We start from the raw sequence: 57,671 nt of genomic DNA, 5'->3' as shown, positions 1-57,671 counted from the left end.
GACCTTGAAAATGTCGCAGAGCGCTGCCAGGACCTGGAACGAGATCCGATCCGGGTTCTGGCCGACGAGCCGGTAAATCTGCGACTCGGAGAGCGTGATGCCGCGCTCCCGAAGCGGAGCAACAAGATCACGGCTGTTACGCATACCCGCGCGTGCCATCAGTTCCTTGACGCGAAACTGGTAGTCGATCTGACGGTTCATCGTGGTGTCTTTCCGGAAGGCGTTGTGGGTTTGGTCAACACCCTGCTGTTGCAGGCCAGCAGGGTGTTGTTGAGAACGCGTTCGAGTTCGCGTGCGGCATAGTCGGGGGAGGGCAGGGTGTAGATCGTGGTCGTCGATGTGTGCTCGTGGCCAACCTGCATTGAGATGAACTTGGTGTCATAGCCGTGCTCGGTCTGCATGTGCGTGACATAGGACCGGCGCAGGGAGTGGAGATCAAGCCCCGGCGGAAAACCGAGTTCATCAAGGAATCCGCGCATCCGAGCTCGGAGGTTCTTTTCCGGAACCAGGCCGCCACGGTCAGTCGGGAAGAGGTCGCCGACAGGCTGCCCATACCGGGGAAGACCGCGCCTGACCCAGTCATCAACCGCCTCGGCGGCCCAGTCCAGAAGGGTCAGGACGGACCGTTGTTTCTTGGGGGAGCCCTTCTGCGGCTTCCCGAACCGGACGCGCAAAATGCCGTAGTCCCCAAAGTACGGAGCCTTAACATTGCGGGAGAAATCGACCAGGCTGAGGTGACGAACCTCGTCGCGCCGGAGTCCCCAGCCGTAGGCGGTCTTGAAGGCCACGGCGTCACGCCAGGCGGCAAGAGCGCCCTTCCGTCCGGAGTTAATGATCCGTTCGACCTCCAGGTCGGCCAGGTCGAAGAATGCCTGCAGCTCCTCGAGGGTGAAGGCACGCTTCTCCGGACCCATATCGGCATCCTGGACGTGCCGGGCCTTGTTGAACTCGGTGATCACCTGGGAAAAGGTGGTCCCGAAGAGCCGCCCGCAGTTCTCGTTCCACGGGTATTCAGGGTTGGTCGCATACTCGCAAAACAGCTTGATGTCCGTCTGGTACGCCCGGACGGTGGAAAGGGCAAGGTTCTCAACACCGCGCAGATGAGCGAATAGCTCATCCGCGTCGACCGGGCCCCATTCCCACGGATACTTGCCCGAGAAGTCCGACAGGCGCATCACCGAGGCGACCCGGCGCTTGGTCGTCTGCAGGGTGAAATTCTGCGCCAAGTGGGATCGCTTCCACCCGGTGAGCACCTCGCTCAGGAACGCGTCACGATCCGGCTCCCGATTCGGCAGCGGCAGGAACGCGAGACCGCCGAACTTATCACCCAAGAAGCCTCCAATGCCGACTGCAAGTTTTGCAGTCGAAATGCAAAAAATGCAAACCCAAGGCTCAAAAAGCCTGATCCGACGCCGATTTATGCGCCGGAAACTGCAGCACGCCCCGGCTTACAACGAACAGATCCCTGTCACGGCGAAGCGGGCAAACAGGCTGGTCAGGGCGGATTCCCACGGCTGCGCGGCCGTTATCAAGACTGGACGTATTCGCAGAAATTGCGAACAACCTTTTTACTACTTGACATAATATCCATTATCGGCGAACGAGATAGCCGGGGGGAGAGGCCTGGACGGGCGCCCTCCCACACGTCCCGATATGCCCAGCGATGGCCCGCCCACGATGACCTGGCCCTGCCGCTGCGTCGGACATAGGCTAATGCTCGTCTGACTATGGTCGACTTGCCTCAGCGCCAACGACTTGGCACCGCTCGAAAAAGGCATGCTCGGGAACGAAGGCGCCTCCTGCCCGAGGGTGATACCGGCAGGAGGCACCTGTGCCCCGGTCAGCTACAAGATCCCGCCGCCCAGTCTGGAGGCGCCGATGTTACGGCTGTTCGGCTTGCCAGCGTGAAAAGTACGCTTGGACGAACAGGAGGGCACGGTCGACCAGCACGGCAAAAACGATAGCGGCGAAGGTTGCTGCCCAGACAACATTGACATCGAAACTGTTTTGACCTTTTACCATCAGGAAGCCCAAGCCCGAGTCGGCGCCGGTGAATTCGGCAACTATGGCAGCTTGTACTGCGAAGCCGAAGGTGATTCGCGCGGAGGTACCGACCCAGAGGACGGCGGCAGGTAAGCGGGTGTCTCTGATGACCTGCCAGCGGTTCGCTCCGAGAATGCGGGCGTTGTGCCGTATATCCGGGTCCACGTCCGCTACGCCGGCGGCAGTGCTGACGATGATCACGAAGATGATGACGAATGCGACGTGGATCATTCGCGATGCAACGGTGTATCCCAAGGCCACGGCGAAGAAGGGATAGAAGACGAGCCGGGGGAACCCCTGCCAAAATGTTACGAACGGAGAGATGATCCTTCCTATGGAAGGAAAGGTTCCAGCGATTGTGCCGACGGTGACACCAATTAGCAGTGCTGCGGTGTAGCCGGCAAGCGTCACTGCCATTGTTGTGATTGTGTGCCCGACGAGGCTGCCGTCCTGAAGCCAGGTCCAGATGTTGTCCGCGATCTTTAGTGGAGTTCCTACTACAAACGCGTTGATGATGCCGCGACTGGCAAGGGCCTGCCAGCCAATGAGAAGACCAGCCACAAAGACGAGCTGGGCCAGTAGCATCAGCGCGCCGGAGGACCTGCGTGAACCTAGAACAGCCGCCATTGCGAGAATCTCCTTTCAACGACAGCCAGCAGTCGGTCGGCCGCGAGGGACAGCAGCGCGATGGTGACTGCGGCGCCAAGCAGCATGTCCGGCTGGCCCAAGATGTTGCCACGGGCTAGGTATGAGCCGAGTCCACGGGATCCGGCGAGGTATTCAGCGAGGGCGGCGCCAAGTATCGCCCATATGAGGGCCAGTCGGAGACTGCTCATCAGCCATCCCATAACTGCGGGGATATATACCGAGCCTGCACGCCACAGCCTTCCAGCGCCGAGCACACGCGCGTTCTGATCATAAATTGTGTCGATGGACGACAGTCCGTTGTAGACGTTGAGGTAGACGATCAGGAAGATGATGGACGTGACGAACATGGCTGCTGACGTTGTACCGATGCCGAACCACAGGATAAACAGGGGTGCCAGTGCCACTCGCGGCACAGCGTTGGCAATGATGAGGAAAGGCGCCAGGAAACGGCGAATCAGTGGGATTGGCCATGTGAGTGCCACAGAGACGCATGCGGCGGCGGTGCCAAAGAGAAAGCCTGTGAGCGCGCTGTTAACTGTTGTTCCGACGTTTGCCCAAAAGGCCGGTTCCCGAACCCACTGGCTAAGCCGCTCAAGCACCATCGCCGGGGACCCGATCAGGGAGGCCATCCCAGAAATGGAGACTGAAATGAGGTGCCAAACGAGAATTAGCGCACCCCATATGAGTACCTGGGCCAGAACAACCTGAAGGGTCGGGTGGAGACGCTTACTTGAGCTTTTTGGAGTCGAGAGCTTATTTGTGAGTGCAACGTCTGTCATGACCCGGCCGCCCGCCCCAGGGTTTGCCCCGGCGCCATCACCTGGTCGCGCAGATCGCTCCACAGTTCTTCGTGCATGTGGGTAAACTCATCGTCGAAGCGCAGCTCCAGCAGATTTCGTGGCCGGGATATCTGCACTTTGCGGTCGGTAAGGATTGATCCGGGACCGCGGGTCATGGTTACCACCCGATCTGAAAGCCCCACGGCCTCTTCAAGGTCATGTGTCACGAAGACAACGGTCTGCCGGCTTTCCTCCCACAGCGTCAGCAGGTCGTTCTCCATAAGGTTCCGTGTTTGTGCATCGAGCGCGCTGAACGGTTCATCCATCAGAAGCACCCGTGGCTTCAGCGCCAGGCTAGCGGCGATGGACACCCTTTTGCGCATGCCGCCGGAGAGCTGATGCGGATATGAGTCGTCAAAGCCATGAAGACCTACACGGGCCAGCCATTCCTGGGCCTGTTGATTCGCCTCGCGTTTCTGCATGCCCCGGTATCGCAGCCCGAGCGCTACGTTCTGCAGCGCGCTCTTCCAGGGCAGAAGGGCATCACGCTGAAAGACGAAGCCCACATCTGGGTGAGGGCCCTTGCGGACGTCCACGTCGGTTCCAAGCACGGAGATGTGACCCTCGGAGGGCGCCCGGAGCCCCGCGACCAAGTACAGAATGGTCGACTTTCCGCACCCCGACGGCCCAACGATCGAGACAAACTCTCCGTCTGCTATTGAAAGGTTCACATCCCTGATCGCCGTGTGGGTGCCGGCCTTTGAGACATAAGTCTGAGTAAGACCCTTAATTTCTATCGCTGCTGCGACTTCCGTCGCAGCGGCCGTAGGAACGTTCACTGTCTGATTCCATGCCATTGCATTGCTTTCATTCGGCTCGGTTAGGAGAGGTCGGACGGCAGTTTGAGGGACAACTTCTCGTAGGCCTTCACGACGTAGGAGTTATTGAAGAGATCGGCTGGAAGGCTGAAGTCTTCCTTGACCACGGCTACGAGCTTGGCGCCGGTAACCGTGTGTTCGACTTCCTTATCCGTGAAGCCTCCGGTTGCCCTGGTGAACCCGGTCTTCGAGTACTCCCACTGAAGGTCCCAGGATTTTTCCACTGCACTCTTGAACTCGTCCGTCATGGGAGCCAGGGATTCGGAAGATGACTTTGCTGTTGCCAGGCCGGATAGTTCCTCAACCAATGCGGTGACGATATCCTGCGTCAGTTCCGGGTGTTCATTGACAAACTTGGGAGAAGAGGCGAAGACAGCATTCAGCTGTTTTGCGATGCTCAGGGACTCCTCAGCCTGCGGATTGGCAACGAGGTAGGCGGCGCCGGATGCAACTGCAGTAGCGGAGTTGTTGGGCGATGTTGAAAGGACGTCTGCCCGGCCGGATTCGAGGACTGCCTGGGTTTCTGAGCCGCTGCCGAGAGGAAGCCGCTCCTGGTCCTCCCAGTTCAATCCGGCGCTTTCGGCTGTGAGCTTGGCGCTAATTTCGGAGATTGAACCGACCCTGGTGAAGGCCCAGCGCTTCTTGTCAAAGACCTTAATATCGCCCGGACCGCCGAGCTTGGAAGCAGTGTTACCAATGACCTGCTGGGAAGGGCCGTCGAACATGTTCATCAACGGAACGATCTGACCGCCCTGGGAGGCGACACCAAGAACAGAGGTTCCCGGCACGATGGCAGCATCAACAGATCCGCTGGCCAGGGCGGCAACCAAGTTCGAGCCTGAGGGTATGGTCTCGATCTTCAATTCGATGTCCCGGTCCTTAAGAACCTTTGTCAGCGCACCGTCGGTGCCGATAGAGGCGTAGAAGGCGCTGAAAGTGACGTCAGGGGAAAAGAGCCCCACGCGCAGCTGCTCCGGATCGGTACTCCCTTCACCGGCCGGATCGCCTGCACATCCAGTCAGAACGAGTGCAGATGCGGCGATTGCTCCGAGGAAAGCGGGCAACGTTGACCGTTTTTTCATTAGTGCTCCTGGATAAGTGTGATGCGCATTACGGAAGGGGCGCAGTCCTATAATCGCAATCTTTGTAACGCTCGTCAAGCCTTTAGCGGAGTATTGCGGGGTCCAGGCGAGTTCCTCTGCGCGTCGTGTAGCGCCAACCCTCGGCGCGGTGGTTAGCCGTTAGGGTGTCAACTTCATTGACGCTCGTAATCAACTATGCGATGGTTGCTGGGTTGGCACCGGAAGATTGACCGGCTGGACTTTTGCTTCTCGCGGGACATGAACGCGGGAACCGTGCAGTAGAGGAGAGATGCAGTGGCTGCAGCAGTTGGCTCCCAGGATCTGCTCATCACCCTCATCGGGACCTACTTCTTGGGGCAGGACCGCCCCATCCCTTCTGCGTTCCTCGTCCGTTTGCTGCAGGAATTTGACGTGACGCCGGTGGGAGCCCGAAATGGCCTCAGTCGGCTGGCTGCACGGGGGCTGCTGGAATTTTATAAACCTGGCCGGAACACGTACTACCGTCTGAGCCCAGAAGCACATGATCACCATGCTGTTCGCCTCAACGAAATAGTTAATTTCGGGAAATACCGGTTGGAGTGGGACGGCAGGTGGACGGTGGCTCTCTTTTCGGTGCCGGAAAAGGAAAGGGCGCAGCGTCATCTGGTGCGCTCCCGTCTGGCTGCCCTGCGGTTTGCGATGCTCTATGACGGCGTCTGGGTGCGTCCCGGAGCATTCAAGGACGAGGTCAGTGCCACTCTCAGCAGCCTTAATCTTCAGAAGGTCACGGTTCTTGCGGGAGCGGAGGCGGATGGGGACTTCAGCGGAGGCAAACCTATCAGCGCCTTCACTCTGGAACCTCTGAGGGAGAACTATGAACACTTTACAGCTTCGCTCTGGTCGTTGAGGTCCGATATTGACGCCGGACGGGTGGGCGCTGCTGATGCACTGCTACAACGTGCCCGGGTCATGCAGGACTGGCGCTACTTTCCAGATCACGACCCGCTGCTCCCCGACGAACTCCTTCCCCATGACTGGCCTTTGCACGAGGCCCGCAAAGCTTTCACAGAGGTATACGACGGCCTGGCCGAGCTTGCGGACCACCGGTTTCGCAGCCTGCTGGCCGATTACTCGACGGATCTGGCCGGTGAAGTCCGTTCGCTGACGAGCGCTGAGCTGCTCGCATTGCATTTGCCGCCCAAGGGCCTTGGCCCTCTCACCGGAATGCCTGACCCCCTTCTCACAAAGGAATGATCCCAATGGAAACCTCGCCTTCCACCACGCAACAGCCTGTAACCGTTCTCGCCGTCGGGGACATAGGACCGGACAGGGAAAATGCCGGTGAGCTCTTTGCCCTAAACCAAGACCTGTTGCGGTCAGCGGACGTAACGTTCGGGCAGCTGGAGTTCATCCTGTCAGATCGCGGCTCCCGGCTTCCTCAGGTGCGGCATACAGTGCGGGCAAAGCCGCAGGACGCCCAGGCACTCGTTGATGCAGGGCTGGACATCGTTTCTTTCGCCGGCAACCACTGCATGGACTTCGGAGCGGAGGCCATGCTCGACACAATGGCTAACCTGTCCTCAGCCGGGGCGAAAGTTGTTGGTGTTGGCGCCAACATCACTGAAGCCCGCAGGCCGGCAGTAATTGAGCGCGGAGGGACGGAAATCTCGTTCCTCTCCTACAGTTCGGTCTTGCCGCACAGCTTTTGGGCGACAGAAAACCGGCCGGGCTGCGCCCCGATGCGCGCCTTCACTGTCTACGAGCAGGTCGAGCACGACCAGCCGGGAACACCGGCCCGGGTGCACACCTTTGCCCACCGTGAGGACCTTTCAGCCCTGGTCGAAGACGTCCGGCGAGAGAAAGCGCTTGGACGCTTCGTCGTCGTGTCAGTCCACTGGGGGATCCATTTCATTCCAGCCGTCATCGCCGACTACCAGCGTGATGTTGCCCATGCGGCCATCGACGCCGGGGCTGACGCCATCCTTGGCCACCATGCCCACATACTCAAGGGAATCGAGATGTACAAGGGAGTCCCAATCTTTTACAGCCTCGCAAACTTCGCGATGGACACACGCGTCACGCCCGAGCAGGTAGCAACAGTTGCCTTTCAGGAGATCCTCGCGCTTAATCCGGGATGGGTCCCCAACTTCAACTCCACGTTCAACTTTCCCCCGGACTCACGAAAGACCATCGTGGCAAAACTGACCATTGAAGACGGAAAGTTGTCAGGCGTCGGGTTCCTGCCTGGCTGGATCAACGACAACTCCCAAACAGAGCTCCTTAATGGCGAGGACCCGCGCTTCGATCAGGTGGTTGACTACATGAGGACGATTACCCGGGAAGCGGGCCTGGACACGGATTACAAAGTTGAGGGCGCTGAAGTGCGACCGGTTTCGTTGAACCGGGACGAGCTCTGATGGGAAGCCGGCCCGCAGGGGCTACCGCGCAACTTGCCCGGTTCGCCTCAACACTGAGATGGGACCAGGTGCCGCCCTCAGTCCGCGAGCATGCTGCGCGTCAGGTATTGGATGGTTTCGGGGCAATGCATGCCGGCAGCCGACGTCCCTGGACGAATGCTGCCCGTCAGTACGCCCTGCAGGAGGGAAAGGCCGGGTGCAGTTCCGTCGTCGGCACGGAGCCGAAATTACGCCCTGCTCAGGCAGCCTTCGTAAACGCCACCGCGATGCACGGTTTTGAACTCGACGACTACCACGTGCCCGCGGCCGTCCATGCCGGCTGTGTCATTATTCCGACCGTGCTGGGGCTGGCGGATGAGATAAATGCGGGCAGCCATGCGACACTCACCGCCATTGCAGCCGGTACAGAAGCCATTATCCGGCTCGGGCTATCGATGTCGCCCGAAATGACGCAGGACCGCGGGTTCCACGTGACCAGTGCATTCGGTGCCATTGGAGCTGCGGCGGCCGCTGCCAACCTGCTTCGCCTGGACCAGAACAGCACCCACCATGCCTTGGGCATTGCGGCGGCGCAAGCAGGCGGGACAACGGAATTCACCCGCTCCGGGGGTGAAATAAAACGCGTCCACGCCGGTTTTGCCGCATCCAACGGCGTACGGGCCGCTGATCTGGCCAGACTGGGACTTACCGCTCCTTCCGGGGCAATCGAGGGACCGAAGGGATTCGCCCAGGCCTTTGGAGGGCGGCGCGTGCAGCTTGAGCACATCACGCGGGAACTTGGGCAACGGTGGAACCTGGACGGGCTGGGAATTAAGTCCTGGAGCACGTGTACCGGAAATCACGCCCCCATTGCTGCCCTGGAGATCCTGCGCCGACAGGGGCTTCAGGCAGCTGACATCGCCTCCATTACGGTTTATACCGACCGTACAACAGCAGAACACTGCGGCCATGTCGGTGCCCACGTCAAGGACGTTACCGGCGCCCAGTTCAGCCTGCACCTCAGCCTCGCGATGCGTCTTGTGCTGGGGGGCAACGACCCAAAACACTACGCCGACCTTGAAGCCGCACACTTCAACATTCCCGACGTAACAAGCCTTGCCGAAAAGGTGAACATCCTCGTCGGCGAGGAAGAAGAAGCGTCCTTTTCAAAAGCACCGTCGGCACGACTGGTTATCAGATGCTCCGACGGGACAGAGATGACGTCGACAGCAATCGCCCCCGGTGGGCCCTCCTCCCCCTTTTCCTGGGATGAGCTTGGGCAGAAAGTGCACGCCTGCGCCGATCACATCATCGGTCGCGACGCTGTTGAAGGCACTGTTCAGAGAATCCGATCGTGGACGTTCAATGACCAGCCCGTGCGGGGTCTTTTGAGTACTCCGGCACCAGTGCCGTCGACATAAGCAGATGCCCTTTGGGGCTCGGTGCTCAGGACAAGGCCACCACTGTCTGGAAGGGGGAAGGGAAAATTGTTTTGTCATGGGAACCAAGGATCGTCGCCTCCATCCCGGAAAGACGCCGAAGACTGGACATGGCATCGGAAACGGAGGACACCACCCCCGGCAGGAGGGGTGGGTCGCACTCCATATTCGATGCCACGGGAACGAGGTCGCCGGCCAGGATGTAACTGTGGCCAGGGGTAGCGACGACCAGGCCTTGGCTTCCCGGCGTATGGCCGGGAAGGTGGATGACCCTAAGGCCCGGAAGCAGCTCAAGATCTCCTCTGACCAGTTGGACCTGATCAATTACTTCCCCCCAAGGCGGCATGAGGCCAATTGCCGGGGAGTCATAAGCCCGCTCCTGACCCTCTGGAGGCCGGAACGCAGCAACAAGTTCCCTTTCCTGCACGATGACTCGGGCATTGGGGAAGAGGGAAAGGTTCGAACAGTGGTCCCAGTGAAGGTGGGAGATAACAACAAACCGGACATCCGAGGGGTCTACTCCGAGTCCGCTCAAAACGGACCGTGGTGACTCTCCAACAGCCTCCTCCTGCAGCCGGTGGCGAAGGGCCAGGGGGCTTCCGGGAGGCGGCGTGCCAGTATCGAAGATGACCACGCCATGCTCTGACTGCAATACCCACATGACAATCGGAGCCTCGGTCAAATCATTCCCGCCGCCACTGGACAGCAGGCTTAAAGGAACACGAAGAGTTCCCACTTTCCCGGCCCAGATCTTCCACTGCTGATCCACTTCCACACCTCCACCTAATCGCCATCTTGTAACGCAGATCACTGTAATGTTAGTATTCTAGCCTGTCGCAAATTCGACCCGCACAAGGACGTGTACTGTGAAATTTCGAACGAATCTCTCTGCCGCCGCAGTAGCCGCCTCTGCGCTGCTGCTCACTTCCTGCGCGTCAGGCGCCGCTCCGAGCAGCACCCAGGCTCCGTCGGCCGGCTCCGATACGCTCTACAACGAGTTGCCCCAAAAGATCAGGGACGCCGGGGAACTTATTGTTGCTGCAGACGCTCACCCGCCCTACAGGAACGTCGCCGCCGACGGCAAAGTGACGGGAATTGACCCGGATCTGTGGGATGCCTTGGGTAAGGAACTCGGAGTCAAGATCAGTTTTCAGCCGGCCGCAGCACTTCCCGCTATTCTCACTGGCCTGGATACAGCGCGCTACGACGCCTACAACGGACCCATCGCCGCGACTCCCGACCGCGAAGCCAAATACGACATGGTGGCCTGGCTAAAGAATGACGTCAGTTATCTTTTCCCCACTGCCGATGGCAAGAAAATCGGTGGCATTCAGGACGTATGCGGGAAGAATGTCGCTCATGGTGTAGGGAACATCATCGAAGGTGAAGTCGCAAAGCTCAACCAATGGTGTGAAAGTACAGGACGGCCGAAGGCCGAAACCATGCCCTTGAAGGATACCTCTGCCACCATCCTGGCCCTGGCTTCCGGTCAAGCGGACGTGGCTGCCATGCCCGAAACGTCCGCCGTCGACGCCATGACCGCAACGCCGGACAAGTATGACTATGTGATCCAGGGAGCCGAGCAGGGCTCCTCAACCAAGTATCAGTCACTGATCACTCCGATCAACTCTGGCCTGGGTGGTGTAATGCTCAAGGCCTTCGAGCGGATCTTCGCCAACGGATCCTACGATTCGGTCGTCGACAAATGGAAGCTTGACCGGGTTAAAGTCGATGCCCCCTCCATAAACCCCGAAACAAAGCGAGAACCGCAAGCGGTTGAAAAGGGCTAAACGGTGATGACTACTAAAACCGAACACGTCCCGCCACCGTCCTCTCTGGATGATGTGGCCGCTGCAAAAAAGCGTTTCCGTCCAGCCCGGCTCGCGACCACTGTCATCGTGCTGCTGATCGCAGTGCAGTTACTCGTTTTTATGGTGACGAACGAAAAATTCGAGTGGAACGTGGTAGCCGAGTACCTGTTCTACCCGACCGTTCTGATGGGTGTAGGCGTCACGCTCCTGCTCACGTTCGTGGGGATGGTCCTGGGCTCTGTGTTGGGAACGTTCATAGCGGCAGGCCAACTGAGCGGGTCCCGGACCGCCCGTTGGTTCTGCAAAGTCTTTGTCGGCGTATTCCGCGGCGTGCCACCGCTGGTGCAGCTCATATTCTGGTTCAACCTGGCTTACCTCGTCCCCCGGATCGAGCTTGGCGTGCCTTTCGCCGCGCCATTCTTTTCACTTCCCACGAACACGGTCATGACGCCCTTGATGGCCGCCGTGATCGGGCTGACCCTGCATGAGGCGGCATACATGTCCGAAATTATCCGGGCCGGAATCATTTCCGTTGACCGCGGTCAACTCGACGCCGCGAAGGCCATGGGCTTCACGTCCGCGCAGGCGTTCCGCAAGGTCACCCTTCCGCAGGCCATGCGTGTCATCATTCCCCCGACAGGGAGCCAGGTTATCGGGCTCCTGAAGGGAACCTCCCTTGTAAGCGTCATTGGAATGACCGACCTGCTCCTTTCCACCCAGCTGATCTACAACCTGAACTACAAAATAGTTCCGCTGATTATTGTTTCCGTCGTCTGGTACTTGGCCGTGGTCTCGATCCTGACTGTGGTTCAAAGGAGGGTCGAGGAGAAATTCGGTCAAGGCTACGCCCTGACCTCCCCCACCCGCACCGCCCAGAAGCTCCAACTAGCGAAAGCCCTTGAACAGTGACCACATCGACAGGCAAAACGGTGTTGCAGGTACGGAACCTCAAGAAGTCATTCGGTGGTACTCCAGTCCTGGAAGGAGTAAGCCTGGACCTGCACGAAGGAGAAGTGCTGGCGATCCTCGGCCCGTCGGGATCGGGAAAATCGACGCTCGCTCGATGCATCCACATGCTTGAAACCATCGACGGTGGAGCCGTTTACCTCGACGACGAGATGCTCGGCTACGAGGAACACCACGGCCAACTGCGAGAGCGTTCTGAGCGGAACATCTCCGCCCAGCGGGCAAAGCTCGGAATGGTCTTCCAGCAGTTCAACCTGTTTCCGCACTGGACAGTACTGCGGAACATCACCGAAGCCGCCGTCACCGTTCACCACCAGCCAAAGGATGCAGCAAGGGAACGTGCTCTTTACCTGCTGCACGAGATGGGGCTGGGCGACAAGGCCAACTCCTATCCCAAGCAGCTCTCGGGCGGCCAGCAGCAACGAGTAGCCATCGCGCGAGCGATTGCAACGCGTCCCCGCGTCCTCCTCTTCGACGAGCCGACCAGTTCCCTGGACCCTGAACTGGTTGGGGACGTCCTTGGCGTCATGCGCAGGCTGGCTGAGAGGGGAACGACAATGATCGTTGTGACCCATGAAATGGACTTTGCCCGCGATGTCGCTGACCGCTGCATCTTCATGGCCGGCGGCAAGATAGTTGAAGAAGGAAAGCCCGATGCCTTCTTCCAAAACCCCCAGTCCGACCGGCTCAAGGCCTTCCTGGCCCGTCACATTGGCACAGCCAGCAGCAATCAGCCGACATAGAGAACACGATTCGTCAGAGCGCGAGCCGAGCGGGCGTGGCGCCGAAGCGCGGGGCAGCCATGACAACACCAGATACAAGCAGAAAGCAACGGCTAAGCCTCGCAGGCTTTGTAGTCGCAGTCGCGTTTACCGTTTTGTCCCTCGCCGACATGAGCAAGTTCAACGTAGCGATACCCGACATCAGAGAATCAACAGGAGCCACCCCAACACAACTGCAGCTGATCGTGTCCGGCTACATCCTCGCATTCGGATTGACGCTCATCCCGGCAGGACGACTGGGGGACGTCCGCTCACGCCGCGGCCTGCTCCTTCTCGGAATGGCGCTCTACACGCTGTCGAGTTTGGCATGCGCCGTGTCACCCACGCTTGAAGTCCTGGTCCTGTCCCGGCTTGCCCAAGGGGTGGGAGCGGGCCTCCAGTCACCCCAGATCATAGGACTGATCCAGGGCCACTTCACGGGCCCCGAACGTGGCCGCGCCTACGGGGCCTTCGGGGCCCTGGTGGGCGTGGCCACAGGTGTTGGCCCCGCCCTGGGTGGGGCAATTCTCTCTGTTGGAGGCGGAAACACCGACAACTGGCGCCTGTTGTTCTGGGCAAATGTTCCGATCGGAGCGCTAGGCCTGATAGTCACACTGCTGCTCGTACCCAGGGGTACACCGAGGCCCAGGAAAGCGACCATGGACCCGCTGGGTCTTCTCTTACTCGGGGCCACCATCGTCGCTTTCATGTTGCCCGTCATACTGACGACCGGAGCCCCAGAGGATAGCCCCTTACGATGGATCTGCGTGGCAGTCGGCTTCCTCGCCGCATACAGCTTCATCAGATGGGAAAAGTCATACTCGGCCTCCGGCAGGCAGCCCCTGGTGCCCATGAAGATGCTTCAACTGCCCACTTTCCGTCGCGGAATTCTCGTCGCATCGCTATTCAATGTGGCCATGGCGGCAGGATTTATCGTTGTCATGATGTTCCTGCAGGAGACCGGGGTCGATCCCGTGTCCGCCGGTATTGCCACAGTTCCCTTCGCTCTCACGTCGGCTGTGACATCCGCCGCCATCGGCCGGCGCATCGATAAATCCGGACCAGCGCTCATCGTCGCCGGCGTCGCCGTCATGATGCTCGGCTACGCGCTGGTGGCAATATCAGCAGTGTTGGCGCCTCATGATCTTCGCTGGATCTTCATCACCGGTTCGCTTGCGCTGGCAGGAGCAGGAGGAGGTGCAGTCGCTGCCCCGAGCCTGGCCGTCGCCATGCGTGACACCGACGCCGCCTTCGCTGGTGTGGCTGGATCTGTTGTCCAGACCGGACAACGACTGGGCACAGCGGTGGGTGCCAGTCTGGGTATTGCCGCCTACTTTTTCCTACTCCAACTCAGTGAACCGGGCACTCCCGTCCTTGACACTCACCGGCTGGCAATCTCAGGTACCTTCATTGTCCTGGTCGCAATTCTTCTCCTGAGCCTGCTCATCGCCTGGGTCGGACTCCTGTCCCCAGCGGGACAGAGAGTCGGAGGCAGAATGCGTTCCGAAATTGTCCAGGAGCGACACCAACGTCAGTAAGGTCACGGACTCCATCAGGACGGGTTGAGGTACGTCGTCTGCACGGAAGCCAGAAGCCGGCCCTCATCCAAGGACGTCACCGTCGTATCAGTCAGAATAAGGGTCTTCCCCGCCTTGACCAGCCGCGCTTTGGCTTCCGCGGTGCCGCTCCGGACGTTACCCAGCAGATGAACGTTGGACTGGACGGCAAGAGGAAATTGCTCCGGCAGCATCTGCTCCATGGCCAGGAAGGTCCCTGCGATGTCGGCAAGACCGAACAAGGAAGCGGCGGAAAACATCCCGGCAGGCTGGGAAATGGCCGGCCGCAGGGCCAGGCGCAGGACAACAGATTCGCTGTCACCTGAAACGGGCGTAATACCTAGGGTGACGGCGATGTCATCCCTGCCGAGACAAAAACGTTCCCATTTGCGTACAAAGCTCTGATCAGTTCGGGCGCTGGCGGACATGTTCATCTTTGAAGTCCTTATCGTTCGCTGGAAAAGTGTTGCTCTCATCACACTGTAATGTTAGCATTGCAGTAGCTTTTGAGAAACAGGTTCGGCTCGACGGAGAGACGCAATGACCAGAACATCCATCGACGTAATGCTTGTCGGGGACCTCGTCCTTGACGGGCCCGACATCCAGCGGCATTTCGACAACACCCGCGAGACCCTTTCCATGGCCGATGTGGCCGTGGGGCATGTGGAAGTCCCGCATACCCTGACCGGGGCGCAGGCCGTCTTCGCCTCACCTGCGCCCCTCATCGACCCTGCAAATCTTGATGCCGTAGGAGCAGCTGGTTTCGATATCTGCACGCTGGCGGGAAATCATATTTATGACCGAGGGCAAACGGGAATTGAAGACACCGTGGAGGCGCTGGAATCTCAGGGAATTCTGACGACCGGGGCCGGGCTCAACATCGACCACGCCCGCCGTCCGGCCATCATTGCGAGGGGGGGACGGAAGGTCGGAGTGCTGAGCTACAACTGCGTGGGGACCAGGGAAACCTGGGCTTCGGCAGGTAAGGCAGGGTGCGCGTTCGTCCGCATCCTGTCGCATTACGAGCTGGACTACGCCAGTCCCGGAAGCCCTCCGGAGGCTTTTACGTTTGCAGAACCTGCCTCCCTGGAAGCCATGGAGCAGGATATCCGCCAGCTCCGTGAGCTGGTTGACGTTGTCGTAGTCGCGCTCCACAAAGGTCTTGTCCACACACCTGCAACAATCGCTGACTACGAAAAGCAAGTTGCACACGCCGCCGTCGACGCCGGGGCGGACATCGTTATCGGACACCACGCCCACGTCCTTCAAGGCATCGAGTTATACAAAGGGAAACCGATATTTCACGGCCTGGGGAACTTCGTGACTACAACGCCGGCCCTGAACGTCTCCAACAACAACGACCCCGACGCACTCGCCTGGGCCAAACGCCGCAGAAAACTGTTCAATTTCGAACCAAGTCCGGGCTACGAAAAATACCCCTTCCACCCGGAAGCGAAACATGCCTTTATCGCCGCAGTAACCATAGGAAACAACGGCAATATCACACCCGGGTTTCTCCCCTGCGTCATCGGACCGGACGCCAGCCCGCGTCTGGTTGGCCGCACCCCTGAGGGGCAAGCGGTCGCCGAATACGTCAAGACCATCACCCGCGAGTCGGGCTTCCCCACTACCTTCACCTGGGACGGGGACCGGGTCCTGGTGGCCTGAGAGGCCGCAGCAGAAATCACAGAATTTACTCAAAGGAGCACCATGTCGCATACCGACACCACGTCGCGGGCACTTGAAGACGTTGCCGATCACTATGAAAACCCGGAGCGCGCTGCCCGGGAACACAAATCCAACAACGGAAAAGTTGTCGGCTACCTATCCAACAACGTCCCCGTCGAACTCATCGTCGCGGCCGGTCTCTTCCCCGTCGAAATCAAAGGCGACCCAAACAAGGGCACCGAGGCCGGGGACATCTACATGGAGCCGTTCCACGACGGACACATACGATCAATATTCTCCCGCGCCCTTGCTGGAGACTTTGACTTCCTTGACCTGCTCATCATCCCCAGAAGCTCCGAGGGCTACCTGCAGCTCTACTACTATCTTCTGGAAGCAAAAAAATGGCAGCCGGAACTCCGCCTTCCGGAAATCCATCTCTTCGATCTGCTGCAAACGCCGTTCTGGATCTCCGGACGATACGACCGCAAGCAAATCGACTCCCTCAAGAACAAGCTGACCGAAATCGCTGCTGCTCCCCTCGGGCCAGACGACGTACGACGCGGGATAGAAGCAGTCAACGCCTCAAGGGTACGTCTTGAGCGGATCAACTCCCTACGCCGCGAGTTCCCCCCCAGAATTTCCGGAACCGACATGCTTCGTCTCATCCGGACATCAGGCTTCCTTGACCGGTTCAAGTACAACGCCCTGCTGGACACAGTCCTTGAAAATTCGCAGGCAGCGCCCGGCATCCCAGGGCCACGACTAATGGTCAAGGGAACCCAGCACGACTCCACCGAATTCTACGAACTCCTTGAGGGCCTCGGAGCCGTCGTCGTGGCCGATGACCACTTCTCAGGTGAAAGATCATTTGAGTATCCCGTCGAAACGCACCAGGACAGCGACCTGGAAGCACTCACCCGAAAGTACCAGCAGTTCAGCGCCAGCCCACGCTCCTATCCGCAATCAGACCAGGATGCCAGGTTCATACAAATCGCCAAAGAAGCCGCGGTGGATGCAGTGATCTTCTACCTCGAGGAGAACGACGACACCTTCGGATGGGATTACCCCGGCCAAAAGCGGCTGCTCGATGAGGCTGGAATACCTTCCCTCTACCTGAAATACCAGCCGTACTTCTCACCCGATCATCAGGCACAGCGCAACGAAGTCACCAAATTCCTGCGGCAGATCGAATCTGCAACCGCGCCGGCCTTCACCCAGGAGATGCAGTGAACAACCCTTCAACCACCAAGGCCCCGCAGGCCCGAGCCACAGAGCGCCTCCAATCCAGCAAGTTGGCAGCAAATAAGCAGAAAGCATGGTTCGGTGACTTCCGCACCCGTGCAATGCAGAACGGCGAGCCATACATCATCGCCGACGGCGCAGCTCCCCACGAAATCGCGCACGTCATGGACATCCCGGTCGTCTCGACTGTCTGGTACTCCGCAATTATCGCCGCCAAGAAACTCTCACCCCGCTACTTCGGGCTTGCAGACCGCCTGGGCTACCACGAACGACTGGCACGCTACGTAAGCCTGCCTCTCTTCAGCACCCTGGACAATGACGCGGACGTCGCGCCCTACGGGGGACTTCCCAAGCCCCTGCTTCTACTGAGCCGCTTCCGGGGCGACTTCAGCCAGAGAATCTTCGAGCAGTGGGCGCAGGCATACGACGTGCCCCACTACCCCATCGACTGCAGCTCAGTGGTGAAACTCGGAGACAACTGGTGGGATGAGAACCAATACAACTGGGAAGAATTCTTCGGCACTGAACGGCTGGACCACCAGGTTGAGCAGCTCGAAGGACTGATCCGGGTCCTGGAAACCCTTACCGGCAAAGTCTTCGACTACGACGAGCTCACCCGGCAGATGCACCTGTCGAACGAGCTTGGTGAGGTGATCCGGGAAACCGCAGATCTGATTGCCGGCGCAAATAAGCTTCCCGTCTCGCTGAAGGACCAACTCCCGAACGTCATGACACCCACATGGCACCGCGGGTCACAGTGGTCCGTGGACCACCTGCGCACCTACCGCGACGAGGTGAAGCAGCGGATCGAGGAAGGTGTCGCCATCTGCCCGGACGAAAACGTCCGACTTATGTGGCTGAACAATGGCCTGTGGTTCGACACGGACTTCTACCGTGCCTTTGAGGAGAAGTACGGCGCTGTCTTCGTATGGTCCATGTACACCGACTTCGTCGCCGACGGATACCGCCGCTACTTCAAAGACGATCCGCTGAGGGCTTTGGCTGCCCGGCACCTCACGGTGAACGAACAGCTCCATCTTCCCGGCTGGATGAATGACTACGTCGTCAAAAAGGCAAAGGATTTCAGGATTGACGGGGCAGTACTCCTTATTTCGGACGGCGACCGCGCACAGGCTACAGCGGCCAATTTCTCCCGCCTGGCGCTCGAAGCAGCAGGTATCCCCGTCCATGTTCTTCACGCCAACACAGTCGATGAGCGGCTATGGGACGCCGAAGGACAAAACGCAGCAATGGGCGAATTCATTGAACAGCGGATCCTGCCCCGGAAGTAACTGACCGTCCCGACCCCGGGCCCGCCCGCCCTACTTATCCGGCTGGGAGCATACCCCGGACCGCTCATGATCTAAGAGGAACAACATGGAACAAACGAAGGTCGCTCCGGCCCCCGGGACCCCCAAGTCCAGCGCACCGCCCAAGCCTCTGGAGGACGTCGTAGTACTCGATGTAACCCTCGCCTTGTCCGGTCCGTACGCGACCCTGCTTCTCGCAGGCCTCGGCGCCCGCGTGATCAAGGTGGAAAATCCCCAGGGTGGTGACGCGGCGCGCGAGAATTCCCCCTACTACGGACGCGATGGGGTGAACTTGGGACGACAGCACCCAGATGACGTGTCCCTGGCCGCGCTGAGTCGGCTCCGCAACAAGGAAGCCGTCACGCTCAACCTCAAATCCCCGGAAGGGCAGGCCATTTTCCGGCAGCTGGCCGCTAAAGCAGACGTTCTGGTGCAAAACTTCAGTTTCGGAACCATGGAAAAACTGGGGCTTGGCTACGACGTCATCCGGAAGATCAATCCCCGAATCGTCTATTGCTCGATCAGCGGCTTTGGCTCGGAAACCACCCCCGGCGGCGGCAAAGCAATGGACTCCATCATCCAGGGGCTGAGCGGAGCCATGCTCTCAACCGGAGAACCCGACGATCCGCCCGTTCGAATCGGATTCCCGATCGCGGATCTCGCAGCACCACTGTTCGGAGTTATCGGCATACTGTCGGCCCTGCACCAGGCCAAGCGCACGGGCATCGGTCAGCATGTTGATGTGTCAATGCTCGGAGCCCTCACCTCCCTGGTTGCCGTGGAACCTTGGGCGACCATGGAGGCGCTGAACATCCCGACCCGCACAGGCAGCAGCATGCCCCGGTTGGCACCCTTCGGGAACTACCGGACCATGGACGGCTTTGTGGTCATCTGCGCTCCCCTTGATGCTTTCTCCCGTGGCCTTTTCTCCGCAATGGGACAAATCGAGCTCATCAATGATCCCCGCTTCGCCAGCCGCGACGACCGGGTCCGGAACTCCCGCGAACTTGACGCTTTGATCGAAGAATGGACCTCGTCCATGTCCACTGCCGATGCCATCGCTGCGCTTCAGGCAGCAGGCGTCCCGGCGGGTGAGGTACGGACGCCAAAGACCGCAGTATCAGACCCCGTAACGGTGCGGCGCGGCGAAACTGCGCCCCTAACGCATCCCCTCTACCCGAACGCGGATCCGGTCTACGGCCCCGGCGTGCCAATCGTGTTCTCGGGAGCCACCGTAGGCTTTGACCAGGCACCGCCCAAACTTGGCGCCCACACCGATGTCGTTCTTACTGAGCTGCTGGGATTTAGCGCGGAGGAAATCAGTACCTTGCGGGGCCGAGGTGCCATATAGACTGACGGTCGTTCATTTCAACGAGAAACCAGCGGCGGTAACACGATGACAGACGCAAGCGAGTTCGCCTCGACCGCAGGCACCTTGTCCGGCAGGATCTACGCCGTCATTAAGGACAGGCTGCTTCACGGCGTCTATCAACCGGGACAACGGCTACCGATCGAGACTTTGGCCCAGGAATTTGGTGTCAGCAAGCAACCCGTCCGGGAGGCGTTCAGGGCGTTGTCAGCGGATGGGCTGCTGGATATCAAACCCCAAATCGGTTCCATTGTGGCCGCCTACTCCCCCAAGGAGTTTGCGCTGTTCTACCGGGTCCTGGCCGGCTATGAACGCGCCGCTGCCGAAGCGGCGGCCGTGAACGCAACTGATGAACAAATCAGCCAGCTCCGGGCCTTTCTGCACGCCTCAGAAAGCCGTCAACTTCACGCTAATCCAACCGATCAGCTCCCCGAGTTCCGGCGCAGCAACCGGGAGTTTCACGCCATGGTACACGCCATGGCCAACTCCAGGCTTCTGACGATCCAAGGGCAGCGGTTGTGGGACCTGAGCGATTTTCTGCTGAGTTCCCTGCAGGGTCAGGACGGGGTCCGTGCACTGGCACCGAAGCAACATACTGAACACTGGGACATAGTTGACGCATTCGAGAGCCGGGATTCTGAACGGGCCGGTCTCATAATGCTGGACCACGTAAACAGAATCGCCGAAATGACCGCTCACCGGGTCTAAACCGGAGCCGACAGCCATTGATCCAAAACCCGGCCAACGAGCGGTGAGGAGCCTGGCTGGCCCTGAAAGAACGAGACCTCTTCAAGGACGTCCAAAACAAGGAACCACAGCACCCCATCGAAGGACCGCAATGTTAGCTGCCGTAGCAACTGCCCAGAACGCGGCCGATCCGCTCTCCTGCCTGAAGTTGATGGAAGTTCCGATCCCCTCCGCCGGCCCCGGCTGGACCCGAATCCGGGTCAGGGCTTCGTCCCTGAACATGCACGACATCTGGACACTCCGGGGCGTAGGACACAACCCGGATAACCTGCCAATCATTCTGGGCGGAGACGCCGCAGGGGTCACTGATGACGGACGCGAAGTATTGGTGTATCCGATCATTGGCGACGCCGTAGCCGGAGGCGGGGACGAAACGCTCGATCCGAACCGGGCTCTGCTCTCGGAAACGATTGACGGAGCATTCGCAGAATATCTGGTAGTCCCCGACCGTTGCCTCATCGACAAGCCGTCCTCTTTGAGCTTCGAAGAGGCAGCTTGCCTCCCGGTCGCCTGGTCCACGGCATACCGCATGCTGTTTACCCAAGCACGTATTTCAGCCGGCGACCGTGTGCTTGTACAAGGAGCGGGCGGCGGCGTGGCCTCCGCGGCCATTGGACTCGCAGCCGCTGCGGGGGCGATTGTTTACGCAACCAGCCGAACCGAGTCCAAGCGCCGGTTCGCGTTGGAGCTAGGCGCCCATGAGGTTTTTGAACCAGGTGCCCGCCTGCCTGAACGCGTGGATGCCGTAATCGAGACTGTCGGTGAGGCGACTTGGGCGCATTCGCTGCGGTGCCTGCGTCCTGGCGGCGCGGTTGTCGTCGCAGGAGCGACCAGTGGAGTGAATCCTGAGGCCGAGCTTGGCCGGATTTTCTACCAGCAACTAAGGATCCTCGGTTCCACTGGTGCAACAAAGCAGGAGACCGAGGCCATGCTGGGACTACTGGAGACATCCGGGACCCGGCCCCGTATTGACCGGGTGCTCCCGCTCTCCCGCATCCACGAGGGGTTCCGGGCAATGATCAATGGTGAAACTACCGGGAAGATTGTCGTCGCAGTTCCAGGGTGAACCCCTCTGGACTCCGGCTGCCACCCTACCTTGAGTCAAAGCCGCTAAGTACGCCGGGCGCTGGAGGGCCCGGACTTCGTACAACAAGGCCTTCAATCTACGGCCGCACTTTATTCGTCCAAGACCGCCGTGAACTGGGCGGCACCTTCCCCGTGCTGCCCAGCCGGCTTTGTGAAACCTGGTTATGCCTGTACGGCTCTCAGTGGCGTTGAGGACGGGCCGAACTCGAGCCAGTCGGTCATTTTGACGTCCCCAGCCAACTCAAATGATTTCGTCTTACGCAGCAGCGCCTCCACGCCGATACACAGCTCCAGTCTCGCAAGGGAGGCCGCCGGGCAACGGTGCGGACCCCTGCCGAATGCGATGTGCTTATTGGGCTTACGGTCCATGTTGAACTCGTGCGGGTCCTCAAAGACGTCCTCGTCCCGGTTCGCGGAGGGGAAAATCATCGCGATCGGCTCCCCGGCTGGGATCTTACGGTCCCGGATTTCTACATCGTGTGTGGCTGTGCGGGCAAAGACCCGGTAAGGCGAGTAAAGGCGCAGAAACTCCTCCACAGCATCGGGGATACGATCCGGGTTTTCACGGAGACGCTGCTGAAGCTCAGGATCACGTGCCAGATGGGTTGCGATACTTCCCAGAACTGCGCCTGGGGCAGCCTGAGACGCTGAGAGGAACTGGCGGATGCTGGCGACAACCATGTCATCAGGAATTGCCTCGCCTCTTTCACCGGCAAGGAGGAGCGCGGAAATCAGATCCTCATCCGGATTGAGCAGGTTCTGCTTGCGCGCAAAGACGATCTCTTTGGCCACTTCATAGAGTCGGTCGCTCCATTCGACGACCTTTGGTTTATCCATGGCCATTTGGGCCCGGTAGTACTGCACTTGGACCTCACGTGAGCGCAGCATCATGTCCAGGGGCAACTTCAGGATCAACCCAAAAGCCCGAGCAGCAAAGTATTCAGCGAAGTCGAGTGTGTAATCGAAGTGGCCGGCGGCAATCAGGGGATCGATCAGCTCGTCGGCAAAGCGACGAAGCTCAGGCTCAAGAACGGCCATGCGGCTCTTGGCGAAAACCGGAGTGACGGGCCGCCGGTAGGTCTCATGTTCCGGCGGATCAAAGTGAAGCGGAGGTCGTTTGCCCTGGTTTCGGGTGGCCGGCGGGACGACATTTTTTTCCGCGGTGCTGAAGCTTTCATGCTCCGTTTGAACGCGGATGATGTCTTCGTATTTGAAGAGCGCCCAAAAGCCGCCGAACGACTCACTGTGTGCCACGGGGCACTTAGCGCGCATCTCCTCGTAGTACACGTGCGAATTGTCGAATGTCTCCTCGTAATGAGGGTTGAACTCGTTCACGGCTTCCTGTTGAGCCACCGATGCCTCCTAGTTGCCGGGCCTTTCTAGGCCCCTTCAGCGGAGCTGCTCCGCTTTCCGCACAACTAAGCTTCGCATGATGCGTAACCGTCGTCAAGAAAATTGACGAGTAACTAGGTGGGCAATGGTCCCGTCTATGCGAAAGACTTAGCCATGAGCAATCTCAAACCCGTCCACGGCTCCCAGCAGTTCCTGCTGACGCTCCTTGGTACCTATTTCCTTGGAGTGGAGGACGATATCCCCTCGACGTTCTTCGTTGATGTGCTGGGCGACTTTGGCCTCAGCGAAACGGCGGCCCGGAACGCCCTGAGCCGCGTAGCGCGTCAGGGCTTCCTGGAACCTTCCCGGCGAGGACGGGCCACCTACTACACGCTGACTGAGCCAGCCCGCCGCCGTCAGCAACGCCGCCTTAAACAGATCGTAGATTTTGGCCGGGAGTACCGGGACTGGGACGGGCATTGGACCGTCATCACATTTTCGGTGAGTGAGGAGCAGCGCCACCTTCGCCACCAAGTCAGGCAATTGCTTCGGCAGTTCGGATTCGGTTTGCTCTACGACGGGGTATGGGTCCGACCGTGGGCGCTGGACGAGGAGTCCCGGCACGCATTGATGAACGCGGGTATCAACCGTATGACGGTTTTCAGCGGCGCCCCCCACGTCGATTTCGGCGCCGAGGGCAACCCCGCAGGCGCCTTCGGACTGGAGGAACTCAGGCCGCGCCTGGAATCATTTATCAAGCGTGCGGCAGACATAGTTGACGCCATTGAAGACGATGCCGTTTCGCCAACCATGGCATTGAGACTACGGATAGAGACTCTGCGGGACTGGCGGGAAATTGGAGAAGCCCATCCGGACCTCCCGTTCGCGCTGTTGCCTTCCGACTGGCCCTTACCGGAAGCGCGCGCCCTGTTTGAAAGGACGTATGACGGGCTTGCAGAACCCGCGGAGGCCCGAATGCGCCATCACATGATGCAGAGCACCGCCGATCTGGTTCCCTCTATCGGATCCCTGAGTACAAGCGAAGTAGCGCAACTGGAACCCGCCAGCTGACTAAGGACCCCGGCATTAAGCGACGGCGGCGTCCACTCGAACGACACACCCTGGACGGACCGACGACCGGACCGCTGTGCAGCGAGCTGCCGCCATCGTCCCCTGGCCCAAGGTCTGTCGAAATTGTCATATAGATTAACCGGCGCGGGTCACCCGGGGGTAAGGCCGGGCAGGGCGACCCGCGCCCATTACGTCGACAACCTCGTGCTGAGGTGCCGTTCAGGCCACGTCGCCGGGCAGAGCGGCAGTGAACTCTTCAAGGGTTATGACCTGAGCGAACAAACCCATCGACGCGAGGGACGCCTGATGGGAGGCATTGTCCGCAGCCGAGGTGGCATCGGAGAGGACGTAGGTGCTGTAACCCAAATCCGCAGACTGACGGACAGCCCCTTCCACGGAAGCATTAGTTGCCACGCCACACACGACAACATTCTCTATGCCTCGGGACGACAAAAGTTCATGCAGCCTTGAACGGCTGAATGGACCCGGCAACTGGTGGATGACCACTTCATCGGAATCCCGAACGTCCACCTCAGGGACGAGCGCACTGCCTTCGCTTCGCTCCTTGAGGCAACCCGCCTTAGCGACCATCTGTAGCAGCGGAAGCGCGCGGTTCAAGTCCGAGTAGTTGTCCATGAACGCTATCCGAAGCGGCACAACCAGGCCGCCGGCATCACGCAAAGATCGCATGGCCTTCCGGCAATGGGCGATTACGTCACGGGCCTGGACTTCAGGGTTGAACATCTGCCCAAAGGCAGTTCCTGGCGACACGATGTCGTGTTGCAGGTGGACCGCCAAAAGGGCAGTGGTTGCAGGGTTTAGGGTGACCACGAAAACATCCCCTGCTCAGTTGTTGGGTTTGACGATGATGGAGGTGAAACCGCCGGCGCGATCGGTGGCAGCGTCGATGGCTTGGTTCGCTTCCTCGAGGCTATAGTGCCACGCCTCGAAATGGCTCAGGTCAAGGGTTCCGGCGGCGGCCATCCGCGCCATTTCCTCTCCTTCTGCCACGCTGAACCACAGCGAAGTCAGCAGGCTGATCTGCAGCGTCATCAGCCTGTACATCGGAATAGGCAGGTCCTCCGGCATCGCTCCTATGCTCACCATCCTTCCGCCCCGGCGCAGTGCCCATATCCCCGCCATGCTCACATCAGCCGTAGCTTTGTCGCCGAGGGCGTCAAGGTAGACGTCTGCGCCCAGTCCATCGGTGTTCTGCCGGACCCAGTCGCCAACGTCGCCGTCGCCGTACGCCATCACCCTGATGCGGTCCGGAGCGATCTGGCGGATTCGTTCCAGCAGGGCCCTGTTCCGAGCGACACCGAAAATCTGCGTCGCCCCCATCGCCAGGGCCAGCAGCACAGCGCTCAGGCCGAGCGTGCCGGTAACACCCTGGATGAGGAGATTAGTGCCGGCCCGGACGTCGCCCTTGCGCAAACCCGAGTATGCGGTGCCAAGGTATCCGAACCGGGACGCATGGTCCAGCGGGACGTTATCCGGTATCCGGATAATTCCCGACGCGGGCCCTTTGACGTATTGGCACATCCCGCCGTGGGGGTAATCCTTGTGGATCTCCTTCGACTCGGGGCCGAAGCCGAAATATCCCTGGAAAGTGTATGCAGTGTCGCTCAGGGGGTCACCTGTCCGGGAGGCCCACGAGTCCACCGAATGCCGGCCGGGGTTGAGGTAGACACGGTCGCCCACCTTCAGGTTGCGTACACGTGCCCCAACCTGGCTGATAGTGCCTGCTGTGTCCATGCCGAAGATAGCGGGCAGCTCGGGCAACGGAAGGAACGATTTGAGAGACGGGTAGGTAGTAATGACATTGCGCAGATTCTGTACCAGATTCGCCGACTCAACCTTAATGATGACGTCGTAGTCATCTGGAACCGGAATAGGTACTTCATCCACTTCAAACTTGCCGCCTACCTGGTGCAGCCGTGCTGCTCGCATTGTGGTCATGGTGCTTCTCTTCATTTCTAGAGGTGAGGGTCACGGCAGTGTGACGCTCGTCCCATAGTGAGCGAAAGAGTCAGGCGCCGCTAGCAGGCGTTCCAATCACCGGTACGTTTTAGTAGATATTCTCTCTGCCGACGTCGCTCTCCTCGGAACGCGGCAAGCTATCGCTACCTGAGTCCTAAAGAAATCGAGAGCTGCCATCTCTAGATTTCAGTCTTCGGTCAGCGCACTGTTGCGGGGAAGCTGGCGGCCAAGGGCCAATGCTGCTGTGCGGACAGCAGGCCCCACCCGGTCGACGTCCAGAAGGCCTACAAATCCGGATACCGAAAGGGATGCGACCAGCGCTCCGCCGGAGTCCAGGACTGGACTGGCGACGCACGAGCTGCCAGGCGCTGATTCGTTATTCTCGTGGGCTAGCCCGATGGCTGCTACTTCAGCGAGTTCCTTCTGCAGCGCTTCTTCATCGGTGATGGTTCCCGGGGCGACTTTTTGCAGACCCGTAGCAAGAATCTCGTCCAAAACAGCCGGGGGTGAAAAGGCAAGCATTGCTTTGCCGACGGCCGTCGCGTGAGCGGGCATGCGGCCGCCGACGCGGGAGGGAAGCGGAGGTGCCCCCCTTCCCCGCAGGATTTCTATGTACACCACCTCTGTCCCGTCGAGGACGGCAAGGTGAACGGTCTGTCCTGTCGCATTGCGCAGGTCGACCATAATCCCCATAGCGCGCCGGCGGAGCTCCTTGGGTGTCACTACCATCTGACCCAATTCGAACAAGGTGATGCCGAGCCGATATGAGGAGCCCTGCCGCTCCAGAAACTGCAGTCGCAGCAGCTCGGATGTCAGACGGGCAACCGTGGACTTCGCCAGCCCCGTTCTACGGGCTATTTCGGAAACCCCTAAGGAGCGGTCCTCGGTTCTAAAGGCACCAAGAACTTGGGCGGCACGCTCTAGCACAGACGATGTAGTGTTCCATTCAGCGGTACGCATGGCTCCAGTATGGAAGAAAGGGACATCACAAACAAGATCTTTACAAGCGATCTGCGCAGTAGCTTCAAGGGAAGTGGCCCACTGCGCAGACTTCTTTTATCCGACGTAGGGGTCGGCGATGCCGATGTCCTCGGTGTAGAGGTATCCCTCGATGCCTTCGAGGGCGCCTTCGCGCCCGAGGCCGTACTGCTTTGATGCCGCCGAAGGGTGCTGCGACGTTGGAGATGACGCCGCCTCGGGCTCCCATTCGGATCACCATGCCCGCAAGTCTGGCCCATTGGACGACCGCTCCCGTGTTGACGCGGAACCGTCTCGCCGTTTCCTGCACAGAAGCACCCTGCAGGAGCATCGAATACGCGATGCTCCGATCTTTCCACGACACCGTCACGACGCCCTCCGATGAAAGGTGTTGCGCTGCCTGCTTGAAACCGCCACATCTATTCCGGAAGGATCGTCGGGTACTCGATGGACTCCCGGATGAAGTCCTCACTGGCCGTCACCGCACTGGAGAATGCGGTGACGGCACGCCGCCTGGCAGCAACCGTGGTCCACTCGGATCGCGGGTCCCAGTTCCGTCACGCCGATTCGTCGAATTACTCCGTCACCACGGGCTCATCGGCTCGATGGGCAGGGCCGGTGCGTGCGCGGGCAACGCCGCGATGGAATCGTTCTTCTCGCTGCTGCAGAAGAACGTCCTGGACCGTCAGCGGTGGATCACCAGACAGGACCTCCGACTGGCCATCACAACTGGATCGAAAGAACCTACCACGGCCGGCGAAGGCAAAGACGGCTGGGAAAACTCACGCCAATCGAATATGAAACAATCAACCGGACCGCGCTCAAAGCGGCCTAAGACCCTTAGTCAACAAAAGCCGGGGCAGTCCCCTCCAGCAGCTCGTGCCTGTAGTGGAGTAAGAATTCGTGCCTGTAGTGAAGACCAATCCAAGGGGATGCAGTCAGTTCGTCGATGTTCAGGGCCTGACGGGGTACCGGTGGTTCTTCCGCGCAGGGAGTCCGATCCGGCACATAGCGTCGGAAAGTCTTCAGCAGAGGGTACTTGGGAGGAACCCGGCGATTGGGCATGGTCTCGTCTCTTTTCACTTCTGTCGTCTGCCTCGGTACACGGATTTGGTTGTGTAACCCCGACTAGCGCCGCCCGGGTGTTGTTATATCGACCAGCAGAAAGGCTACGCTGGCGCCATCGGTTAGAACGCGCGGAGGATGTCTTCGACGCGTTGTTTGGCGTCACCGAAGAGCATCTGGGAGTTCTCGCGGAAGAACAGCGGGTTCTGGACGCCGGCGTAGCCGGCGGCCATGGAGCGTTTGAACACAATGACGTTCTCGGCTTCCCAGACTTTGAGGACGGGCATCCCGGCGATGGGGCTGCCGGGATCTTCGGCGGCGGCGGGGTTGACGGTGTCGTTGGCTCCAATGACCAGGACCACGGAGGTGTCGCCGAGGTCGTCGTTGATCTCGTCCATTTCCATGACGATGTCGTACGGGACTTTGGCTTCGGCAAGGAGCACGTTCATGTGCCCGGGCAGGCGCCCGGCGACGGGGTGGATGCCGAACCTGACGTTCACGCCCTTCTCGCGGAGCTGGTGGGCCAGTTCGGCCACGGGGTACTGGGCCTGGGCTACGGCCATGCCGTAGCCGGGAGTGATGACGACGGACGAGGCGTTCGTCAGCATCTCAGCCGTTGCCTCGGCGGTGATCTCGCGGTGCTCGCCCTGGTCCGCGTCGCCCTTGCTGGCGGGGGCGGCGATGCCGAACCCGCCGGCGATCACGGAGATAAAGGACCGGTTCATGGCCTTGCACATGATGTAGGACAGGTACGCACCCGAGGAGCCGACCAGGGCACCGGTGATGATGAGCAGGTCATTGTTCAGCAGGAAGCCTGCAGCGGCGGCGGCCCAGCCGGAGTAGCTGTTGAGCATGGACACGACCACGGGCATGTCGCCGCCGCCGATAGAGGCCACCAGGTGCCAGCCCAGCCCGAGGGCGAGGACGGTGACGACGATCAGGAGCCAGAGCTGGGAGTCGTTGACGTACCAGACGGTCAGGGCGATGAAGGCGGCGAGGGCACCGAGGTTGATGACGTTCTTGCCCGGCAGCATCAGGGGTGAGGACTTCATCCGGGCGGAGAGTTTCAGGAACGCCACGATCGAGCCGGTGAAGGTCACTGCGCCGATGAAGACGCCGATGAATACCTCGGCGTGGTGGATCGCTCTCAGGTCCGGGGACAGGTCCGGGGCTTCGAGGTGCCCGTTCCAGCCGACCAGGACGGCGGCGAGGCCCACGAAGCTGTGCAGCAGTGCGATCAGTTCGGGCATGCCGGTCATTTCGACCACGCGGGCGCGCCAGAGCCCGATGGCGCCGCCGACGATCACCGCGGCGACGAGCAGGCCCAGCCCGGTGAGGGCGTGACCGGTGCCCCAGGCGTCCTGCAGGGTCAGCCAGATCGTCGCGGCCAGCGCGATGATCATCCCGGTGATGCCGTAGATGACCCCGGCGCGGGCTTTCTCGTGTTTGCTCAGCCCGGCGAGGGACAGGATAAACAGCAGGGCAGCGACGACGTAGGCCGCCCCCGCGATGGAGTCGGCGGTCAACGGACCGGAGACGGTGTCAGACACGGTAAGGCTCCTCGATAGAATTCCTGCTGCTTCAGTGGCCGCGCTCATGAACGTGCCTTCCCGGCCGAGAACATGGCGAGCATGCGCCGGGTGACGGCGAAGCCGCCGAAAATGTTAATGCTGGCCAGCAGGACCGCGACGGCGGCGAGGACCTGCATCACGATGTTCTCGGAGGTGACCTGCAGCAGAGCCCCGACGACGATGATCCCCGAGATCGCGTTCGTGACGGACATCAGCGGGGTGTGCAGGGCGTGATGGACCTTCCCGATGACGTAGAAGCCGACCACGATGGAGAGCATCAGCACCGTGAAGTGCTGCGGCAGCGGCGCCGGGGCGACCGCGTTAATCCCGAACAGCACCGCGATCCCCGCGGCGAAGAGCCCGGCCTTGCCGGCCGGGCTGAGGCCTTCCTTCTTCTTCGGGGCGGTGCTTTCGGCGGCCGGGCCCTGGGTCGTGGCTGCGGGTGCGGCTGAGACCTGGACCGGTGGCGGGGGCCAGGTCTTCTCCCCTTCCCGGACCACCGTCACGGAGCGCTGCACCACGTCATCGAAATCGATCCGCAGCTGACCGTCTTTGTCCGGGGTCAGAAGCTTGAGCAGGTTCACCAAGTTTGTCCCGTACAGCTGGGAGGCCTGGGCCGGGAGCCGGGCCGGAAGATCCGTGTACCCCAGGATCACCACACCGTTATCCGTAACTATCCGTTCTCCGGCGACGGAGCCTTCGACGTTCCCGCCCTGTCCGGCGGCCATGTCCACGATCACGCTGCCGGACTTCATGCCGGCCACGTCTTCGGCGGTGAGCAGTTTCGGCGCGGGACGTCCAGGGATCAGGGCCGTGGTGATGATGATGTCCACATCGGCTGCCTGCTCCGAATAAATCTCAGCAGCCCGGGCGTTATACGCCTCAGAGGTGGCCTTCGCGTACCCGTCGGAGGACTTCATCTCCTCCTCCACCTCAACCTTGAGGTAGGTACCGCCAATGGACTTCACCTGGTCGGCTACCTCAGGGCGCGGGTCTGTCGCCCGGACAATTGCGCCCAGGCTGGACGCGGCCCCGATCGCCGCCAGACCGGCGACGCCGGCGCCGGCGACCAGGACCTTGGCAGGCGGGACCTTGCCCGCAGCGGTCACCTGGCCGGTGAAGAAGCGGCCGAACTCGTGGGCCGCCTCGATCACGGCACGGTATCCTGCGATGTTCGCCATCGAACTGAGCACATCCATCGACTGCGCCCGCGAGATCCGCGGCACCGCATCCAAAGCCAAAGCTGTAATGGGGCGTGCCGCCAACGCCTCCACCAGCTCCGGCCGCAGACCAGGGGCCAGCATCCCGATCAGCGTCGCACCCTCGGCCAGCCGGCCGATCTCCTCCCCAGTAGGCGGGTTGATCCGAAGCACCACCTCACTGCCCCACGCCTCATCGGCGCCGACGATCAGTGCACCGGCTTCGGCGTACATGTCGTCTCTGAAGGAGGCGGACTCGCCCGCACCCTTTTCGACCACAACTTCGTAGCCCAACCCCAACAACTGCTTGACGGTGGTGGGCGTCGCCGCCACCCGCCTCTCGTGACCCAACTCGGCCACAACGCCAATACGTGCCACGTATAACTCTCTTTCATCCAGCCGAGGCAAGCAGAAATTACTGCCCAGGCGCGGTATCGATTTATTTCTCTTTCAGGGATCGTCAGAAAGGCTTGACGCGTCACTGACCCTCCCCCGGGTGATGTGGGAATGCCATTGGGCCGAAGCCGGACCGTGGAGCTTCTCGGATACAAGAGCCGTCATACGTCCAGCATCCTGACACCTGGATTGCAAAGGCAGACTGGAACGACGGTTTTAACCGCTGCCGCAGCTGCGCGTCGTGGGTGACTTGTGCAAGTCCGGAACGATTGAGTGACCACGGGGGGTCATGGCGTAGAGGCCGATGATGACCGCAAGCCCGTCATGTGACGCTCGTTTCGGCATCCGTTAGGCAGCTCCCCCGGGCTCCGCCTGCCACCAGCCTTCCCAGGCGGCGGTGGTGATTTGTCCGGATGGAAAACCTCTTTCCGGTACTGCGTCGGCTGATTGGCCATAGTCGACCGCACTCTCGACCGGAGCACGTGCTGGATCATGACTATGGCTGTCTGCAGCACTACCTCTTAGGGCGGCCTGGCGGAAGCCGCAGGTGCCACTTTGCTCCGAAGCCGTTGTGCAGAATGGGAGGACAGCGAGGGTTTTTGCCACCGCTGTCCGCGGAGGATTATTGCAGTGCTTGGACGATCGCAAGTTTGTAGCCCTCTCGTTTGTCAATCATGGTTCTGCTGTCGAACCCATCTGCCGCTATCCAGATGATGTCTCCGGATGCGGTGACGTCGTCGACGAGCCCTGTTCGGATGACCCGTCCCTCCCGTCGGACCTCCACCACCGCGCCGACCAGCAGATGCCAGTCCTGGACAAAACTTGTCCGCTTCGCAGGTGTTGTCTCCTGCCACGCAAGAGTCGGAATTTCATCTGGTCCAAAAACGCGGTCGGGGAAATCTGCGCGTGTCATTCGCGTGACCTTTCAGGCGTGACCGGGGACAGGGTGACCTGTGATCGAAACCGGAATAGGGGAACTTCGTCACCCTGGAGGAGGACGCTTGGGCCTTGTGGCAGCAGGGGCGGCCGGAATGTGCCGGCAGCCCCTGCTGTTCAAAAGGTCTGTTTAGGCTTCGGCAGGGGTGTTTGCTGCGCTTCGTTGAGTTTCAGCCAGTTCTTCCCCGTTTTGGCGGGCTGCTTCCTTGCGCCCCCAGCCACCGGGCAGGAGTGCAACAGAGATGATGGAAATGGCAGAGACGACGAGCAGGTAGATGACGATGGAGTCGCTGGATTTGGTCGCAGCGAACAGTGCCGTGGCAATCGTCGGGGCGAACGCGGAGCCGGCGATCTGCGAAATTGTGTAGCCAACTGAGGCGCCCGTGTAGCGGACTTCCCGGGAGAAGACCATGGAGAAGAGGGAGCCGGTCACGCCGGCGGCCGGTGCCATGGCGATGCCGAAGACCATTACCACCGCCAGGACGAAGTTGGCTGCCACACCAGTGTTGATGAGCATGAAGGCGGGGCCGATGGTGACACCCATGGCTACGGCACCAGCGAGGTACATGGTCTTGCGGCCGTACCTGTCCGAGAGTGATCCGAAGATCGGGTAGAGGACGACGGCGACGATGCCTGCGACGAAGACGCCCATCAGGACGGTGGTGCGGTCAATTCCGGCGACGGCGGTGCCGTAGCTGACCAGGTAGGCCATGGTGATGTATGCAAAAACGCCTTGGCTGAGGTAGGTGCCGGCGACGAGGAAAATTTCCTTGGGGTGGCGGCGGAAGGCTTCCTTGATGGGGAGCTTCACGAGTTCTTTCTTCTCGCGGGCCGCGGCGAAGGCGGGGCTTTCAGCGATGGTGAGGCGGATAACCAGGCCGACAACGACCAGGACTGCGCTGACCAGGAACGGCAGCCGCCAGCCCCAGGCGAGGAACTGGTCGCCGGGCAGCTGGGTGGCGCCGAGGAAGGAGACAGTGGCGAGGGCTACGCCTGCCGGGGCGCCCATCTGGGGGAATGCTCCATAGAAGCCCTTCTTGCCCTTGGGAGCGTGTTCGACGGCCATGAGTGTCGCGCCTCCCCATTCGCCGCCAACACAGAACCCCTGGAAGAGGCGCAGGACGGTCAGCAGAATGGGTGCCACGATGCCGATCTGTGCGTAACCGGGCAACAGGCCCATCAGGAACGTTGCGGCGCCCATGCCCACCAGGGAAATGATGAGCATCTTCTTCCGCCCGACCCGGTCACCGAAGTGGCCGAAGACGATACCGCCAAGGGGGCGGGCGAGGAATCCCACGCCGAAGGTGGCAAAGGACAGAAGCGTACCCATCAGCGGGCCGGCTTCGGGGAAGAACAGCTTGGGGAAGACCAGCGCTGCTGCTGTCCCATAGATGAAGAAGTCGTAGTACTCGACGGTGGTGCCGATGAAGCTTGCCATGGCAACCTTCATGGGGCCGGTGCGTCCCTCGGCGTTGGGGGCTGTCTTCGTTGACATGTCTGATTCCTTGGAGGAGGTGGAGCTAGCGGACGGGAAGGGGTTGTTGGTGCTTTGCAGCGGCGTGCTGCAAATCGAGGGCGACGTCGGTGATCATGTCTTCCTGACCGCCCACGAGCTGGCGCTTGCCGACTTCGACGAGGATGTCGCGGGTGTCCAGTCCGTAGCGGGCGGAGGCGCGTTCTGCGTGGCGGAGGAAGCTGGAGTAGACACCGGCGTAGCCCAGGGTGAGGGTTTCGCGGTCGACCTGGACGGGGCGGTCGTGCAGTGGCCGGACGAGGTCTTCCGCGGCGTCCTGAAGTGCGAAGAGGTCAGCGCCGTGTTCCCAGCCGTGCAGTGTGGCCACGGCGACGAAGGGCTCCACGGGGGTGTTGCCGGCGCCTGCGCCGTGGCCGGCGAGAGAGGCGTCCACACGGTAGGCGCCTTCTTCGACGGCGACGACGGAGTTGGCGACCGCGAGGGACAGGTTTTGGTGGGCGTGGATGCCGATTTCGGTTTCCGGGTTCAGGATGTCGCGGTAGGCGCGGACGCGCTGCCGGACACCTTCCATGGTCAGGCCTCCGCCGGAGTCGGTGACGTAGACGCAGTGAGCACCGTAGGATTCCATGAGCTTGGCCTGTTGGGCCAGCTTTTCGGGCTCGGACATGTGCGACATCATGAGGAAGCCGGAGACATCCATGCCCAGTTCGCGGGCGTAGGCGATGTGCTGGGCTGAGACGTCCGCTTCGGTGCAGTGGGTGGCGACGCGTACGGACCGGACGCCCAGGTCATAGGCCTGGCGCAGCTCGTGCAGGGTGCCGATCCCGGGCAGCAGCAGGGTTGTGAGCCGTGCCTTCTTTACCACTGAAGCAGCGGCTTCGATCCATTCCCAGTCGGTGTTGCTTCCAGCACCATAGGTGAGGCTGCTGCCTGCAAGGCCGTCGCCGTGGGCGACCTCGATGGCGTCGACGCCCGCGGCGTCCAAGGCCCCGGCGATCTTGGCGACGTTCTCGGTGCTGAGGCGGTGGCGCACGGCGTGCATGCCGTCGCGCAGGGTGACGTCCTGGATGAAGACGCGGGTGGGTGTCTGGCTCATGATGCTACTTCCTGTTTTGTTGAGACCAGCTGCTCGGCGACGCGGAGCGCGGCAGAGGTCATGATGTCCAGGTTCCCGGCGTACTCCGGGAGGTAGTGCGCGGCGCCCTCGACTTCGAGGAAGACGCTGACGCGCGTGTATTCTCCGGTTCCGCGGCCTTCGGGGATGAGGCCTTTGACTTCGGCGCCTTCGTCCTGGAACTGCACGGCCTGCTTCAGCCGGTAGCCGGGGACATAGCCGGCGACCTCATTGACCCGTTCCTGCACGGCAGCGGCCACCTTGTCCTGCTCGGCCTGGGTGAGCCGGTCGACCAGGCACAGGACCGTATCGCGCATGATCATCGGCGGTTCGGCCGGGTTCAGGACGATGATGGCCTTGCCACTGGCGGCCCCGCCGACCTGCACGATTGCGTCGGAGGTCGTTTCAGTGAATTCATCGATGTTGGCCCGGGTTCCCGGTCCTGCGGATTTTGATGAGATGGACGCGACGATTTCGCCATAGTGCACAGGTGCGGCACTGGCAATGGCCGCGATGACGGGGATGGTTGCCTGCCCGCCGCAGGTGACCATGTTGACGTTGCCCGCGTCCAGGTGCTGCTCAAGATTCACCGAGGGCACGACGTAGGGGCCGATGGCAGCAGGGGTGAGGTCGACGAGTTTTTTTCCGTAGGGGGCCAGGGCCGCCGCGTTGTGGCGGTGGGCTCCGGCGGACGTTGCGTCGAAGACGACTTCGATGTCCTGGAATTCCGGCATGGCGATCAGGCCTTCGACGCCTTCGGCGGTGGTGGCAATGCCCAGCCGGGCTGCTCTGGCAAGGCCGTCGGATGCGGGATCGATGCCGACCATGACGCCCATGTCGAGCTTGTCGCTGAGCCTCATGATCTTGAACATGAGGTCGGTGCCGATGTTTCCTGAGCCGATGATGGCTGCTTTTGCGCTCATGAGAGCTCCTTAGATGCTGTAGCGGTGACGGTGCCCAGGCCGCTGATGCGGGCTTCGACGACGTCGCCGGCTTTGAGGGGGGCCATGGGGCCGAGTGCGCCGGAAAGTACCACTTCGCCGGCGCGGAGGGGACGGCCCAGTGCCGCGGCTGTTTCCGCGACCCACAGCAGGGCGTTGATGGGATCGCCGAGGCAGTCTGCCCCGGTTCCCTGGGATACCTGTTGGCCGTTGATGGTCATGACCATTTCCGCCCCTGCAGGTGCGTAGTCATTGAGCGTTGCCTTGCCGTTGCCGAGGACGAAGTAGGCGCTTGATGCGTTATCGGCGACGGTGTCCACGATTCCGATGTCCCAGTTCGCGATGCGGCTGTCAACGATTTCCAGTGACGGAACGACGAAATCCACGGCGGAAAGAACTGCATCCCGGTTGGTGTCTTCGACGTCACGCCCCATCACGAAGGCAATCTCCGCCTCAATACGGGGGGCGATCAGCTGCGTGTACGGGATTTCCTCGTCTTCGCCGCGCTGCATCTCTGACAAGAGCACCCCAAAGTCGGGCTGGTCCACGCCGAGCTGGCGTTGCACCGCAGGCGCAGTGAGTCCGACCTTCCGGCCGACTCGCCGGTTACGAGTACTGATACGGCTCTGAATCAGGAGCTCCTGAACTTCATACGCGGCGTCCAGGTCACCACCCAACACATCCCGGACAGGTTCACAGGCACGCGCAGTCTTCAAAGCACCAAGAAGGGTGTTCGCTACGGTCCTCAGGTCCTGTGAACTGACCGATACCGCTGCTCCTTCATTGGCGCCGCTGGTTTTGTTTGTCATTACGTCACTCTCAATCGCGTAGCTTTTTAGTCCGGGATCCGGCGCGCTTGTCTAGTTGTGGTCGAGGGTGGCGGTTGTAACACCGAACCCTGCAATGTACTCGCGTATGGGGCGGTAATAGCTGTACTGCACCGTGTAGGGACCGACGGCTCCCAAAGCTGCATAAGCTGCGATCCAGGTACGGACTTCGTGGGAGGAGTTGCCCGCGATTTCGGTCATCTCCTCTGGTGTCCAGGCATCGATGGGCGAAAGGTCCCCGGAGGCGAGAATCTTCATCAGCTGCTGATCCCACTCAGGCGCGAGGTCCTTAATGTTTGCTTCACCACGGGCGAACGCGTCCGCCGTGTCGTAGACCCTTTGCTGACGGGCTGCGCGGGCCTCGGGGGTCTGCTGGCCATCAGCTCCGATCAACATCCGGCGTTGGGCTTCGGTGGCGGTGGCCAGCCTGGGCACCGGCGGATCGTGGGAAAGCCCGCCGGAAGCAATGAGCAGCACTTTCTGGTCAAGGGTCTTCAGATACTGACCAATGGCCTCACCGAGCAGGCGGACACGCTGGAGGGGCGTGAAGGGCGGCGCTACGGAGTTGATGAAGACCGGGATGAACGGCTTGGCAGTGATGTCGCCGTAAATGATCTCCATGGGCTGGACAGCGCCGTGGTCGACCTCCATCTTCAGAGAGACGGCAATATCAATGCCTTGACCGATCACGAACTCGGCCAGGCCTTCGGCGATGTCCTTCGGCACGTTGAGCGGGCCGGCCTGGCTTCCGTAGTCACCGATGCTGACAGCGTCATAACCGACGCAGAACGCCGGCATCAGCTGATAGAAGAAGCCGTTGTAATGGTCCGGGCCGAGATTGATAACCACGTCTGGGTCGTAATCGTGGACGAAGTTGCGGGCGGCGTCGAATGCGGCCTCTACTTCGGCCTTAACTTCCGGTCCCGGATCTCCGTGTTCAAGGAGAGGACTGTGGGACATGGCAAGCAGAGCAACGGTCATGGCTGTCTCCTAGCCTTGAATTTGTGCAGAGGTCAGTTCCGTGCCGGCGCCTTCGTCGAGGCCGAGCAGGAAATCCAGCTGAATTTTGTTGAAAATCTCGGTCTGCTCGTACTGGGGCCAGTGGCCTGCGTTTTCGATAACAGCCAGCCGGCCGTTGGGGATCAGCCCTGCGATGCGGCGGCCTTCATCGACTGGTCCGGAGGGGTCCTTGGTGGTCCACACCACCAGGGCGGGGGCCTGGATGGAACGGAGGTCATCGTCGGTGAGCATGTTCCGGCGTCGGGTCTCGGGATCCTGAAGGGCCATGTTTGCTTCACAGGCCTTGAGCCAGTCCGGCTGCTGGAAGATCGCCTGACGGGTACGGATAAGGTCGTCCGTAACCATGCTCGGGTCAGCCATAAGCCACTCGAGCCGGGTTTTAACCCGCTCCCAGGACGGATCCTTTGCCGCTTCCATGGACAACGTGTAAAGGCGTTCCATCACCACGGGGTTCGCCATGGTGCCGCCCATGGTGTTAAGGACGATACGTTCGACCCGCTCAGGGAAATCGATGGCGTAACGGGCGGTCACCCATCCGCCAAGGGATTCACCTGAGAAGTAGGCTTTCTCAGCCCCGATGGCGTCCAGAAAGTGGTTGACCTGCTCGATGTAGTGCTTGATCTCCAGGGGGTGGTCAGGCTTGCTGCTGTATCCGTGTCCGATGAAGTCGATGGCATAGACGTTGAAGTGCTCGGCGTGGGCCTGCAGATTCCGCACATAGGCTTCGGCGTGGCCGGTGATGCCGTGGAGCATCAACAGTGTGGGCTTGCTGCTGTCGCCGGCGTGCAGGTATCGGGTGCGGTAGGGGCCAGCCTGGATGAAGCCCTGGCTGAATTCGACCTGTGCAAGGTCGGACCAGACGCTAGTGTACGGGCGTGAATTCACGGGTTTCTCCTGCGGTTTCGGGGGTGTTCTGTTTGGTGTTGCCGAGGACGGTGTCCAGTGCCGAGCGCAGCTCGGCGCGGGCTGTCTCGACGTCCCAGACGGGTGCGGACTGTCGCCAGGCGATGTAGCCGTCGGGGCGCACGAGGAGGGCACCGGCTTCGTGGATTTCCCGGACTTTGTGCCAGGCGCCGTAGGGGTCTTCGGCGCCTTTTTCGCCGACAACGACGGTGCGCAGGTACGGTGCATCAAGTTCGGCGGCTGCTGTTTCCCAGGCGCGTCCGGCAAGGCCGGTGACAAGGCTGAACTTTCCGTGGCCGGTGACGTCAAGGGTCGATGTCCGGTGGCCTTCACGATCCACAAGCCATGCGTGCGGAATTTTCGCGCCGGGCCGGGTTGTGGGCTGGACGTAAAGCTGGGGATCCCTTGCCCATTGCTCTTCGCCTGCCTCAGGGTCAGGGATGACGGCGTCGGATTCGTAGCGCTGGTTCAGTTCAACGCCGTGGGCGTTGAACTCGTAGTTCTTCCCTTCCAGCGCTTCCTGAAGCTTCTGGCGCAGCTCAACGCCTTCGGGTGTTGGCGCGTGCAGGCGGGCCAGCCCGGCTTCGATGCTGTGTTCCTGGCCCGGGACACGGAACGTGTCGTTGAGGGGGCCGTAGTCCTTTCGGGACTGGTTGGCACGGGCGACGATCTGTTTGCCGACGGGGGCGCGTTCCAACGAGTAGGAATCGAGCAGGCTTTCTCCGGCGTAGCCCTTGATGACGTAGGCGAGTTTCCATGCCAGGTTGAACGCGTCCTGCATGCAGGTATTTGAACCCAGGCCACTGCTCGGTGGATGCCGGTGGACTGCGTCTCCTCCGCAGAAGACGCGTCCGGAGGAGAAGTGCTCTGCGTGCTGCTGATTGACGTACCAGGTGGACTTGGTCTGGACGTCGACTTCGAGTTCTGGGTCGCCGACCAGGGTGCGGATTTTCTCGAGGATGACCTCTTCGCTGAAATCAGGTTCGCCATCTGCCATGTTGAATCCCCATCCGGCGATCCACTCATCCCAGGGCCGGACGGCGCGCAGCAGGCCCATTCCGATCTCACCAAAGCCGGCGACCGGGTTCATGATCCAATGCAAAATGCTGGGACGGTGCGCGACGTATTTGCTCAAGTCAGCCTTGAACAGCACATATGCGGTACCGGCACGGGCAACCTGACCATGGAACGGCAACCCAATGTCCTCAGCGATCTGTGAACGGGCACCATCGGCGCCGATCAGGTACCGGGCCCGTAGCGTGTAGTCCTGACCCGTGACGTGGTTCCTGAAGGTGACATTGACACCGTCGGCGTCCTGAACGTGGGAGAGGTACTCCGTGTTAAAGGTGACCTGCGCACCCCGTTCCCCCGCGTTCTTGAGCAGGATAGGTTCCATCAGTGGCTGCGGAACGTCGAGCATGGTGCAGGGACTGGCCTTCAAATAGTCCCCGTACCGTTCGTCCCCGGTACCCCAGGTGCGGAGCCGGGCAATCTCCTGACCCGCCAGGCTGGTCGTGAACAGGGTGTCCCCCATGTCCTCCCAAGGCACCGCGTATTTCGCAGCTTCCTCTTCCACCCCAAGATCCCGCAGGACTTCAACGGCGCGCTGGTTGGTAATGTGCGCACGCGGCGTATTCGCGAGCCAGTTCCACCGCGAAATCATGTGAACACGAATGCCCTCGGTGGCCAGCGCCAGCGCCGCTGTGGCCCCGGTCGGTCCTGTGCCAACAATGAGCACGTCGGTATCGAATTCCAACTGAGTTTTCATCACACCTTCTAAATTCAAGTCCGGACAGCTCCGTCCGCGCTGATAGAGGTCGTTCTCCACCAGGACTAGGGAACCCGCGCTTCGAAACGTGAGGCCCATCACTACGTCAAACCTACTAGCATGCTAGCCGGTTTGTAAAGCGTTTCCGCTCTGGCCCTGCAGCTTTTTCGTTTTCCCGTCTTGGTTCAATAAGAAAAAAGTCGGTCTCCCCCGGCTTTGGATTCTGTAGCCCGCTTCCGTCCTAGGCAACGATCCGTACCGTTGAGTGGGACGATGGGCAACCCCTTCGTGCTCCTGGGGCGTGGGCTTTGGGGGTGTGAGGGCTCAGGTCCGCCGTCGGGACACATACATTTCGGCCATTCTGGCGGACTTTCCCAAGACCTCACAGTGGAGTGGTGTCGAGGGGTAGCGACTTCCCTGGCCAAGCCTTCGAAACTCGTGGCCACCTGACGCGTAAACATCGGATGCTCTTCCAACAGGTTACGGAAACGACCTTGCAGGCTTGCACGCTTGCATGTAACGTTGCTCACGCCGCGTGACTCCCGTCACTATCGGTAGGCCTCATGCTACGTATCGGGGCAATTTTCGAATTTCATTTTGCAAGGAGCGCGATGATGAGCTTGATGCAGGCCGCACGACTTCACGAAGTAGGCAAGCCTTTCCAGATAGACCAGGTGGACGTCCCGGAACCGGGTCCCAGGGATGTAATCGTTGAGGTGAAGGCGTGCAACGTTGTGCCTAACCTGCGGAACGTCATCACCTCCTACCCCGAATGGTTCCCGTACCTTCCCCTGCCAGCTCTGCCCGCTATTTATGGCCTGGATGCTGCGGGCGTGGTGAGCAAGGTCGGCTCCCAGGTCCGCAATGTAAAGCCCGGTGACCGCGTCTACGTCAACCCGGGTCGTGACTCCGGCGATTCCCATGCTTCACGGCGAGGGGAACGCATCAACGACCCCGCCTACACATTCCAGGGCTACTTCGGCTTTGGGGCAGGCTCTCAGGAGATTTTTGAGGACTACCCACATGGTGGTTTCTGCGAGTACATGAAGGCCCCCGCAGACGGTCTGGTCATACTGCCTGAGTCAATCTCTTTCGAAGCCGCTTGCCGCTTCGGATACCTGGGGACGTCCTACTCCGCTCTCCGGAAAGCCGGAACAGGGGCCGGCACGTCCGTTCTCATCAACGGTGGCACGGGAACCCTTGGGCTCGGGGCCGTTCTGAATGCCCTGGCCATGGGCGCGACAAAGGTCTTCGCGATGGCACGTGACCGTGAACTCCTCGAGCGGGTTCGCCTCCTCGACCCCAAACGGGTCCATGTCCTCTCCCACGGGGACAAGCCCGTCGAGGAATGGGTTCGGGAAAACACCGACGGCCTCGGCGCCGACATCTTCATTGACGCTGTTGGCCCCGGCGCTCCACACCAAATCACGCTCGCCGGCATCGAGGCACTGCGCCGTGGCGGCCGCATGGTCGACATCGGAGGCATGTCAGAGCCGCTCCCGCTGGAGATGTTTAAGCTGATGTGCTTCCAGATCAGCGTCATCGGCTCACTCTGGTTCAGCGTCGCAGAAGGCCAGGATATGGCAGAAATGGCGCACGCCGGCACCTTGGACCTTTCGGTCTTTGAACACGAAGTCTTCCCCCTTTCGGAAGTGAATGAGGCACTGGACTCGGTGGATAAACGCCGAGGCGGGTTCACGAACGTCGTGGTTGTCCCCGGCTCATAAGAATGATTCTCGCGGCCGCGGACACTGCCCGCCCGCGGCCCCGATCGCACTAGCAAGAAAGGGAAGACCAGAATGGAACTCAACCCAGAGCGCACGGCCGTCATTGCGGTTCATTGCCAGGGAGACATCGTCTCGGCGGAAGGAGCATTCGCTCCCTTCTTCCACGAACAGATCGTCAGCAGGAACATCATCAGCAAGATCGGCGAACTGCTGGCCTCCGCAAGGGAGAACGGCATGACCGTGATCTATACCCGGGTGGCCTTTAGGCCCGACTTCTGTGACCTCAACGCGAACTCTCCCCTGCTCAAGGTCGTCGAGCAATCCGGTTGCCTCAAGGACGGAAGTGCGCTGGCTGACATCATTCCCGACCTTGCACCAGCATCCGAGGACGTGGTCATCACGCACCAGCGCGTTGGTGGCTTCGTGCCCGAACTGACGGCTGTGCTGGAAGAACGAGGCATCGACACTCTCGTATTTGCCGGCGTGGCCACCAACGCATCGCTGGAGGGCACAGCGCGCGCCGCCTCTGATGCTGGCTACCGCGTCATCATCGCAGAGGATGCCTCCTCCGCCGCTACCCTTGAGGCCCACCAGGCGAGTATCGAATCCCTCGGACTACTCGCTGAGATTGCAAGCGTCACCGACATAACGACCGGCACTCCCGCCTCCCAAGCCGTCTAACGCCAAGCTGACTAAGACTGCTGTGCGCCCGGCCCGCAAAATGCCGGTCGGGTGCACCGCGTGAATATGCTAGCGTTCTAGTTGTTGAGGAGAGGAGCCATATGCGCAACACTAGTTCCATGACGTCGCTGCAACCCCTCAACCAACGCTCCTCTGCAGGTGGAGGCCGGCTCCTCGGGCGCATATACGAGGCCGTGCAAAGCCGATTGCTCGAAGGCGAATATGCAGCAGGGACTAAGCTTTCTGTCGAGTCCATACGGGCTGAATTCGGTGTAAGCAAGCAGCCTGTTATGGAAGCGCTCCGCTTACTTTCTGCAGACGGCTTGGTCGAAATCCTCCCCCAAATAGGATGTGTCGTTACCGAATACTCGCTCGAAGAAGTAGAAGACTTTTTCAGAATGTTCGCTGGGTTCGAATCCGTGATCGCGGCAGCGGCGGCTCAACGGCGGACAGACGATCACCTGGACGAGCTATACCTGGCCGCCCGCAGAATGGACCGTCTAAATACCGAGCCGGACCCAGATATCCGTGCCCGCCAGTATCGAGTCCAAAACCGGAACTTCCACGAGATCATTCATCGTATGGCCCATTCAAGAGTCATGAGCAACATGAGCCGCCGCATGTGGGACCTCAGCGACTTCCTCATCAACACCACCGGCGCCCCCCACCCCGTCGGGTCCTCCATCGTCGAACGCAATGAAGACCACGCCCGGATCATCAAGGCGCTTGAAATGGGCGATGCAGAAAATGCCAAAGCAGAGATGGAACAGCACATCCTCTCTACGGCAACCATGATTCAGGCAACCAGGACCGCATCCGCTTTCTAACCGCCACGACAGGTACAGGTCAAAACACGGATGGCAGCAGCACCGACATGAGTGGGTAGCAGCTTTCTGGGCGAGATTTCCCAACAGCAGGGCCTTGGCAGGGTGTGCCGCGTATCTGGATGACAGGTCGCATGCTTGGGTTCAGACCCGGCAACAGAGCCGAATTTGACGGGGCCACGAGCCGCCCCGATACTTTTAACAAAAACTTGCATGCAAGCACGCTACTGACCGGTGTCGAGCAGTTGGGCACATCGAAGCACCAGGATTGTTACTAGTTCGACTAGGCGAGACCTGAGACGGACGCTGACCCTTGTCGGCTCCATGTCTCAGGTCTTTTTTGTTGCCTTAGCAAAGCTCTGAAGGAGCACAATGAAGTCTTCAACGACGACGAGCATCGCTGCGCAGATCCTCGAGGAGGTGGGCGGACCCGAGAACGTCGCACAGCTCACCCACTGCGCAACCCGCCTGCGATTCGAGCTGCACGATCCACAAAAAGCGAATATCGCTGCACTTGACCGGATCCCGGAAGTTTTTAGGGCCCAACACTCCGGCGGACAGACACAGGTCGTCGTCGGCGGAAAGGTAGAGGCCTTCTACCGGGACATTAGCGAGGCGCTGCAAAGCACGACCTCCTCCGGGGTCCGGTCCTCTTCAACCGGGGAAACGAGCCCGAGGGGTAAACGTCCCAACGTCATCTCCCGGTTCATCGCGCTGATAGCCAGCGTTTTCACGCCTATCCTGCCGGCATTGATCGCTGCCGGTATGGTCCGCGCCGGCGTGACCGTGCTCCAATCCACCGGGATGATCGCGGCGGATACCACTCTCTTCGCGATCCTGTCGGCAGTGGGAGACAGCGTCTTCTACTTTCTGCCTATTTTGCTGGCCTCAAGTGCCGCAAAAAAGTTCGGGGCGAACCCCTACCTCGCTATGCTCCTGGCGGCAGTCCTTCTCCATCCCACGTGGGTTGCTCTGGTCGCGGAAGCGAAGGAAGCCGGAGAGACCAGTACCACTGTTCTCGGACTGCCTATCCTGCTTGTCACGTACTCCTCGACGGTCATTCCCATCATCCTTGCCGTCTGGGTACTGAAGCACGTCACTGACCTGCTCACGAGGATTATCCCTGAAGCAATCCGCATCGTCTTCGTCCCGGCGGTGGCGCTGATGGTGATGATTCCCCTGCTCTTCGTCATCATTGGACCTATCGGTCACTACGCCGGGCAACTTATCGCAGGCGGCGTTGGATGGCTTTTCGCTTCGGCCGGCTGGCTGGCCCAGGCGGTCCTGAGCGGTGTGCGGCCCATCCTCGTCATCTTCGGGCTTCACTACTCGTTCGTGCCGATCCAGGTACAAGAGGTTGCGGCCACCGGCGCAACAGCACTGCTCGTTGGAGCCTTTGCCGCCAACCTCGCGCAGGCCGGTTCTGGCCTCGCTCTTGCACTCCTCGTGCGCGGAAACGAACGCTCCGGCGCTGCGGCGGCCGCGTCCACCGCACTGTTTGGCATCACCGAACCGGTCATCTACGGGTACAACCTGCGCTACAAATTCCCCTTCTTCGTCTCCTGCGTGGCCGCCGCAGCAGTCGGCCTCGTCCTTGGACTGCTCAACACCGCCGCAACTGCCGTCGCCCTGCCCGGCATCCTTAGTACAGGCATACTTCAAGGCGATGCAGCCCTCGTCGTCACCGTCGCGATTCTGCTTGGCGGAACTGTCCTTGCTTTCGCCCTGACCCTCGCCTACGGCAAGACATTCGGGCGCGCCACGCTGGAGCGGACGTTCGCTGAAACGAGTTCCGCGGTCTTCGAGCCGACGCAAACTACAGACACAGACTTCCCGACTGCTGCCTCTCCAGCTGCCGCCGGAACAGTCCTCAGCCCCATGGTCGGTGACATAGTCCCACTCACGGAGGTCCCTGACAAACTCTTCTCGGGCGGAGTGCTGGGCAATGGTATTGCGATCCTCCCGCATGACGGAACGATCGCCAGCCCGGTCAGCGGTGAAGTGGTAATGGTCGCAAAAACACTTCACGCTGTTGGGATCCGCACGACGGACGGTCTTGAACTGCTCATCCATGTCGGAATCGACACCGTAAAGATGAACGGCGCACCCTTCACGGTGCTCGTCGAAAAGGGGCAGACCGTTACCGCGGGTCAGCGTCTGCTCGAGGTCAACCTTCGTCTGATCGAGGAGGCGGGCTTCAGCACAGTCACCCCGATCGTAGTCGTCAAACCAGCTAAAGCACCTGTCACCGAAGAAGCCCGCGGGAACGTCACCACAGGCACGGTCCTGTTCCAGGTAGGGAGTCCGTCAGCATGACATCGACACTGTTTCCGCACGACTTCCTCATCGGCGGAGCGCTCTCTGCGGCTCAGGCCGAAGGCGCATGGGACGCTGACGGTAAATCGCTCACCGTCGCGGACTGCGCACCGCTGACTAAGCCGGCTCCAGGTGAGCCCACGAGGACTGTTCGCTTCGATCGGGAGTACCTCGATCATGCAAAGACTGCAGAGCCGCACGACTTCCCGAAGCGCAGGGGCATCGACTTTTACCACCGCTTCGAAGCGGACCTCGACCTCCTGGCCGAACTGGGCAGTACGACGTTCCGATTCTCATTCTCCTGGGCGCGGGTAATGCCCAACGGAGACGGGAAAATTAACCAGGAAGCGCTCGTCTATTACGACAGGCTCATCGACGCCATCATCACGCGTGGCATGGCGCCGGTCATGACAATAAGCCATTTCGACTTCCCCATGGTCCTCATCGAGAAATACGGCGGATGGGCCAACCGCAGACTCATTGACCTCTACGTCACCTACGCGACATCCCTCCTGGAGAGGTATGGCGACCGTGTCAAGCATTGGGTTCCGTTCAACGAGATCAACATGAGCGTGAAGGCACCCGAGAAGACACTCGGGCTGCTGCGGACAGGGGACGATGGGTTCGAGCAGACGATGTTCCGGGCGCTGCACCACCAGTTCGTCGCCTCCGCCAAAGTGATCCAATGGGCCAAGCAACAGCAGCTCGATGTTCGCTTTGGCAGCATGGTCGCCTACTTCACCACCTACGCGGCGTCCAGTAAGCCGGAAGACGTCCTCGCGGCTGTCCAGGAGGACCGGCTTCGAAACCTCCTCTACCTCGACGTGCTCAACCTGGGGACTTATCCGTTCTATGCGACGCGATACTTTTCCCAAAATGGCATTGAGCTGGAGGCTACCGAGGAGGATCTTCGGCTCATCGCTTCCCATCCTTGCGACTTCGTCGGAATGTCCTACTACAACTCTGCAATCGCTGCCGCCAGCACGGAAGGACTCGAGATCACGAGCGCGAACGTGCACTCAGTGATAAAGAATCCGCACCTGCCCGCCAACGACTGGGGCTGGCAGATTGACCCTGTTGGACTGCGGATAACCCTGAACGAATTGCAGCGCTTGTTCAACCAACCAATCTTCATTCTGGAGAACGGCTGCGGCTTCAATGAGGAACCGGACGAAACCGGTGCAATCAACGACACATACCGCATCGCGTTCATCGGAGACCACCTACGGGCAGTACTTCAAGCCCTCGACGATGGAGTCAACGTCATCGGATATACCGCCTGGAGCCCCATCGACTCGATTTCGTCCTCGACGTCGGAGATGACGAAGCGTTATGGGTTCATATGGGTCGACCAGGACGACCACGGCAACGGTACCCTCGAACGCCGCAAAAAGCTTAGCTTCGATTGGTATCGCGGTGTCATAACAAGCCGCGGGGCATCCCTCCATGCCTGAATCGAACAGGCCTGGCCCGGCCGAATTTACTATCGTCCGGGCGTACAACAACAACGTCGCTGAGGCTAAGGACGATGCGGGGCGCGACTACGTCCTGATGGGTAAAGGGATCGGCTTCAACGCCAATCGGAAGCCACGGATCGCCGCGGCCGACGTAGATCGCACCTTCAGACCAACGTCTGGCGAAGGGACCGAGCGGTTCGCTGCCCTGCTTGCCGAGCTGCCCAACGAGCATTTAGAAACTGCTGACCTGGTTACGCAGCTCGTCCGCGATCGCCTGGATGCCGATGTCTCCGACTCCTTCGTCATTGGGATAGCGGACCACATCACCACGGCTATCGAACGTGTCCGCAGCGGGTACGAGCTGGACATCCCGCTCGTGGCGGAGATGCCTTACGCCTTTCCCAAAGAGACTGCAATCGCACGTGAGGTGCTTCAGCTGATCCGCGGCCGGACCCATGTTGAGCTGCCTGATGAGGAGACTGCTGCTCTTGCCCTTCATATCGTCAACGCACGATTCAGCACTACCGAGATGCCTACGACGTTCAAACTCGCAAAGGTACTGCATGAGTCCTTGCAAATTGTTCGCGACACCTTTGACGTGGACTTGGACCCCACCTCGGTCAGCGTTGCTCGATTCGCCACACACCTTCGGTTCCTGATAACCCGGCTGCAGGCCGCGTCTCAGCACCAGGACGCTTCAGAATTTCTCTGGAATGCCGCGAAGACTGCCCACCCTAATGAGCACTCTTGCGCGGTACATGTCGGCAAGGTAATTTCCCGAGCGACAGGATTGTCAATTCACAGGGAGGAAGAGCTCTACCTCACCCTGCACGTCCTGAGGCTAACTACCAACGGTTGAGAACCTCGCGCCTGAGTATTGCCCACGCCAGGCCTGCTTGAAGTTTGTGGATGTTGGGCTGGCCGGTTGGTAGCCGGACCCATACTCGCCAAGTTCCGTAGAACCTGGATCACGGCGGATATTTTAGTCCTGTTAGGGCACACCCCAACCTGACAGGAGCCACTCCTAACTGCTCCCCAAAAGGGCAAGCAGCAATCTGCTGGTTGGTCAGTCCTTTCCGCGATAACTTTGACGGCGAACCAGGACTTCTCCCTCGACGCCGAAGAGGCCGAAGGCTCGGCCGGTGGAGGCCCTGGCCGTTTCGAAGGTTCAGTGCCTCCAGTCGAGTTCGGCCTAAGCTGGATGCCGTCACCGTCCGCGGCGCCCGAGCTGCAGTCCGGAGGCAGCTCGGTTGTCAGGATATTAGTTCCACATCGCCGGGCGGAACCACAGTTTCCCAAGTGCGGTCAAAGCCTGCAATGACAGGGCGGCCGTAACTTTGATGCCTCCTCCTCGATGTCGCTGCGATGCTAAACCAGTTGTCTTCGGGGTTCCGGACAGCAAATACCACCGGCGCGTGAGGTCACATCCAAAACGGCGCGGAACTCGAGGCCACGGTGGGCTGACGCCGAACGCGGAAGCTTGGGCGGGACGCGCTCTAGGTCGTCTTTCACCCTTGATCACGAGTCTTTGGAGGTAGGGGCAATGAACTCCTGCGGGAGCGACCGACACCGGTCCAAGCGGGGTCTTCCAAGCCTACGCCGGCGGTGGAACTCCGGGTGACAGTACTCCACGTGCCCTGGCGCGGCTCCCTTTATGGTCTCACTTGGGGAATCAATCGAAACCGACGTTGCGCGTCAAATTGTAGTTTGCACCGATACGGGGTGCATGCAAGGGAACAAAAATGTGCCTAATTGTAGGCTCTGAATGCGACCAGTAGAGTATGAGGAATTCCAATCACACTCAATGAAGAGGTGTAATAGCATGTCTACAACTCCCGGTCCTGATCCCCTGTTCGCTCCATTGCGGATAAACGGAAAAACAATTAGAAATCGATTCGTGTTGCCGGCGATGCAACGAAAAACGCGCGACTACGCTCCCACGCCCGGCATGGCCGATACCCTGCGAAAGTGCGCTGAAAATGGCGCAGGTCTGATAATTGCCGAAGGAGCCGCCCCCGACCATCCTGCTGCCTATTGGCAACCAGTCTTCGGCATCATCGGCGAAGCGACTGTACAGGGCTGGAGGCGTGTCGCCACCGCCGTAGTGGAGACTGGTGCGGTTTTTCTCATGCAGCTTTGGCATCCCGGTGCGTTGCGGCTGGTACTTGATGGTGTCCCCAACCCATATCCGGAACACCCTTCACTAAGTCCCTCGGGCTTAGTCCAGGAAGGCCGCACAAATGGGTTGGCCATGACGAGGCAGGAACTCGAGGAAACAAAGGCGGCATATGTCCAGAGTGCCATTATTGCGCAAGAGGTAGGTGCGCATGGCATCGAATTGCATTGTGCTCATGGCTATCTTTTGGACCTATTTTTATGGCACGAGACCAATAAGCGCGATGATGAGTATGGCGGTAAGAGTTTAGATGAACGCACTCGCTTCCCTGAGGAGATTGTTAAAGCTATTCGTGAGGCAACCGGTCCCGAATTTATCATTTCACTGCGGTTCTCCCAGTGGAAGGAAGTAGATTATCGGGCCAGGATCGCGGACCAGCCTGATGACCTCCGGCCGTTTATCCAGCGCCTTGAAGGCGCTGGGGTGAACCTCTTCCACGTCTCTACGCGTCGATTTGATGCGCCGGCGTGGCCTGAGTTGGATCCAGAGCGCAGCTTGGCATCGTGGGTGAAGTCCATGACGACTGTCCCTGTCATCGCCATAGGCAGTGTCGGTCTAAGTACGGATCTTGCTCAGGACATCTTCGATGATCGGGAGCCTGAGCTCCAGGTGGAGCAGGACCTCGCTCGGGTACGTCGCGGCCTCACGGCAGGTGACTTCGACCTTATCGGGGTTGGCCGGGCCCAAATCGCGAACACTGATTTTGTCGGTCGCGTGCGTACCAACCAGCTCTCTGACCTCCGAAACTTCCGTAAGTACATCGATCTCAGCGAAGCCTACGAATCCTATGTGCATGAAGGCCAGCTCGTGGACCAGTCGAGAAAAACGGACTAAGCCATATCCATTGGCTACGGCATTCGCACTCCATAAGCAGCCTGGAACGCCCGATACCGCGATCAAGAGCCGCGAAGACCCCTTTCACGTACTGTTCGGCGCCGGTCAGTTCAACCGTGCTCCGGCGCAGAGAACATCGTCGGGCGCACGCAGAACGATCTATCGAAGCAAGACACCCCACCACATCAGTCCAGAGGCTAGGGGGTCTTCGCACCACGGCTGGTATTGGCAGATCTGAGAACACCGAGCCCCGTGGAGGGAGTGCTCCCAGGGGCTCTGGCCAGGCGATTCCTACCAGAGGCAACCTGCCTGCAACGCCACACGGCCGTATCGCGCTGTCATAGGCCGTAGCCGGAGTTGCAGTTGAGCAATCCGATTAGGTAGGCCGGAAATCCGGCCCAACAAAGGAGCCATGTGAATATTTCAACGGCAAACCCCAATACATTCCGAGAGCAACCAAAGCTCAGTGGCTGGCGCGCAGCGGCCCTGATATCTACCCTGGTCGTTGCGACGGTGACCTTCCAGCTGACCGCCAGTATGGTGACCCCGGCGCTTCCTCAGATGGCGGCGACCTTTGGAGAGGGACCGGCCAGTGCGGCTCCCCTTCAATCAATGTTTTTCCTCGCCGCGGCAATCTCTGTTCCTATCGTCGGACGCTGGAGCGACTTCATCGGTCGTCGGTCAGGAATGCTCGTAGCCCTAGCGGTCGTTGTTGCAGGGACTATCCTCTGCATTGCCGCTCCTACACTGCAGATCCTCCTCACCGGCAGAATCCTGCAGGGAGCAGGTGGAGCCATGTTTACCCTGGCCTACATCGTCCTCAGAGAAAACCTGCACGCTCGAGTCTTTGGAATCTCGCTAGGTATTGTCGCCGCTATTAGCGGAGGTGTCGGTGGCCTCGACGGCTTCATCGGCGGTCTCATGACCGAAACCCTTGGCTTCAGATCCATCTTTGTGGTCGTGCTCGCTGTGGCGGCAATTGCTGGCATATCCATTCTGAAAATGGTCCCCAAGGGCCGACCACACGGCGTGCCCGGCCGCATGGACTGGTGGGGTGCCGGTTCATTGTCCCTGTTCCTGATTTTCCTGACATACTTCATCTCTGAAGGGTCCTCGGCGGGCTGGACCACTGCGCTCTCCCTCGCACTCCTCATCGGAACCGTATTAACCTTGGCGGCATTCTGGACCATCGAAAAGAGGTGCAGCCACCCACTCATCGCCATTGGTTACCTGCGTTCTCGTCAGTTCTGGCCTGTCATCGCCACCAGCACCCTGGCCCTGGCCGGCATGTTCGCCCTGCTTAACTTCACCGTGGTGCTTCTCAGCCAAGACGTCGATTTTGGGTTCGGCTTAAGCCCTTCCCTTTCGGCGCTGTTGTTCCTGGCACCGCCGGCTTTGCTGGGCGTATGCGCTGCACCTCTGGCTGGATGGATCGCCGACCGACGCGGATGGCTCATGACCCTTCGGCTAGGGGGTGGATTCAGCCTGGCCTTCGGTATCGTCGCAGCCACGTTCTCCACCAATCTACTTGTGGTGGCACTCTCCGTGGCCGGCCTTGGTATTTCCTATACCGGCTTTCTCTTCACCAGTCTCAATGGCCTCTCCGTCCTGCTATCCCCGGCTGAAGCCCCTGCTGCCCTGCCCGGCCTTACGGGTGCCAGTTTCAGCACTGGCGCCGGTCTCGGCATCGTACTCGTCCAGCCCTTCACAGCCCAAGCGGCATCCTTCGGTTATGGTCCGGCCCTATGGGCTTCAGTCGGCATCACTGCGGCCGCTTGCCTCGTCACGTTCTTGGTGCCGGCCCCCAACGGCGAAAAGCTACGAAAGCCCTAAGACAGTCCGCGCAGGAACGGGATACAGGGCAGCGACCGGAAAGTTCGGTTTACCGGTACCGTTGGCCCGCGGGTGGTTCCGGCCGGCGGAATGCCGTTGGCCGGAGCCTATTACTGTTCCGTCGGCTTCCTGGGCTGTGATTACGTTGGCCAGGTCTGAATCAGCTGAGTTTCAGGTCCAACTGCATGGGTAAAACCTGACCGCTCTGGTTCGTCACTGCCGGAACTGTGAGTGGCAAGCAGCCTTGTTCAGAGGGTTCATGTCCCCTTGCCAGCAGGCAAAATCCGGCACCGAATGTTTGTCTCCTGCTTCAACTGCGCGGTTTACAGGGCAGATGTTCTTCGCCGCCCCACGCCGATGCGCACTTTGACTCCATGAGTGTTCCCGTTCGCCCCTCGCCGGACGGGATACTCGGACCAGGGCCTATACAGGATCTGAGCGGGCCGCGGTCACTCGCAACATTGTCGGGAGGAGAAAATTGGCAGGCGCCTGCACCTGGGGCCAAAGGATGTGGCTGCTGATTTCCCTTGAACAAGATCAGCACCTATGAGGAGTCAGTCGGATATTGATGTGACACAACTTTCCTGTCGAAGGCTTCGCTGGCGGTTGCTATTTCCTCTCCATGCTGGTCTATCCATTCGATGAGTGGCAGCAGTTTGTCTGATAAGCCACGGCCGAGAGGCGTCAGGGAGTATTCGACATGTCTACGTTCATGGTCAATGACATGACGTGCAATAAGACCGTCGCGCTCAAGCAGTCGGAGGTTGAGAGTGAGCATACGCTGCGAGATAGGGTGAGTCGGATCCAACGCAGCGAGCAATCTTCTGATCGTGGATGGACGGTAGGGGCCTGTACGAGCGATCATAAGGAGCCAGTTACGCCAGTAATTACCGATGTGATCCACCACGCTCACGATGGGATTGTTGCGGGTGGACTGGTAACGGTCCAGCTGTCCGCAGAAGTATTCAAAGTACTCGAGCGAATCTTCACGGCCTTCTGCCGAGGAGCCGAGAACCGTGCGAACTCGCCCGAGAGATTGCGATGACCCAAATTTCTCGCCCATTTCCGGTGAAGGATCCAAACTGCCGGTGCCCGTGAAAGTCTTGGCGGTGTCCGGGGCAACCGGGCAGAGCTCTTCCACAACAGGTGCTTTGCTTGACTTCCGAGGATTACTTAAGCCCCTGTTCCCCGCGCCGCTAAGATCTCTTAATGGTTCCGCAGCCTCGGCACCTTGGTCTCCGCTGTCCAAGCCAGGCCTAGACGCCATACCGACCCAGCGTCTTAATGTGGTCAAAGAGATTCCAAGATCGGCCGCAATCGCAGGCAAAGGCCGGTCAGAAGCTGCCGCCAGTGTCACAGCATGAATCTTGAACTCTTCAGGGTAGGTATGACGAGCAGACATTGGAGCACCCTTTCATGCTTGCACTGCAGTCAGCGCAGTAGCGCAGACGTCACGACCTCTAGACTCGTAGCGCCATCGAGTTCGGCGTCCGTGACTACTATGATCGCCCTGGCGCGAAGAATAGACTTCCCGGCATGGCGTCCGAATTCACTAAATCCACCACGCCTGGGAACAACCAGGACGGACTTCACTCATGCACGCTGCTCGTTGGGTCAGGAGAGCTTTAGAACGGAACTGCTCGGGTGAGATCAGTGCGCTGGAGCGGAGCATGGCATCTCCGCTGTAGGAATTGGGCTGATGCGAGATCACAGCGAGCACGACTCGTCTCCAGGTGCTTGTTCAAATGCTCCCCACAATTCTGCACCTGAAACGCGGCTTCAGCTTGCGTCTGTGGTGCCGGGCAGGTCAACCATAGAGTCTCGATGAGGTCATCCGGTACGTGGATTCGCCGTGCAGCTCGAGTGGTTCAACCCATGCTGCATAGTTCTCAGCGGCGGCGTACATCTGCCGCAAGTTGATGCCGTCAGCTGCGAGCCAGAGGACTGATGAATCCGGCATAACGTTTTCGACGATTCCGGTCCTGATCACTTGGTTGCCCCTGCGGATTTGGACTAGGGCTCCAACCAGGCGCTCCCAGTCCGGGTAGTTTTGCAATGCCACTTGGTCTCCTTTCCTGCCTGTTAGTGTTTGTCGCGCCCATTCATGAACATGGAGACGGCTTCGCCCCTGATGTCATTGGGAACGAAGCCGTCTACCGCGCAGATCAAGGAATGGATGGTTTTATGAAACCTCTGCCGGGATTTGGTCATAGGGCACGGATTTGACGGTTTCCATGACCGACCGGAGATGCTCGGGATCGCGCCCCGTGATCAGCTTCACGTGTCCTGAAAGGATCGTCTGGTAGCCCTCAGCTATTGCGACTTCGGCGGTGACCAGTTCATCGCTTGCCCACATGTGCCCGTCGGCGCTTGGCGGCATGCTGGGGTCGTACGTCCGGGGAATACCTATGGAGTCAAAAAAGGCCAGCCGCTCATCAGCTGATATTGGCATGTAGTTTATGGGAGTGCCATGCACCTCCGAACCAATGCGTGCGATTTCTTCGAAGGTCAGCAACTCAGGCCCGGTGATTTCGTAAACAGCACCAACGTGCTTCTCGGCCTGAAGCAGGACGCTAGCAGCGCTGCGGGCGACGTCGGCTTTGGCCGCTGGAGCCAGGCGCCCGTCGGCTGATGCCTGCGCCATGACGCCACTGGCTGTGGCAGGAGCAACGAGGATATTGCTGATGATCTCGGAGTACAGCGCGTTACGGAGGAAGGTGTAGTCCAAGCCGGAATTCCGAAGGTCCAGTTCGCTCTGGTAGTGGTCCCTTGCTGAAAGAGCGGGATTGTTGGGGTGTACGCCCCCGACCGATGTGTACACGATGTGACGGATCCCAGCACGTTTGGCTGCGGCAATTGCGTTTCGGGTTTCGGACACCCGGCGGCCAAGATTCAGTCCGCTGATAAGGAAGAGGACTTCCCCGCCAGTGTACGCAGCGTTGAGGGAGTCCGGTTCCTGGTAGTCGCCGCGCATCACGCGGATGCCGGGTGTTTTGTGCTTGTAGAGCTTTTCCGGGGTGCGTGAGACAAGTGTTAATTCGATGTCCGGGTCAGCCGCCAGAAGTAGTTCTGTGACTCTGCGGCCAAGATCCCCTGATGCCCCACTGATGATGATACGGCCCAATTCAGGGCCTCCTTTCTAGTGTTTTTTCCCGGCCTCTTTGGCGGGAACCGTCGTGCTAGTGAACTCGGGTGTCAGCCGAGCGGGCCCCAGAAGGTTTCTCCCGCATACGTGTCAGACAAAGGGGCCAGCGCTTCGGGCCAGACCTCGGGGTCGACAACGCGTCGCTGGGCTTGTGACCTTGTGGTTCCATCCCAGCCGACCTGTTCCATGTAGTAGTAAAGCTGCATGACGTGACCGTCCGGGTCCACCGCATGCACCGTGTAATCCATTCCGGGGTGGATCTCCTGAGGCAATTCCAGGAGCTTCACGCCGCGCTCTTCGAGGAAGCTCCGCGCTGCTCGCAGTTGTTCGTAGGAGCCGAGTTGGATGCCGAAGGAGAGCAAGGTGGTGTGTTCGCTGACTCCCAGGACTTTGCGCAGTTCCATCGGGAAGAGGCCGAGGCTGTGGTGTTCGGTGTTTGCCCTGAGAAATACGGCGCGGTGGCCATCGATGACGGTTTCCTCGCTCTTTACGAGGCCGAGCCGCTGTGTGTAGAACTGCTCTGCGGCGGCGACGTCCTCGACGAATATACTTACCGGTCCGATGCGCACGGGTTTGAACGGGCGGGAGAGGAGCACGCCTCCGACATCGAAGGTCTTCGGCAACTCGTCGACCCACCGGTATCCGCTCGTGAGATCGACTCCGTCCGCCTCTGCAGCTGCCAATTCGCTGCCCTCGGACCTGGTGGGAAGCGACGGGTGCTCATTGGCCCATGGCCACAAAACCTCGGGCTTGCTGCGGCCATCCCAGCCAACCTGTTCGATGCCATATTCCAGCTCATTGGTGTGGCCGGTGGGATCAGGGAAATATGTGTGCCAGTTGGATCCCGGGTCCCGTCCGTATCGTTCGATCTTGTTGCCCAGCGACTCGAGCCATAGGCGGGCTTCAACGACTTCGCGAAGGCTGCCCACCTGCCAGGTGATCTGGTTGATTGTCAGGTCGCCGCGTGCCGGGGAGTCCATGTGATCAACCCACGATTTTGGCATCAGGACGAACGTATGGTGATCGCTGTTATGGCGAAGGAAATAGATGTGTTTGTCGGCCAGGCCCTCGAGCCAGACGCCCGGGTCATACTTGTCCAGGTCTAGTGCGTCGGCCACCTGGAATCCGAGGAGGTCGCGGTAATAGATCAGGGAAGCACCTGTATCTTCAACGCTGATGCCGAAATGGTTAAGCCGGCGGATTTTGAAGGGGCGGTCGTAGAGAACACCGCCCACATTATGCTGTTGATCGCTCATGATGATCTTTCCTTGTCCGGGTCCCGTCAGGGCAATTGCTAATGCCCCGGCTCTGTTCTGTCAGCAACCTCAATTGCTGGGGCTGGTCACTTCGTTACGGATCGTGCCGATGAGATCTGAGGACACCTCAACGACGTCGCCTGGCTTCACGAAAAGCGTGTCCGGATGTGATCCGTCTGTTTGTTGCTGGCTGGAATCGACGGCGGTTCCCTTCGGTGTCCCGCTACTGATGAGGTCACCTGGATAAAGGGTCGTGTCCGCGGATAAGTGCTGGATGAAAGCGGAGAAATCGTGCACCATCGATTTGGTGTTGCCGCTTTGCCGGACCTCGCCGTTCACACGGCATTCGATGGGAATGTCCTGCGGGTCAAGCCCCTCATTTACCACTATCCATGGCCCGATGGTTGCCGAGGTATCAAAGTTTTTGGAATGCATGAAGTCGGGACCGAAGGACACGTTGTCCCTGATAGACCAGTCATTGGCCAGGGTGTAACCCCAGATATATGGCAGGGCATCACCCCGGCCAATATCGCGGCCCTGCTTGCCGATGATGACGGCCACCTCGGCCTCGTAATCCAAACGGCGGGTCCGTGCGGGGTAGCGTACCGGCTGGCCGTTTGCGGATACTGCCCGCCGGTCCTTGAGGAAATATTTCGGTCCTCCCTGAACAAGCCGCTTAAGGACCTCAGCGGTGTCATCCCCGGAACTGTTTTTGCTGGCTGCTTCCATATGGTCAAAGAAGTTGGCAAGGGCGCAGAAGATCCGGGAACCGTCGGCGACAGGGGCGTGCATTTCCGTCTCGCCGAGTCCAAAGAAGAGCTGCTCCCCCGCCAGCCCGCGATCGTCCACGGCTTTGGTCCACAAATACTCGACGGCGGCTTGGGCTCCTTGGAGCGACCTCTCCCCCTCCGCGATGAATGCACCAAGCTCCGATGGGACCTCAGCATCGGCCTGTGCCTGCGGCCGGACAGCATCTGTCGTTTCCGCCAGATACTTGGCGTAGGCACTGTTGGCGTCGACGACTTTGTCGTCCTGAATGACGCCGACCCGTCGATGGGGTCCGAAAACAGCTATTTTCATGTGCTCT

49 protein-coding genes and 3 pseudogenes (1 of these 52 only partly in view) are annotated in these 57,671 nt (G+C 60.1%); 23 read left to right on the top strand and 29 right to left on the bottom strand.

Annotated elements, in window-relative coordinates; all coding sequences use genetic code 11:
* The 6 genes from M1D32_RS20535 to M1D32_RS20510 form a co-directional block, all read right to left on the bottom strand.
* Positions 1-201, bottom strand: partial view of a helix-turn-helix domain-containing protein gene (locus tag M1D32_RS20535; RefSeq protein ID WP_458782290.1) — the 5' portion only. Its footprint begins 144 nt before the window's first position; 201 of the gene's 345 nt are visible here — the first part of the coding sequence; the start codon lies at positions 199-201; its stop codon lies off the left edge, out of view.
* A complete protein-coding gene (locus tag M1D32_RS20530) occupies positions 198-1,331 on the bottom strand; it encodes a tyrosine-type recombinase/integrase (RefSeq protein WP_458782289.1) in 1,134 nt (377 codons plus the stop codon). Before M1D32_RS20530 ends, M1D32_RS20535 begins: the two co-directional genes overlap by 4 nt.
* 550 nt (positions 1,332-1,881) lie before the next feature.
* Positions 1,882-2,628 (bottom strand): ABC transporter permease, encoded by a 747-nt coding sequence (locus tag M1D32_RS20525; protein ID WP_458782288.1) that lies wholly within the window; start codon positions 2,626-2,628, stop codon positions 1,882-1,884.
* Between the two features lie 26 nt (positions 2,629-2,654).
* A complete protein-coding gene (locus M1D32_RS20520) occupies positions 2,655-3,293 on the bottom strand; it encodes an ABC transporter permease (protein ID WP_458782429.1) in 639 nt (212 codons plus the stop codon).
* Between the two features lie 173 nt (positions 3,294-3,466).
* On the bottom strand, positions 3,467-4,327 hold the full coding sequence (locus tag M1D32_RS20515; protein ID WP_458782287.1) for an ABC transporter ATP-binding protein: 861 nt from the start codon (positions 4,325-4,327) through the stop codon (positions 3,467-3,469).
* 23 nt (positions 4,328-4,350) lie between these two features.
* Positions 4,351-5,430: an ABC transporter substrate-binding protein gene (locus M1D32_RS20510; RefSeq protein WP_458782286.1), complete on the bottom strand. Its 1,080-nt coding sequence runs from the start codon at positions 5,428-5,430 to the stop codon at positions 4,351-4,353.
* Positions 5,431-5,724: 294 nt separating this feature from the next.
* On the opposite strand from M1D32_RS20510, the gene M1D32_RS20505 reads away from it, so the two are divergent.
* From M1D32_RS20505 to M1D32_RS20495, 3 genes are read left to right on the top strand one after another with little or no spacing between them, the layout of a single operon-like run.
* A complete protein-coding gene (locus tag M1D32_RS20505; protein WP_458782285.1) occupies positions 5,725-6,663 on the top strand; it encodes a PaaX family transcriptional regulator in 939 nt (312 codons plus the stop codon).
* 5 nt (positions 6,664-6,668) lie between these two features.
* Positions 6,669-7,826, top strand: a complete 1,158-nt coding sequence (locus M1D32_RS20500; protein WP_458782284.1) for a CapA family protein — start codon at positions 6,669-6,671, stop codon at positions 7,824-7,826.
* On the top strand, positions 7,826-9,226 hold the full coding sequence (locus M1D32_RS20495; protein WP_458782283.1) for an MmgE/PrpD family protein: 1,401 nt from the start codon (positions 7,826-7,828) through the stop codon (positions 9,224-9,226). Before M1D32_RS20500 ends, M1D32_RS20495 begins: the two co-directional genes overlap by 1 nt.
* A 25-nt stretch (positions 9,227-9,251) precedes the next feature.
* On the opposite strand, the gene M1D32_RS20490 is transcribed toward M1D32_RS20495, so the two are convergent.
* Positions 9,252-9,905 (bottom strand): N-acyl homoserine lactonase family protein, encoded by a 654-nt coding sequence (locus M1D32_RS20490; RefSeq protein WP_458782282.1) that lies wholly within the window; start codon positions 9,903-9,905, stop codon positions 9,252-9,254.
* Positions 9,906-10,110: 205 nt separating this feature from the next.
* On the opposite strand from M1D32_RS20490, the gene M1D32_RS20485 reads away from it, so the two are divergent.
* Genes M1D32_RS20485 through M1D32_RS20470 form a run of 4 tightly spaced genes read left to right on the top strand, consistent with a single transcriptional unit; the run spans position 10,111 to position 14,320 of the window.
* Complete coding sequence (locus M1D32_RS20485) at positions 10,111-11,034, top strand: transporter substrate-binding domain-containing protein (protein WP_458782281.1); 924 nt, start codon at positions 10,111-10,113, stop codon at positions 11,032-11,034.
* 6 nt (positions 11,035-11,040) lie between these two features.
* Positions 11,041-11,964, top strand: a complete 924-nt coding sequence (locus M1D32_RS20480) for an amino acid ABC transporter permease (RefSeq protein ID WP_458782280.1) — start codon at positions 11,041-11,043, stop codon at positions 11,962-11,964.
* Positions 11,961-12,764: an amino acid ABC transporter ATP-binding protein gene (locus M1D32_RS20475; protein ID WP_458782279.1), complete on the top strand. Its 804-nt coding sequence runs from the start codon at positions 11,961-11,963 to the stop codon at positions 12,762-12,764. The genes M1D32_RS20480 and M1D32_RS20475 overlap by 4 nt, the downstream gene beginning before the upstream one ends.
* 59 nt (positions 12,765-12,823) lie before the next feature.
* A complete protein-coding gene (locus M1D32_RS20470) occupies positions 12,824-14,320 on the top strand; it encodes an MFS transporter (protein WP_458782278.1) in 1,497 nt (498 codons plus the stop codon).
* Positions 14,321-14,334: 14 nt separating this feature from the next.
* On the opposite strand, the gene M1D32_RS20465 is transcribed toward M1D32_RS20470, so the two are convergent.
* The gene (locus M1D32_RS20465) at positions 14,335-14,772 is read right to left on the bottom strand and encodes a PaaI family thioesterase (protein ID WP_458782277.1); all 438 of its coding nucleotides are present in this window, start codon (positions 14,770-14,772) and stop codon (positions 14,335-14,337) included.
* Positions 14,773-14,878: 106 nt separating this feature from the next.
* On the opposite strand from M1D32_RS20465, the gene M1D32_RS20460 reads away from it, so the two are divergent.
* From M1D32_RS20460 to M1D32_RS20435, 6 genes are all read left to right on the top strand, one after another.
* Positions 14,879-16,006 (top strand): CapA family protein, encoded by a 1,128-nt coding sequence (locus tag M1D32_RS20460; RefSeq protein WP_458782276.1) that lies wholly within the window; start codon positions 14,879-14,881, stop codon positions 16,004-16,006.
* A 42-nt stretch (positions 16,007-16,048) separates the two neighbouring features.
* On the top strand, positions 16,049-17,236 hold the full coding sequence (locus tag M1D32_RS20455; protein ID WP_458782275.1) for a 2-hydroxyacyl-CoA dehydratase subunit D: 1,188 nt from the start codon (positions 16,049-16,051) through the stop codon (positions 17,234-17,236).
* Complete coding sequence (locus tag M1D32_RS20450) at positions 17,233-18,540, top strand: 2-hydroxyacyl-CoA dehydratase (RefSeq protein WP_458782274.1); 1,308 nt, start codon at positions 17,233-17,235, stop codon at positions 18,538-18,540. Before M1D32_RS20455 ends, M1D32_RS20450 begins: the two co-directional genes overlap by 4 nt.
* An 85-nt stretch (positions 18,541-18,625) precedes the next feature.
* A complete protein-coding gene (locus M1D32_RS20445) occupies positions 18,626-19,909 on the top strand; it encodes a CaiB/BaiF CoA transferase family protein (RefSeq protein WP_458782426.1) in 1,284 nt (427 codons plus the stop codon).
* Between the two features lie 84 nt (positions 19,910-19,993).
* Entirely contained in the window at positions 19,994-20,635 is a 642-nt protein-coding gene (locus tag M1D32_RS20440; RefSeq protein ID WP_458782425.1) for a GntR family transcriptional regulator, read from the top strand.
* 130 nt (positions 20,636-20,765) lie between these two features.
* Positions 20,766-21,740: a zinc-binding dehydrogenase gene (locus M1D32_RS20435; RefSeq protein ID WP_458782424.1), complete on the top strand. Its 975-nt coding sequence runs from the start codon at positions 20,766-20,768 to the stop codon at positions 21,738-21,740.
* Positions 21,741-21,922: 182 nt separating this feature from the next.
* On the opposite strand, the gene M1D32_RS20430 is transcribed toward M1D32_RS20435, so the two are convergent.
* Positions 21,923-23,113: a cytochrome P450 gene (locus M1D32_RS20430; RefSeq protein WP_458782423.1), complete on the bottom strand. Its 1,191-nt coding sequence runs from the start codon at positions 23,111-23,113 to the stop codon at positions 21,923-21,925.
* 153 nt (positions 23,114-23,266) lie between these two features.
* On the opposite strand from M1D32_RS20430, the gene M1D32_RS20425 reads away from it, so the two are divergent.
* Complete coding sequence (locus M1D32_RS20425; RefSeq protein ID WP_458782422.1) at positions 23,267-24,163, top strand: PaaX family transcriptional regulator; 897 nt, start codon at positions 23,267-23,269, stop codon at positions 24,161-24,163.
* A gap of 219 nt (positions 24,164-24,382) precedes the next feature.
* On the opposite strand, the gene M1D32_RS20420 is transcribed toward M1D32_RS20425, so the two are convergent.
* The 5 genes and pseudogenes from M1D32_RS20420 to M1D32_RS20400 all read right to left on the bottom strand — a co-directional run.
* Positions 24,383-24,961: a cysteine hydrolase family protein gene (locus M1D32_RS20420; RefSeq protein WP_458782421.1), complete on the bottom strand. Its 579-nt coding sequence runs from the start codon at positions 24,959-24,961 to the stop codon at positions 24,383-24,385.
* Between the two features lie 48 nt (positions 24,962-25,009).
* Positions 25,010-26,122, bottom strand: coding sequence for an alcohol dehydrogenase catalytic domain-containing protein (locus M1D32_RS20415; RefSeq protein WP_458782420.1), 1,113 nt, complete (start codon positions 26,120-26,122; stop codon positions 25,010-25,012).
* Between the two features lie 207 nt (positions 26,123-26,329).
* Positions 26,330-26,872, bottom strand: a complete 543-nt coding sequence (locus tag M1D32_RS20410) for an IclR family transcriptional regulator (RefSeq protein WP_458782428.1) — start codon at positions 26,870-26,872, stop codon at positions 26,330-26,332.
* Between the two features lie 57 nt (positions 26,873-26,929).
* Positions 26,930-27,103, bottom strand: a pseudogene (locus tag M1D32_RS20405) (helix-turn-helix domain-containing protein); the annotation flags it as partial.
* Between the two features lie 96 nt (positions 27,104-27,199).
* A pseudogene (locus M1D32_RS20400) lies at positions 27,200-27,350 on the bottom strand (NAD-dependent succinate-semialdehyde dehydrogenase); the annotation flags it as partial.
* A gap of 182 nt (positions 27,351-27,532) precedes the next feature.
* Here M1D32_RS20400 and M1D32_RS20395 point away from each other — a divergent pair.
* Positions 27,533-27,956 (top strand): annotated as a pseudogene (locus tag M1D32_RS20395) (DDE-type integrase/transposase/recombinase); the annotation flags it as partial.
* 352 nt (positions 27,957-28,308) lie between these two features.
* Here M1D32_RS20395 and pntB read toward each other — a convergent pair.
* From pntB to M1D32_RS20345, 10 genes are all read right to left on the bottom strand, one after another.
* Entirely contained in the window at positions 28,309-29,784 is a 1,476-nt protein-coding gene (gene pntB / locus M1D32_RS20390) for a Re/Si-specific NAD(P)(+) transhydrogenase subunit beta (RefSeq protein WP_458782419.1), read from the bottom strand.
* Entirely contained in the window at positions 29,781-31,334 is a 1,554-nt protein-coding gene (locus tag M1D32_RS20385) for a Re/Si-specific NAD(P)(+) transhydrogenase subunit alpha (protein WP_458782418.1), read from the bottom strand. Before M1D32_RS20385 ends, pntB begins: the two co-directional genes overlap by 4 nt.
* Before the next feature lie 640 nt (positions 31,335-31,974).
* Positions 31,975-32,265: a hypothetical protein gene (locus M1D32_RS20380; protein ID WP_458782417.1), complete on the bottom strand. Its 291-nt coding sequence runs from the start codon at positions 32,263-32,265 to the stop codon at positions 31,975-31,977.
* A gap of 153 nt (positions 32,266-32,418) precedes the next feature.
* Positions 32,419-33,783 carry an MFS transporter gene (locus tag M1D32_RS20375; protein ID WP_458782416.1) on the bottom strand — a complete coding sequence of 455 codons (1,365 nt, stop codon included), beginning with the start codon at positions 33,781-33,783 and terminating at the stop codon, positions 32,419-32,421.
* 25 nt (positions 33,784-33,808) lie between these two features.
* Positions 33,809-34,858 (bottom strand): 4-hydroxy-2-oxovalerate aldolase, encoded by a 1,050-nt coding sequence (gene dmpG / locus M1D32_RS20370; protein WP_458782415.1) that lies wholly within the window; start codon positions 34,856-34,858, stop codon positions 33,809-33,811.
* Positions 34,855-35,799 carry an acetaldehyde dehydrogenase (acetylating) gene (locus tag M1D32_RS20365; protein WP_458782414.1) on the bottom strand — a complete coding sequence of 315 codons (945 nt, stop codon included), beginning with the start codon at positions 35,797-35,799 and terminating at the stop codon, positions 34,855-34,857. Before M1D32_RS20365 ends, dmpG begins: the two co-directional genes overlap by 4 nt.
* Positions 35,796-36,626 (bottom strand): 2-keto-4-pentenoate hydratase, encoded by an 831-nt coding sequence (locus M1D32_RS20360; RefSeq protein ID WP_458782413.1) that lies wholly within the window; start codon positions 36,624-36,626, stop codon positions 35,796-35,798. The genes M1D32_RS20365 and M1D32_RS20360 overlap by 4 nt, the downstream gene beginning before the upstream one ends.
* Before the next feature lie 51 nt (positions 36,627-36,677).
* Positions 36,678-37,625, bottom strand: coding sequence for a 3-carboxyethylcatechol 2,3-dioxygenase (locus M1D32_RS20355; protein WP_458782412.1), 948 nt, complete (start codon positions 37,623-37,625; stop codon positions 36,678-36,680).
* A 9-nt stretch (positions 37,626-37,634) separates the two neighbouring features.
* Positions 37,635-38,549, bottom strand: coding sequence for an alpha/beta fold hydrolase (locus M1D32_RS20350; protein ID WP_458782411.1), 915 nt, complete (start codon positions 38,547-38,549; stop codon positions 37,635-37,637).
* Positions 38,527-40,335, bottom strand: a complete 1,809-nt coding sequence (locus M1D32_RS20345) for an FAD-dependent oxidoreductase (RefSeq protein WP_458782410.1) — start codon at positions 40,333-40,335, stop codon at positions 38,527-38,529. The genes M1D32_RS20350 and M1D32_RS20345 overlap by 23 nt, the downstream gene beginning before the upstream one ends.
* A gap of 614 nt (positions 40,336-40,949) precedes the next feature.
* Between M1D32_RS20345 and M1D32_RS20340 the strand changes: the two genes are divergently transcribed.
* From M1D32_RS20340 to M1D32_RS20305, 8 genes are all read left to right on the top strand, one after another.
* Entirely contained in the window at positions 40,950-42,062 is a 1,113-nt protein-coding gene (locus M1D32_RS20340) for an alcohol dehydrogenase catalytic domain-containing protein (protein WP_458782427.1), read from the top strand.
* A gap of 72 nt (positions 42,063-42,134) precedes the next feature.
* On the top strand, positions 42,135-42,743 hold the full coding sequence (locus M1D32_RS20335; RefSeq protein ID WP_458782409.1) for a cysteine hydrolase family protein: 609 nt from the start codon (positions 42,135-42,137) through the stop codon (positions 42,741-42,743).
* Between the two features lie 119 nt (positions 42,744-42,862).
* Positions 42,863-43,570 (top strand): GntR family transcriptional regulator, encoded by a 708-nt coding sequence (locus M1D32_RS20330; protein ID WP_458782408.1) that lies wholly within the window; start codon positions 42,863-42,865, stop codon positions 43,568-43,570.
* Positions 43,571-43,939: 369 nt separating this feature from the next.
* Positions 43,940-45,883: a glucose PTS transporter subunit IIA gene (locus M1D32_RS20325; protein ID WP_458782407.1), complete on the top strand. Its 1,944-nt coding sequence runs from the start codon at positions 43,940-43,942 to the stop codon at positions 45,881-45,883.
* On the top strand, positions 45,880-47,337 hold the full coding sequence (locus M1D32_RS20320; RefSeq protein ID WP_458782406.1) for a glycoside hydrolase family 1 protein: 1,458 nt from the start codon (positions 45,880-45,882) through the stop codon (positions 47,335-47,337). The genes M1D32_RS20325 and M1D32_RS20320 overlap by 4 nt, the downstream gene beginning before the upstream one ends.
* On the top strand, positions 47,330-48,199 hold the full coding sequence (locus M1D32_RS20315) for a PRD domain-containing protein (RefSeq protein WP_458782405.1): 870 nt from the start codon (positions 47,330-47,332) through the stop codon (positions 48,197-48,199). Before M1D32_RS20320 ends, M1D32_RS20315 begins: the two co-directional genes overlap by 8 nt.
* 963 nt (positions 48,200-49,162) lie before the next feature.
* Positions 49,163-50,350, top strand: a complete 1,188-nt coding sequence (locus tag M1D32_RS20310; RefSeq protein WP_458782404.1) for an oxidoreductase — start codon at positions 49,163-49,165, stop codon at positions 50,348-50,350.
* 414 nt (positions 50,351-50,764) lie between these two features.
* The gene (locus M1D32_RS20305; RefSeq protein WP_458782403.1) at positions 50,765-52,183 is read left to right on the top strand and encodes an MFS transporter; all 1,419 of its coding nucleotides are present in this window, start codon (positions 50,765-50,767) and stop codon (positions 52,181-52,183) included.
* 544 nt (positions 52,184-52,727) lie between these two features.
* Here the strand turns inward: M1D32_RS20305 and M1D32_RS20300 are convergent.
* From M1D32_RS20300 to M1D32_RS20280, 5 genes are all read right to left on the bottom strand, one after another.
* On the bottom strand, positions 52,728-53,585 hold the full coding sequence (locus M1D32_RS20300) for a winged helix-turn-helix transcriptional regulator (protein ID WP_458782402.1): 858 nt from the start codon (positions 53,583-53,585) through the stop codon (positions 52,728-52,730).
* A 405-nt stretch (positions 53,586-53,990) separates the two neighbouring features.
* Entirely contained in the window at positions 53,991-54,245 is a 255-nt protein-coding gene (locus M1D32_RS20295) for a hypothetical protein (RefSeq protein ID WP_458782401.1), read from the bottom strand.
* 120 nt (positions 54,246-54,365) lie between these two features.
* Positions 54,366-55,307, bottom strand: a complete 942-nt coding sequence (locus tag M1D32_RS20290; protein ID WP_458782400.1) for an SDR family oxidoreductase — start codon at positions 55,305-55,307, stop codon at positions 54,366-54,368.
* 71 nt (positions 55,308-55,378) lie between these two features.
* Positions 55,379-56,584 carry a VOC family protein gene (locus M1D32_RS20285; protein ID WP_458782399.1) on the bottom strand — a complete coding sequence of 402 codons (1,206 nt, stop codon included), beginning with the start codon at positions 56,582-56,584 and terminating at the stop codon, positions 55,379-55,381.
* A gap of 69 nt (positions 56,585-56,653) precedes the next feature.
* On the bottom strand, positions 56,654-57,664 hold the full coding sequence (locus M1D32_RS20280; protein WP_458782398.1) for a fumarylacetoacetate hydrolase family protein: 1,011 nt from the start codon (positions 57,662-57,664) through the stop codon (positions 56,654-56,656).
* Positions 57,665-57,671: the final 7 nt, after the last annotated feature.

It is taken from the genome of Arthrobacter sp. D3-16 (genome assembly GCF_054408515.1).
Note: the sequence above shows the minus strand (reverse complement) of the source record. Positions and strands in the feature narration are given on the sequence as shown.

Excerpts from the sequence above, each read along its gene's own strand:
- M1D32_RS20525 (WP_458782288.1), bottom strand. The coding sequence starts at position 2,628 with ATGCTACTGGCCCAGCTCGTCTTTGTGGCTGGTCTTCTCATTGGCTGG.
- M1D32_RS20520 (WP_458782429.1), bottom strand. The coding sequence starts at position 3,293 with ATGGTGCTTGAGCGGCTTAGCCAGTGGGTTCGGGAACCGGCCTTTTGG.
- M1D32_RS20515 (WP_458782287.1), bottom strand. The coding sequence starts at position 4,327 with ATGGCATGGAATCAGACAGTGAACGTTCCTACGGCCGCTGCGACGGAA.
- M1D32_RS20510 (WP_458782286.1), bottom strand. The coding sequence starts at position 5,430 with ATGAAAAAACGGTCAACGTTGCCCGCTTTCCTCGGAGCAATCGCCGCA.
- M1D32_RS20500 (WP_458782284.1), top strand. The coding sequence starts at position 6,669 with ATGGAAACCTCGCCTTCCACCACGCAACAGCCTGTAACCGTTCTCGCC.
- M1D32_RS20495 (WP_458782283.1), top strand. The coding sequence starts at position 7,826 with ATGGGAAGCCGGCCCGCAGGGGCTACCGCGCAACTTGCCCGGTTCGCC.
- M1D32_RS20490 (WP_458782282.1), bottom strand. The coding sequence starts at position 9,905 with ATGTGGGTATTGCAGTCAGAGCATGGCGTGGTCATCTTCGATACTGGC.
- M1D32_RS20480 (WP_458782280.1), top strand. The coding sequence starts at position 11,041 with ATGACTACTAAAACCGAACACGTCCCGCCACCGTCCTCTCTGGATGAT.
- M1D32_RS20470 (WP_458782278.1), top strand. The coding sequence starts at position 12,824 with ATGACAACACCAGATACAAGCAGAAAGCAACGGCTAAGCCTCGCAGGC.
- M1D32_RS20465 (WP_458782277.1), bottom strand. The coding sequence starts at position 14,772 with ATGAACATGTCCGCCAGCGCCCGAACTGATCAGAGCTTTGTACGCAAA.
- M1D32_RS20460 (WP_458782276.1), top strand. The coding sequence starts at position 14,879 with ATGACCAGAACATCCATCGACGTAATGCTTGTCGGGGACCTCGTCCTT.
- M1D32_RS20455 (WP_458782275.1), top strand. The coding sequence starts at position 16,049 with ATGTCGCATACCGACACCACGTCGCGGGCACTTGAAGACGTTGCCGAT.
- M1D32_RS20445 (WP_458782426.1), top strand. The coding sequence starts at position 18,626 with ATGGAACAAACGAAGGTCGCTCCGGCCCCCGGGACCCCCAAGTCCAGC.
- M1D32_RS20435 (WP_458782424.1), top strand. The coding sequence starts at position 20,766 with ATGTTAGCTGCCGTAGCAACTGCCCAGAACGCGGCCGATCCGCTCTCC.
- M1D32_RS20425 (WP_458782422.1), top strand. The coding sequence starts at position 23,267 with ATGAGCAATCTCAAACCCGTCCACGGCTCCCAGCAGTTCCTGCTGACG.
- M1D32_RS20415 (WP_458782420.1), bottom strand. The coding sequence starts at position 26,122 with ATGACCACAATGCGAGCAGCACGGCTGCACCAGGTAGGCGGCAAGTTT.
- M1D32_RS20410 (WP_458782428.1), bottom strand. The coding sequence starts at position 26,872 with ATGGTAGTGACACCCAAGGAGCTCCGCCGGCGCGCTATGGGGATTATG.
- pntB (WP_458782419.1), bottom strand. The coding sequence starts at position 29,784 with ATGAGCGCGGCCACTGAAGCAGCAGGAATTCTATCGAGGAGCCTTACC.
- M1D32_RS20380 (WP_458782417.1), bottom strand. The coding sequence starts at position 32,265 with ATGACACGCGCAGATTTCCCCGACCGCGTTTTTGGACCAGATGAAATT.
- M1D32_RS20375 (WP_458782416.1), bottom strand. The coding sequence starts at position 33,783 with ATGTCAACGAAGACAGCCCCCAACGCCGAGGGACGCACCGGCCCCATG.
- dmpG (WP_458782415.1), bottom strand. The coding sequence starts at position 34,858 with ATGAGCCAGACACCCACCCGCGTCTTCATCCAGGACGTCACCCTGCGC.
- M1D32_RS20365 (WP_458782414.1), bottom strand. The coding sequence starts at position 35,799 with ATGAGCGCAAAAGCAGCCATCATCGGCTCAGGAAACATCGGCACCGAC.
- M1D32_RS20360 (WP_458782413.1), bottom strand. The coding sequence starts at position 36,626 with ATGACAAACAAAACCAGCGGCGCCAATGAAGGAGCAGCGGTATCGGTC.
- M1D32_RS20355 (WP_458782412.1), bottom strand. The coding sequence starts at position 37,625 with ATGACCGTTGCTCTGCTTGCCATGTCCCACAGTCCTCTCCTTGAACAC.
- M1D32_RS20345 (WP_458782410.1), bottom strand. The coding sequence starts at position 40,335 with ATGAAAACTCAGTTGGAATTCGATACCGACGTGCTCATTGTTGGCACA.
- M1D32_RS20340 (WP_458782427.1), top strand. The coding sequence starts at position 40,950 with ATGAGCTTGATGCAGGCCGCACGACTTCACGAAGTAGGCAAGCCTTTC.
- M1D32_RS20335 (WP_458782409.1), top strand. The coding sequence starts at position 42,135 with ATGGAACTCAACCCAGAGCGCACGGCCGTCATTGCGGTTCATTGCCAG.
- M1D32_RS20330 (WP_458782408.1), top strand. The coding sequence starts at position 42,863 with ATGACGTCGCTGCAACCCCTCAACCAACGCTCCTCTGCAGGTGGAGGC.
- M1D32_RS20325 (WP_458782407.1), top strand. The coding sequence starts at position 43,940 with ATGAAGTCTTCAACGACGACGAGCATCGCTGCGCAGATCCTCGAGGAG.
- M1D32_RS20320 (WP_458782406.1), top strand. The coding sequence starts at position 45,880 with ATGACATCGACACTGTTTCCGCACGACTTCCTCATCGGCGGAGCGCTC.
- M1D32_RS20315 (WP_458782405.1), top strand. The coding sequence starts at position 47,330 with ATGCCTGAATCGAACAGGCCTGGCCCGGCCGAATTTACTATCGTCCGG.
- M1D32_RS20310 (WP_458782404.1), top strand. The coding sequence starts at position 49,163 with ATGTCTACAACTCCCGGTCCTGATCCCCTGTTCGCTCCATTGCGGATA.
- M1D32_RS20300 (WP_458782402.1), bottom strand. The coding sequence starts at position 53,585 with ATGTCTGCTCGTCATACCTACCCTGAAGAGTTCAAGATTCATGCTGTG.
- M1D32_RS20285 (WP_458782399.1), bottom strand. The coding sequence starts at position 56,584 with ATGAGCGATCAACAGCATAATGTGGGCGGTGTTCTCTACGACCGCCCC.
- M1D32_RS20280 (WP_458782398.1), bottom strand. The coding sequence starts at position 57,664 with ATGAAAATAGCTGTTTTCGGACCCCATCGACGGGTCGGCGTCATTCAG.